The organism is Thermostichus sp. MS-CIW-23, from assembly GCF_054059455.1.
In genome coordinates this window covers 1-50,763 of record NZ_JBSSCC010000021.1, presented here as the reverse complement: position 1 = coordinate 50,763, position 50,763 = coordinate 1, and the positions used below count along the sequence as shown (strand labels likewise).

45 protein-coding genes, 1 tRNA gene and 1 pseudogene are annotated in these 50,763 nt (G+C 58.3%); 23 read left to right on the top strand and 24 right to left on the bottom strand.

What is annotated here, in order from left to right:
* Window positions 1–207: 207 nt before the first annotated feature.
* A complete protein-coding gene (locus tag ACVW0B_RS09040; protein ID WP_457491493.1) occupies window positions 208–1,509 on the bottom strand; it encodes a bifunctional folylpolyglutamate synthase/dihydrofolate synthase in 1,302 nt (433 codons plus the stop codon).
* 76 nt (window positions 1,510–1,585) lie between these two features.
* Window positions 1,586–3,166 (bottom strand): phosphoglycerate dehydrogenase, encoded by a 1,581-nt coding sequence (gene serA, locus ACVW0B_RS09035; RefSeq protein WP_011433001.1) that lies wholly within the window; start codon window positions 3,164–3,166, stop codon window positions 1,586–1,588.
* 233 nt (window positions 3,167–3,399) lie between these two features.
* Here serA and ACVW0B_RS09030 point away from each other — a divergent pair, with 233 nt between their 5' ends.
* The 9 genes from ACVW0B_RS09030 (at window position 3,400) to ACVW0B_RS08990 (ending at window position 14,102) form a co-directional block, all read left to right on the top strand.
* Window positions 3,400–4,611 (top strand): acetate kinase, encoded by a 1,212-nt coding sequence (locus ACVW0B_RS09030; protein ID WP_457491491.1) that lies wholly within the window; start codon window positions 3,400–3,402, stop codon window positions 4,609–4,611.
* Between the two features lie 118 nt (window positions 4,612–4,729).
* Entirely contained in the window at window positions 4,730–5,194 is a 465-nt protein-coding gene (locus tag ACVW0B_RS09025) for a hypothetical protein (protein WP_457491490.1), read from the top strand.
* A gap of 529 nt (window positions 5,195–5,723) precedes the next feature.
* A complete protein-coding gene (locus ACVW0B_RS09020; protein WP_457491489.1) occupies window positions 5,724–6,266 on the top strand; it encodes an FHA domain-containing protein in 543 nt (180 codons plus the stop codon).
* Between the two features lie 175 nt (window positions 6,267–6,441).
* A complete protein-coding gene (locus tag ACVW0B_RS09015; RefSeq protein WP_457491488.1) occupies window positions 6,442–8,475 on the top strand; it encodes an FHA domain-containing protein in 2,034 nt (677 codons plus the stop codon).
* Window positions 8,476–8,733: 258 nt separating this feature from the next.
* Window positions 8,734–9,186, top strand: coding sequence for a hypothetical protein (locus ACVW0B_RS09010; protein WP_414388642.1), 453 nt, complete (start codon window positions 8,734–8,736; stop codon window positions 9,184–9,186).
* A 121-nt stretch (window positions 9,187–9,307) separates the two neighbouring features.
* On the top strand, window positions 9,308–10,243 hold the full coding sequence (gene ispE, locus ACVW0B_RS09005; RefSeq protein ID WP_457491492.1) for a 4-(cytidine 5'-diphospho)-2-C-methyl-D-erythritol kinase: 936 nt from the start codon (window positions 9,308–9,310) through the stop codon (window positions 10,241–10,243).
* 145 nt (window positions 10,244–10,388) lie between these two features.
* On the top strand, window positions 10,389–11,570 hold the full coding sequence (locus ACVW0B_RS09000; RefSeq protein ID WP_414332259.1) for an RNA-guided endonuclease InsQ/TnpB family protein: 1,182 nt from the start codon (window positions 10,389–10,391) through the stop codon (window positions 11,568–11,570).
* 126 nt (window positions 11,571–11,696) lie between these two features.
* Complete coding sequence (gene accC, locus ACVW0B_RS08995) at window positions 11,697–13,049, top strand: acetyl-CoA carboxylase biotin carboxylase subunit (protein ID WP_414412738.1); 1,353 nt, start codon at window positions 11,697–11,699, stop codon at window positions 13,047–13,049.
* A 72-nt stretch (window positions 13,050–13,121) separates the two neighbouring features.
* Complete coding sequence (locus ACVW0B_RS08990; RefSeq protein WP_457491487.1) at window positions 13,122–14,102, top strand: tyrosine-type recombinase/integrase; 981 nt, start codon at window positions 13,122–13,124, stop codon at window positions 14,100–14,102.
* Between the two features lie 164 nt (window positions 14,103–14,266).
* On the opposite strand, the gene ACVW0B_RS08985 is transcribed toward ACVW0B_RS08990, so the two are convergent.
* From ACVW0B_RS08985 to ACVW0B_RS08965, 5 genes and pseudogenes are all read right to left on the bottom strand, one after another.
* Complete coding sequence (locus ACVW0B_RS08985) at window positions 14,267–15,292, bottom strand: hypothetical protein (protein ID WP_011433009.1); 1,026 nt, start codon at window positions 15,290–15,292, stop codon at window positions 14,267–14,269.
* Window positions 15,283–15,885: a J domain-containing protein gene (locus ACVW0B_RS08980; protein ID WP_083757641.1), complete on the bottom strand. Its 603-nt coding sequence runs from the start codon at window positions 15,883–15,885 to the stop codon at window positions 15,283–15,285. Before ACVW0B_RS08980 ends, ACVW0B_RS08985 begins: the two co-directional genes overlap by 10 nt.
* A gap of 150 nt (window positions 15,886–16,035) precedes the next feature.
* A pseudogene (locus tag ACVW0B_RS08975) lies at window positions 16,036–16,218 on the bottom strand (ATP-binding cassette domain-containing protein); the annotation flags it as partial.
* A gap of 193 nt (window positions 16,219–16,411) precedes the next feature.
* The gene (locus ACVW0B_RS08970) at window positions 16,412–16,837 is read right to left on the bottom strand and encodes a hypothetical protein (RefSeq protein WP_414522542.1); all 426 of its coding nucleotides are present in this window, start codon (window positions 16,835–16,837) and stop codon (window positions 16,412–16,414) included.
* Between the two features lies 1 nt (window position 16,838).
* Window positions 16,839–16,961 (bottom strand): hypothetical protein, encoded by a 123-nt coding sequence (locus ACVW0B_RS08965; protein ID WP_457491486.1) that lies wholly within the window; start codon window positions 16,959–16,961, stop codon window positions 16,839–16,841.
* Between ACVW0B_RS08965 and ACVW0B_RS08960 the strand changes: the two genes are divergently transcribed.
* Entirely contained in the window at window positions 16,960–17,595 is a 636-nt protein-coding gene (locus ACVW0B_RS08960; protein ID WP_457491485.1) for an exopolysaccharide biosynthesis protein, read from the top strand. The genes ACVW0B_RS08965 and ACVW0B_RS08960 overlap by 2 nt on opposite strands.
* Before the next feature lie 38 nt (window positions 17,596–17,633).
* Here the strand turns inward: ACVW0B_RS08960 and ACVW0B_RS08955 are convergent, their stop codons facing one another.
* From ACVW0B_RS08955 to sufB, 5 genes are all read right to left on the bottom strand, one after another.
* Window positions 17,634–18,797, bottom strand: a complete 1,164-nt coding sequence (locus ACVW0B_RS08955; protein WP_457467046.1) for an S-layer homology domain-containing protein — start codon at window positions 18,795–18,797, stop codon at window positions 17,634–17,636.
* A gap of 336 nt (window positions 18,798–19,133) precedes the next feature.
* Entirely contained in the window at window positions 19,134–20,426 is a 1,293-nt protein-coding gene (sufD, locus tag ACVW0B_RS08950; RefSeq protein ID WP_457491484.1) for a Fe-S cluster assembly protein SufD, read from the bottom strand.
* Window positions 20,423–21,238, bottom strand: coding sequence for a Fe-S cluster assembly ATPase SufC (sufC, locus tag ACVW0B_RS08945; protein ID WP_457491483.1), 816 nt, complete (start codon window positions 21,236–21,238; stop codon window positions 20,423–20,425). The genes sufD and sufC overlap by 4 nt, the downstream gene beginning before the upstream one ends.
* A gap of 97 nt (window positions 21,239–21,335) precedes the next feature.
* Window positions 21,336–21,734, bottom strand: a complete 399-nt coding sequence (gene mscL / locus ACVW0B_RS08940) for a large-conductance mechanosensitive channel protein MscL (protein WP_011431004.1) — start codon at window positions 21,732–21,734, stop codon at window positions 21,336–21,338.
* A 244-nt stretch (window positions 21,735–21,978) separates the two neighbouring features.
* Window positions 21,979–23,415, bottom strand: a complete 1,437-nt coding sequence (gene sufB / locus ACVW0B_RS08935; protein WP_414349663.1) for a Fe-S cluster assembly protein SufB — start codon at window positions 23,413–23,415, stop codon at window positions 21,979–21,981.
* Between the two features lie 179 nt (window positions 23,416–23,594).
* Here sufB and sufR point away from each other — a divergent pair, with 179 nt between their 5' ends.
* The 6 genes from sufR to ACVW0B_RS08905 all read left to right on the top strand — a co-directional run bounded on the left by sufR (window position 23,595) and on the right by ACVW0B_RS08905 (window position 31,147).
* Window positions 23,595–24,311: an iron-sulfur cluster biosynthesis transcriptional regulator SufR gene (sufR, locus tag ACVW0B_RS08930; RefSeq protein ID WP_414357848.1), complete on the top strand. Its 717-nt coding sequence runs from the start codon at window positions 23,595–23,597 to the stop codon at window positions 24,309–24,311.
* 289 nt (window positions 24,312–24,600) lie between these two features.
* Entirely contained in the window at window positions 24,601–25,671 is a 1,071-nt protein-coding gene (locus ACVW0B_RS08925) for a 3-deoxy-7-phosphoheptulonate synthase (RefSeq protein ID WP_414388446.1), read from the top strand.
* A gap of 421 nt (window positions 25,672–26,092) precedes the next feature.
* Window positions 26,093–26,542 carry a dihydroneopterin aldolase gene (folB, locus tag ACVW0B_RS08920; RefSeq protein WP_457491482.1) on the top strand — a complete coding sequence of 150 codons (450 nt, stop codon included), beginning with the start codon at window positions 26,093–26,095 and terminating at the stop codon, window positions 26,540–26,542.
* 30 nt (window positions 26,543–26,572) lie between these two features.
* Window positions 26,573–27,154, top strand: a complete 582-nt coding sequence (gene miaE / locus ACVW0B_RS08915; RefSeq protein WP_457395001.1) for a tRNA isopentenyl-2-thiomethyl-A-37 hydroxylase MiaE — start codon at window positions 26,573–26,575, stop codon at window positions 27,152–27,154.
* A 33-nt stretch (window positions 27,155–27,187) separates the two neighbouring features.
* Window positions 27,188–28,537 carry a sensor histidine kinase gene (locus ACVW0B_RS08910; protein ID WP_414424544.1) on the top strand — a complete coding sequence of 450 codons (1,350 nt, stop codon included), beginning with the start codon at window positions 27,188–27,190 and terminating at the stop codon, window positions 28,535–28,537.
* 309 nt (window positions 28,538–28,846) lie between these two features.
* The gene (locus ACVW0B_RS08905) at window positions 28,847–31,147 is read left to right on the top strand and encodes a DUF1796 family putative cysteine peptidase (protein ID WP_457491481.1); all 2,301 of its coding nucleotides are present in this window, start codon (window positions 28,847–28,849) and stop codon (window positions 31,145–31,147) included.
* Window positions 31,148–31,268: 121 nt separating this feature from the next.
* Here the strand turns inward: ACVW0B_RS08905 and ACVW0B_RS08900 are convergent.
* Together ACVW0B_RS08900 and lnt are read right to left on the bottom strand one after the other, a co-directional pair.
* Window positions 31,269–31,341: transfer RNA gene (locus ACVW0B_RS08900), tRNA-Thr, on the bottom strand.
* A gap of 66 nt (window positions 31,342–31,407) precedes the next feature.
* On the bottom strand, window positions 31,408–33,018 hold the full coding sequence (gene lnt / locus ACVW0B_RS08895) for an apolipoprotein N-acyltransferase (RefSeq protein ID WP_457491480.1): 1,611 nt from the start codon (window positions 33,016–33,018) through the stop codon (window positions 31,408–31,410).
* Window positions 33,019–33,241: 223 nt separating this feature from the next.
* Here lnt and ACVW0B_RS08890 point away from each other — a divergent pair, with 223 nt between their 5' ends.
* The gene (locus ACVW0B_RS08890; RefSeq protein ID WP_011433030.1) at window positions 33,242–33,778 is read left to right on the top strand and encodes an HNH endonuclease; all 537 of its coding nucleotides are present in this window, start codon (window positions 33,242–33,244) and stop codon (window positions 33,776–33,778) included.
* A 9-nt stretch (window positions 33,779–33,787) separates the two neighbouring features.
* On the opposite strand, the gene ACVW0B_RS08885 is transcribed toward ACVW0B_RS08890, so the two are convergent.
* Window positions 33,788–34,723: an alpha/beta fold hydrolase gene (locus ACVW0B_RS08885; RefSeq protein WP_011433031.1), complete on the bottom strand. Its 936-nt coding sequence runs from the start codon at window positions 34,721–34,723 to the stop codon at window positions 33,788–33,790.
* Between the two features lie 96 nt (window positions 34,724–34,819).
* On the bottom strand, window positions 34,820–35,347 hold the full coding sequence (gene cysC, locus ACVW0B_RS08880) for an adenylyl-sulfate kinase (RefSeq protein WP_457441928.1): 528 nt from the start codon (window positions 35,345–35,347) through the stop codon (window positions 34,820–34,822).
* A gap of 155 nt (window positions 35,348–35,502) precedes the next feature.
* Between cysC and ACVW0B_RS08875 the strand changes: the two genes are divergently transcribed.
* Entirely contained in the window at window positions 35,503–36,768 is a 1,266-nt protein-coding gene (locus ACVW0B_RS08875; protein ID WP_457441929.1) for an acetylornithine/succinylornithine family transaminase, read from the top strand.
* Here ACVW0B_RS08875 and ACVW0B_RS08870 read toward each other — a convergent pair.
* The gene (locus ACVW0B_RS08870) at window positions 36,765–37,181 is read right to left on the bottom strand and encodes a hypothetical protein (protein ID WP_414522924.1); all 417 of its coding nucleotides are present in this window, start codon (window positions 37,179–37,181) and stop codon (window positions 36,765–36,767) included. The genes ACVW0B_RS08875 and ACVW0B_RS08870 overlap by 4 nt on opposite strands.
* A gap of 174 nt (window positions 37,182–37,355) precedes the next feature.
* Here ACVW0B_RS08870 and ACVW0B_RS08865 point away from each other — a divergent pair, with 174 nt between their 5' ends.
* Both ACVW0B_RS08865 and ACVW0B_RS08860 read left to right on the top strand, forming a co-directional pair.
* A complete protein-coding gene (locus ACVW0B_RS08865) occupies window positions 37,356–38,180 on the top strand; it encodes a creatininase family protein (RefSeq protein ID WP_011433035.1) in 825 nt (274 codons plus the stop codon).
* A 145-nt stretch (window positions 38,181–38,325) separates the two neighbouring features.
* Complete coding sequence (locus tag ACVW0B_RS08860) at window positions 38,326–38,622, top strand: hypothetical protein (protein WP_148202718.1); 297 nt, start codon at window positions 38,326–38,328, stop codon at window positions 38,620–38,622.
* Here the strand turns inward: ACVW0B_RS08860 and ACVW0B_RS08855 are convergent.
* Window positions 38,619–39,869 (bottom strand): LL-diaminopimelate aminotransferase, encoded by a 1,251-nt coding sequence (locus ACVW0B_RS08855; RefSeq protein ID WP_011433036.1) that lies wholly within the window; start codon window positions 39,867–39,869, stop codon window positions 38,619–38,621. The genes ACVW0B_RS08860 and ACVW0B_RS08855 overlap by 4 nt on opposite strands.
* 204 nt (window positions 39,870–40,073) lie before the next feature.
* Between ACVW0B_RS08855 and ACVW0B_RS08850 the strand changes: the two genes are divergently transcribed.
* Window positions 40,074–40,961: a leucine-rich repeat domain-containing protein gene (locus ACVW0B_RS08850; protein ID WP_457398483.1), complete on the top strand. Its 888-nt coding sequence runs from the start codon at window positions 40,074–40,076 to the stop codon at window positions 40,959–40,961.
* A gap of 13 nt (window positions 40,962–40,974) precedes the next feature.
* Here the strand turns inward: ACVW0B_RS08850 and ACVW0B_RS08845 are convergent, their stop codons facing one another.
* The 4 genes from ACVW0B_RS08845 to ACVW0B_RS08830 all read right to left on the bottom strand — a co-directional run bounded on the left by ACVW0B_RS08845 (window position 40,975) and on the right by ACVW0B_RS08830 (window position 46,210).
* A complete protein-coding gene (locus tag ACVW0B_RS08845; RefSeq protein ID WP_457491479.1) occupies window positions 40,975–42,201 on the bottom strand; it encodes a DUF3326 domain-containing protein in 1,227 nt (408 codons plus the stop codon).
* Window positions 42,202–42,254: 53 nt separating this feature from the next.
* Complete coding sequence (gene hemG, locus ACVW0B_RS08840; RefSeq protein ID WP_457491478.1) at window positions 42,255–43,811, bottom strand: protoporphyrinogen oxidase; 1,557 nt, start codon at window positions 43,809–43,811, stop codon at window positions 42,255–42,257.
* Window positions 43,812–43,888: 77 nt separating this feature from the next.
* On the bottom strand, window positions 43,889–45,199 hold the full coding sequence (locus ACVW0B_RS08835; protein ID WP_011433040.1) for a homoserine dehydrogenase: 1,311 nt from the start codon (window positions 45,197–45,199) through the stop codon (window positions 43,889–43,891).
* A 204-nt stretch (window positions 45,200–45,403) separates the two neighbouring features.
* The gene (locus ACVW0B_RS08830; protein WP_457491477.1) at window positions 45,404–46,210 is read right to left on the bottom strand and encodes a GvpL/GvpF family gas vesicle protein; all 807 of its coding nucleotides are present in this window, start codon (window positions 46,208–46,210) and stop codon (window positions 45,404–45,406) included.
* Between the two features lie 250 nt (window positions 46,211–46,460).
* On the opposite strand from ACVW0B_RS08830, the gene ACVW0B_RS08825 reads away from it, so the two are divergent.
* The gene (locus ACVW0B_RS08825) at window positions 46,461–47,108 is read left to right on the top strand and encodes a DUF3318 domain-containing protein (protein WP_457491476.1); all 648 of its coding nucleotides are present in this window, start codon (window positions 46,461–46,463) and stop codon (window positions 47,106–47,108) included.
* On the opposite strand, the gene surE is transcribed toward ACVW0B_RS08825, so the two are convergent.
* Window positions 47,031–47,837 (bottom strand): 5'/3'-nucleotidase SurE, encoded by an 807-nt coding sequence (gene surE, locus ACVW0B_RS08820; RefSeq protein ID WP_414419291.1) that lies wholly within the window; start codon window positions 47,835–47,837, stop codon window positions 47,031–47,033. The genes ACVW0B_RS08825 and surE overlap by 78 nt on opposite strands.
* A gap of 174 nt (window positions 47,838–48,011) precedes the next feature.
* Here surE and gap point away from each other — a divergent pair, with 174 nt between their 5' ends.
* Window positions 48,012–49,028 (top strand): type I glyceraldehyde-3-phosphate dehydrogenase, encoded by a 1,017-nt coding sequence (gene gap / locus ACVW0B_RS08815; RefSeq protein ID WP_457491475.1) that lies wholly within the window; start codon window positions 48,012–48,014, stop codon window positions 49,026–49,028.
* A gap of 59 nt (window positions 49,029–49,087) precedes the next feature.
* On the opposite strand, the gene ACVW0B_RS08810 is transcribed toward gap, so the two are convergent.
* Window positions 49,088–50,374 (bottom strand): AmpG family muropeptide MFS transporter, encoded by a 1,287-nt coding sequence (locus tag ACVW0B_RS08810; RefSeq protein WP_414374910.1) that lies wholly within the window; start codon window positions 50,372–50,374, stop codon window positions 49,088–49,090.
* Between the last annotated feature and the right edge of the window lie 389 nt (window positions 50,375–50,763).

The following is a 50,763-nucleotide window of genomic DNA, read 5'->3' as shown; positions in this document are numbered from 1 at the left end:
AACTCGGACGTGAAACGCATCAGCGGCGAACCTACTGGCAGGGCGACCTGCTGGCAACCTAGCTCGGTGCCAGGCCCACCACCCTAACCCAATCAGTAGGGGAGTATCTTGATCAAGTGATAGTGGTTGAGAGCTAGTTTTTGTTCATAGCTCCTCTCTCTTTATAAGAGAGTAGCTCAGGTTTTGCATAAGGTTTCACCTGTCAGTTCAACAGGCTAGATCCCATCCCAAACATTCCTGCATCACCTGGCCCAATAGGTACAGGGATCCGCAGATTACAGCTGGTGGCTCAGTGAGGTTTTTCGGCTTGAGCAACTGAGCCCGAAGAGCGGAGAGATTGGGCAGTGCCCGTGCCGAGGCGAGATGAGGCTGCAGAGTCTGGGCTAGCTGAGCAAGTTGCTCGGGATCCGTCCCAGAGTGGCCGGCAATTGGCAGGGCAAAAAAGCAATCTCCCGGCCGCAGCAGGGTGCTGAGAATGCCCTGGACATCTTTGGTGGTGAGGATGCCCACATACCAGGTGAGGGGGCCGGGTTGATGCTTATCCAGATAGCGACGGAGAGCCTGGGCAGCGGGCAAGTTGTGGGCTCCGTCCATCAGCAACTGACGGGATCCAATCTGCACCCGCTGTAAGCGCCCCGGCCAACGGGTGATGGCAAATCCTTTTTCGACAGCGGCATCCGGGATCCGCCAGCCCTGTTGCTGTAGGGTTTCCACAACGGCAAGGGCTACTGCTGCATTGGTGAGTTGTACATCGCCGCTGAGGGGCAAGGTGAGGAGCTGCCCTCGCCAGTGGACGGTTTGAGGCTCTGACCATCGCAGAGGTTCGACCATCTTCAGGGGGCTTCGCAATTGCTCTGCCTTGGCTCGGATAACTGCTGTGACCTCTGGGGTTTGGGGTGCGCACACTGCCGGGATCCCTGGCTTGAGAATGCCCGCCTTTTCAGAGGCAATTTGGGGAAGGCTGTTGCCCAAGCGCTGCCAATGATCCCAGCCGATGGAGGTGATAGCCGTTACCACTGGCTCGATCCCAGCATTGGTAGCATCCAGCCGCCCCCCCAGGCCCACTTCTATCACTGCCACATCCACCTTTTGCCGGCGGAAGTACAGCCAAGCGGCAGCGGTGATAACCTCAAACTGGGTGGGAGAAGCCTCGTCAGGGGCATAGGTTTGTAGGCAGTCCCGCACCTGGGCCAGCGCTTGGCTCCAGTCGTTGGCGGAAATGTATTCCCCGTTCAGCCAAATCCGCTCCCGCCAGTCCACCAAATGGGGAGAGGTGTAGCGGCCCACACGATAGCCTGCCGCCCACAACACGTGGCTGACCCAGGCACAGACAGATCCTTTGCCGTTGGTGCCGGCTACGTGGATGGCCGGGATCCCAGCTTGGGGCTGTCCTAGACGCTGCAGCAAGACTTGCATGCGTTCCAGACTGAGATCCACACCAAAATGGCCCAGGGACTCCAGAAAGGCCGGCCAATCCCAGTCTGGGATCTGGGACAGGGTTAGGGACAAGTTGCTCTGGTTCAAGCAAAGACTCCGTCTTGCCAGGGTAGGTGAGATTTGGGATTTTTTCTAGGGGTCAACAATTCTAGAGGTTCACTACAAAAGCGTCACGGATGCCCGGCTGCTTGAGCACCTCTTCCAGGATCCCATCCGGCAGGGGATCGTCCAAGCTGAGCACCATGACTGCATCGCCGCGGATGATCTTGCGGCCCACTTGCATGCTGGCGATGTTGACATTGTAGGCTCCCAGCAGGGTGCCAATCCGTCCGATGATTCCCGGCATATCCCGGTGCAGGGTCATCAGCATGTTGGCGGAAGGGGGCACATTCACCGGGAACTCGTCGATCTGGGTAATCCGCACCTCTCGCTCCCCAATCAACGCCCCCGAAACCGAGCGGATCCCATTGGGGCCGTGGGCAATCAACGTCAGGGATCCGGAATAATCTTTCAAAGAGGGATCTCGGGTTTCCACCACCCGGATGCCCCGTTCTTTGGCCTCAATGGAGGCGTTGACGTAGTTGACCCGCTCCCGCAGCGCCAGCGTCAAAAGCCCTTTGAGGGCGGCAATGACGATCGGCTGCCCATCTTTTTCCGCCAGATCTCCCTGCAGGCGGATCTCCAACTGGTTGACGCGATCCCCCGCCAATTGGCCAACCAAGTTGCCCAGGGTTTCGGCCAAGTCCAGGTAGGGTCTGAGGTTTTGCAGCACCTCTGCCTGTAGGCCGGGGATGTTCACAGCAGAGCGGGCCGGCAGCCCCAGCAACACATCGCGGATCTGCTCGGCCACATCGATGGCCACGTTCACCTGGGCTTCTTCGGTGGAGGCCCCCAAGTGGGGAGTGAGCAGGACTTCTTTGCCCAGGGAAAACAGCGGGGAGTCCTTCAGGGGCTCATTGGCAAATACATCCAAAGCCGCTCCGGCAATTTGGCCGGATTTCAGGGCTTCGTACAGGGCTTGTTCATCCACCAAACCGCCGCGGGCGCAGTTGATCAGGCGAGCGGTCGGCTTCATCATGCGAAAGGTTTCGGCGTTGAACAGGTTGGTGGTTTCAGGGGTTTTGGGAATGTGCAAGGTGATGTAGTCGGATTCCTGGACCAAAGTTGTGAAGTCCACCAGGCGTACCCCCAGTTGCTCGGCCCGCTCCACGGATAGATAGGGGTCATAGGCCAGCAGCTTCATCCCCATCGCCTTGGCAATCTGGGCCACATGGGATCCAATCCGACCCAATCCGACAATCCCCAGCGTTTTTTTGTAGACTTCTACGCCGACAAACTCTTGCCGATTCCACAGGCCCGACTTCAGAGAGGCATTGGCATCGGGTATGTGGCGGGAGAGGGCCATCATCAAGGCAATGGCGTGCTCGGCAGCGGCAATGGTGTTGCCCTCTGGGGAGTTGACCACCAGGATCCCGGCTTTGGTTGCGGCGGGCACATCGATGTTATCGACACCAACGCCCGCCCGCCCGATGATCTTCAAGTTCGTCCCCGCCTCGATTACCTCTCGGGTAACCCGTGTACCAGAGCGCACCATGATGGCATCGTAGTTGGGGATGACCGCGATCAACTGCTCTGGGGTGAGCTGGGTTTGCACATCCACCTGAGCGACTTGGGAGAGAATGTCGATCCCCGCCTGATCGATGGGATCTGTGACGATGACTCTGGGCATAAGCAGCGTTAGTCCAGTGGGATGGAGGGCAACAGAAGTAGGGGAACAGATTACCCAAAAAATTGGGTCTAAAGCTCCGTCCTACCGCTACGCAGTTCGCCTTGGCCTCAGGAAGCTGCAGGAGGGCTTTAATGCTATGGTCATCCTTAGCGGCAGGGTAGTCAACCGCTCTGTTCAAGCAAGCGGGCTATAGGCCTTAAGCCCAGCAGTGCGAAGGCCAACGAAGACACGCTGTGAATATTCTGGTCGTCAATGCCGGTTCCAGCAGCCTCAAATCCTCCCTATTTCTGACGGTTGAGGGAAGGGTGGAGGCCACGCCCATCTGGCAAGCCCAGGTGGATTTCACCTACAAGCCGGGGGAGGCCCTCATCCAGACTCGTCGGCGAGGCGGTGGGTGGGAATCTTTTCCCTCCGCTTCACCTGAGGGAGGGATCGGCCAACTGGCCCCGCTGTTTCAAAGCCTCTGGCAAGGGGAGGGATCCCTGCTCCCGCAGGCGGCTGAGATCGGCGGCGTCGGCCATCGGGTGGTGCATGGGGGATCCCTGTACCGGCAGCCTACCTTAATTACACCGGAGGTGGAGAGGGCGATTGAGCAATTGATCCCCTTGGCCCCAGCCCACAACCCTGCTGCGCTGGCTGGCATCCGTCTGCTAAGGCAACTGTTGCCGGGGATCCCTCAGGTGGCCGTTTTCGACACCGCCTTCCACCAGCAAATGCCTCTGGCCGCAGCCCTTTACCCCCTTCCCTACGCTTGGGCTGAACAAGGGATCCGCCGCTACGGGTTTCATGGCATCAACCACGAGCATTGCGCCCGTCGCGCTGCCGAGATCTTGAACCGACCCCTGGAGGAGTTGCGGCTGATCACTTGTCACCTGGGCAACGGCTGCTCGTTGGCGGCCATTCGCGGGGGCAGAAGTGTGGACACCACCATGGGCTACACCCCCCTGGAGGGCTTGATGATGGGATCCCGGTCGGGGTCAGTGGATCCGGGCATTTTGATCCATCAGTTGCGCCAGGGCATGAGTGTGGATGAACTGGATCGGATCTTGAACCGAGAATCGGGGTTGAAGGGCGTTTCCGGCCTGAGCAGCGATATGCGGGTTGTGTTGGAGGCAATGGAGGCAGGCCATGCCCGGGCGGAGCTGGCTTTCGATCTGTTTGTCCACCGTCTGCGCAGCCAGATTGGGGCGATGCTCATGAGCTTGGATCGGCTGGATGCGCTGGTGTTCTCTGGGGGGATTGGGGAAAACTCGGCACCGGTGCGGGCGGCAGCCTGTGCAGACCTAGGTTTTTTAGGGATCCAGATCGACCCGGTTTTGAATGCCGGATCCCCCCGCAACTGCGATATCAGCACTTCGGATGCTCCGGTGCGGGTTCTGGTGATCTCAGCCCAAGAGGACTGGTCCATTGCCACAGCCTGCCAAAGCCTTTTGCAAGGGGAATAAGCGAAGGATCCCAGGCTGCTTCTCGCCAGGTTCTCTCCTTTCCGCCCGCTGGCTTGGTGGAGACAAACTCTAGACAATAAGCTCAAAAAAAGAAGACCTTTTGGAGTGGAGGAAAACCATGCAGCGAAGGCATGAACGGATCCCATTGCTGGTGCTGCTGAGCAGTGTTCTGGTGGGGTGTGGGGGTACGACCGGCAGCAGCGATCTTCCGCCCCTGCCACCTCCCATACCTGCTCCATCCCTCACCATTACCGATCTCTCTCCGCGCACCGTCTTGGTGGGGCAAACTCCAACCTTTGTGGTGTCTTTTCGGGTAGAGGCCCCTGCCGGGATCCGGGGTTCCAACGCCTTTTTGGCTTCCGTCACCACCCCACTGGGCAATTTCGTAACTCTGGGAGCTTTTGATGCCGCTCAGTTGCCCGGCTGCTTCGTTGGGGCGACCACCTGCACCGTTACAGGGCTGACCCTGACCCAGAATCGCTTTACCCTCACTCAAACGGGATCCCATCAGCTCACCATCAGTGTGTTCGATCGGCAGGAGCGGCTGGGCAGCGGCAGTTTCACATTTACTGGAGTGCTTTGAAAACGGTTTGGATAAAGACACAGAGGATACTAGTCTTGCAGGATCCCCAGAAACTCAAAACTCACTCTAGGCCCTATCTCTCAGGTGGATTTCTGAGGCTTCCGGCCAAGGGATCAGGCCACCTCGGTCAAACTTGAACGGCCTCGCCGTTCCTGAGGAGATCGAGTTTTGTTGCTTCAAATCGGGTGGGGATAAAGTCGAGTATGTAGTCACTCTAAACATCATGGTCTAAACATCATGAATGAAACCTTTCCGTCTGGCTCCCCTCTCCCTCTGGAAGAGGAGCTGAGGGTGGTCGCGGAAGCGGCGCGGAGCGTTTGGGCACGGTCTCCAGCAGGAATGTAACTCGGAGATCCCAACTCAGGTGATCCGGATCAGCGCAAGCCTTTGGTCAGGGGAGTAGGTTATAGTTATCCAAAAAGATAACAATTTTGACGAAAAAGACATCTTCTGCTTTCCCCAAGCTGACCTTTGGATATGCTGAAGCCGATCTAGGGAATGGAGGCGCTGAACTGTGGAGAATGGGATCGTGTGTCAACTCACTTTAGAATGGACCGAGGCCGACCGGCGCCGATCGCAAACGGTTTCGCCTGTTCCCTCCAAGCTGGTTACCATTGGACGGGATCCCAGCTGTGATGTGGTGCTCAATGACCCAACTCGCTCGGTTTCAGGAATTCACGCCGGGCTTTATTTTGATCCCAAAACCTTAAACTTTCACATTCGCAACTTAACTCGGGATCGTTTGCCTCCTAAGCAGCCCAACCCTGTCTGGGTGAATGGCCGAAAAATAATTCAGGAAGAGCCTGCGCTTGAGGCCAATAGCCAAATTCAGTTGGGGCACATTGTGCTGAGGGTGAAGTCTATAGAAGTGGCCAGGAAGGATCAGGGGGATCTCCTCAGCCGCGGCACTTTGGACACCCTCAAGGTTAAGTGCAGCCGCCTGGAAAACCCTCACTACCTGCCCCCAGAATATCAGGGTCAGAATTGTCCCTACTGTGGACATTTGGTCTTGAGCGCTACCTTGGTGATCCCTCCTCCAGAAGCTGGCAAAGCCCCACAACCTCCTCTCTAGAGGACCAACCCTTTCTATTCTTCTTAATTCTTCTTACAGATCCCAGTGGCTGATCCAAGTCCGTGGGGGATAGAAAAAAGGGATCCCGGGCAAACCAAAAGTGACCTGTGAGGTCGCGCTGTTCTGTGTTTTCTCAATGGCCTCTTCATGATCTTTGTAAAGGTAAGCAGAAGCTATGCAAATTCAACTGAGCTGGGAAGATCCCATCACCGAAGAACAGCAGGAGCTGATTTTCCCATTGCCTCTTGCCTTGGGCAGGGAGCTGGCCCAATTGCCACAGGAATGGCAAGGTCGAGAAGTGGCGCGGGCTGTGTTTGCCAGCCAGGAGATCTCCCGTTATCACGCCCTCGTCTATCTCGGTGAGGATGGCCAGGTCATCTATGAAGATCGCAGTGCCAACGGCAGCCGCATCAATGGGGAAAAAATCCGGCAGGCACGCCGGGTGTTGCAGGGGGGGGAAGTGGTGGAGCTTGGCCCCTACAGCATCACTGTTGGTTTAGTCTCCCCCAGGGATCCCAATGCCACCCTTTTGACCGGCACCCATCGCGGTACCCCTACCCTCCTGCTAGAGCCTCGCACCGACCTGATTCGCCCGGCAACCCAACCCGACACTGCATTTGAGGTTCCCCCGGCTTCCACGGTGGTTTTCGCCCCAGAGCAGCTTCCTGAAGTGCGGGCTGGCTCGGATTTTCCGCCGCCGGATTTGTTTCGAGCTGAGCAAATTGCCCTGAGCGCCCTCAAAGCCACCGGACTACCTGTGGAAGAGACCCTCTATTTGGCCTTGGGCGGCGGTATCGGCAGCTTTGTCTGGGTGGATACCCTGCGCATCTACGGGGTCAGACCGGAACACATCCGCGTCATCAGCATTGCCCGCAAACCCTACGAACGGTATGAACGGCTTTTGACCAACTGCCAGATCCCCCGCTGGAAGCGAATTCGCTCTGGCTCCGATTCTTGTCCAGACAACATTTGGGGCTGGCCTGGCTATGCTCTGCGGGATGCTTGGCGTTCCTTTTTCTCCGGCCGATTGTTGGAAGCATTCGGCTTTTTGTGGCAGGTATTTAGTGAGCCCTTGTTGGCAGATACCTATACGCCGCGGGCGGGGGATGTATTTGCCTCAATGGATCGGGAGGCAGCCCGAATTGGTTGGGAGCAAATGTTGTGTTACGGCCATATTCGCGCCATTCGCAAAACGGAGGATGGGCGATATGTGGTGGCCTATTCGGCAACGCGGCCCGGCCATACGGATCACCGTTTTATGGTGGCCAAGTATCTCCATTTGGCAACTGGATATCCGGCCATCAAGTTGCTCAACGACCTGCAGGAGTTTCGCGAAAAAACAGGAGATTTGAGATCGGTGGTACACGGCTATGAGCCTCATGATCACGTTTATGAGCAGTTGGAGAAACAAGGTGGCACCGTCCTAATTCGGGGATTTGGGATCGTCGCCTCTCAGGTGATGGAACGCCTTTACGAAGCCCGCAAAGTCAACCCCCGCATCTCGGTGGTGCATCTGAGCCGTGCGCCCAAAAGCGGTAATCGCTTCGGACGAGCCAAACGGGCAGTGGATAACCATTGGGAGTTTCAGCCCTTCAACTGGCCCAAGGGCACTTGGGGAGGAGTTCTGCGTGCCAAATTGGAAGCGGCGACCCCCCTGGAACGGCGCGAACTGCTGGAAGCTTGGGGCGGCACCACGACAGCAAGTCGGCGGAAATGGCGGCGGATCGTGCGGCAAGGGTTGCGAGAGGGCTGGTACTCGATTGTGTTCGGCAAGGTGGAGTCGGTGGTTCCCGGCGACAAGGGTAAGCCGGTAACCTACATTCGAGGTACCCACAACAACACGCAATTAAAGGTGGAGGCCGATTTCGTTATCGACTGTACGGGTTTGGTTTCGGATCCCATGACCAATCCTCTCCTCAACGATCTAATTACCCACTACAACCTGCCCCTCAATCCTCACGGGCGCTTGCATGTCTCCAACGACTTTGAGCTGGTGGAGATGCGCAACCGGGATGGGCGAATGTACGCCGCTGGGATCATCACCTTGGGCGGGCCCTATGCGCCGGTGGATACGTTTTTGGGTTTACAGTACTGTGCCCATCGCTCGGTGGAACACCTGGCTCGACTGCGGGCACCGGGGGTCAAAGGCTTAGAAGGGATCCGATCCCTGTGGCAATGGTGCAAGTGGGCCCTAAACATCAGCCCCTAGCTTGCCGACATTGGGCAACGCTTCTGGATTTTGTGAGATGTTTTTGGTTATCAACGCTGTCCCACACGTAAAACATTGGCGGCACACCATGGCCATTCCCCATCGCGCTAGCCTCATGAAAGTGGCGTTGCGTTGATCCCCAACTCTTCTATACCAAAGGGAGAACGGATGGGGGTGAGGGCCAGAAGATTCTCTCAAACAGACCGGGAGCGACACGGATCCTGATGATCTCGATAGGCAAAACTGCTGGAGGAAAAGATGACTCCGACCCTGATTGGCCGCTGGCAAACTCGCATTTTCTTATTGGCCACCGTTGGTGTTTTGGCAAGTTTACCCTTTTATTTTGGGATCACTGGACATGGCGGCAGCCTCACCTATTTTTGGGTATTGCTCTACGTAGGTCTGTTTGGCTGTGTTTGGGATGTCGTTTATAACTATCTGATGGGGTGGATGTGGGATCACGATTGGCCTGGGATCCTTCAGCTTTTGGCCGGCATTTGGGAAGGGCTTTTTTTGGGTACAGTCTTGAAGGTGGTGGGTCTTCCTTATATCCCAACCCAACGGTTTGACTTGGGAGATTTTATTCTCCACTACAGTGTGGTCTGGGTTTGCCTTTACCTCAGCGCTTGGGTGGTAATGCGCATTTTGTTTCCCCGCTGGCGCTTTCGCGGTGGAGAGTGGCTGGGGCCATGGCCGCGCTCCGGCAGCTAGAAAGGGGATCCATTGCCGTTAGAATCGGGCTGGGAGACCTCCCCGGATAAGTCTGTGTTTTGATCAGGTCTGTACAGGCTAAGGGGAGTTGAGACTTGTTGCTGACCCAGATTTTCACCCCATGCAAGCCTGTACCCTGATTGCCCGCGCCAAGATCAACCTCTACCTGGAAATCCTCGGCTCCCGTCCTGATGGGTATTCAGAGGTGGCGATGGTGTTGCAGAGCATTCATTTGGCGGATCGACTGCAGTTGAAGAGCCGTCCTCACGGGATCCACCTCACCTGCGATCGCCCAGAAGTGCCCACAGATGCCCGCAACCTCGCCTATCGAGCGGCTGAGCTGCTGCAAAAAGAGTGTCACTCTGCCGCTGGCGTGGAGATCCACATCGAAAAGCACATTCCGGTGGCAGCAGGCTTGGCGGGGGGCTCGGCTGATGCGGCAGCGGTTTTGGTGGGGTTGAACCAACTGTGGGGGCTGGGCCTGACGGTGGGAGAGTTGCAGAGCTTGGCAGCCCGTCTGGGATCCGACATTCCCTTCTGTGTCCAGGGGGGAACGCAACTGGCCACCGGGCGCGGGGAAGTTTTGGAGCCGCTGGCCGATTGGGAAGGGATCCCTGTGCTACTGGCCAAGCCCAAGCACCTGGGGGTTTCGACTGCCTGGGCCTATCAAGCCTTTCGTTCTCGCCGGGAGATCTTGGGAGCGACTGCCCCATCTGAACCCGCGCTGCCCACCTTGCCGCAGGCGTTGGCGGCTCTCAGCCGTCAGGATCCGCCGGCGTTAGCCAGGAGTTTGCGCAATGACTTGGAACAGGTGGTTTTGCCGGAGTACGCGATTGTAGGGGAACTGCGCCAAGCTCTTCTCTCGGCGGGGGCCCTGGGATCCCTGATGTCGGGGTCAGGGCCAACGGTCTTCGGAATCATGCCCAGCCTGGAGCTGGCCGCCCAAGTGCGCAACACCCTGCGTCACCAGTTTCAGGATGTAGAGTTTTGGGTGACGCAGTTTGCCCCCACCGGGATTCTGCTGCAGCCGGATCCCTGTGGCCTCAGTCCTACCTAGGTTGTCGACTGGATGGGCTGAATGCGGGATCCCCACCTGACCTTCTCTATCCTCCCCTCCAGTTGACCAAAAAAACTGGGTTACAAGCCCCGCCCTTCTAGGGCGGCTTTTGTAAGATGCTATTAGACAGGAAAGGCAACTTTGCATGTACCTTGTCCGCAAGCTCAAGCTAGGCGTCTCAGAGCAACTGCAGCTGTTGAGCAGGGCAGCAGGCGAGCTGTACTCAAAAGTGCTCGTTCACTTTTGGCGGGTCGTCCGCAAGAAGGGATTGTGGTTAAAGCCTTCCACATTCATGCGTTGGTTTCCCAACGACCCTGAGAATACACTTCATGCCCACAGTGCAGACGCAGTAGTGCAAAGCTTCTTTGCCTCTCTCAAGTCCTGGCGGGAACGCCGCAAAACCGACCCCAACGCCCGTCCACCTCGACGCCGTCGGTACTTCTACAAAGTCCAGTGGAAATCTTCAGCCATCCAAGTCGTCAATGGGAAGCTGCGATTGTCGAACGGGAAAGGCAAGGAGCCCCTGATTGTTAACTGGGCTTGGGATACGCCTGTTTGGGTAGAGATGGGCTGGGATGGCCAGCAGTATGAGCTGAGGGCTTGCTACAAGGTGGGGGATACGCCGCCGGAAGAAGAGGGGGAAGAGAGCAACGTTGCCGCTGTGGATTTGGGTGAGATTCACCCCGCAGTCGCTCATGAGGGGGGACAAACCTACATCGCCAATGGCAGGCTGCTGCGCTCCAAAAGGCGCTACCAGAACAAGCTGCAGGGCAAGCTAGCTCGACTCCTGGCGCGCAAAAAGCGGGGCTCTCGGCGGTGGAAGCGGCTAGTTCGCTCTCAACGTTTGCAGCTCAAGAAGCTGCGCAATCAAATTCGGGATATTCTGCACAAGCAGACAACCCGATTGGTCTCCACGCTCCACAAGCGAGGCGTGCAGACAGTTGTGATTGGCGACCTTCGGGATATCCGGATGTCTGCCAACTACAACAAAAAGGCGAATCAGAAGATCCACCAGATGTTGCATGGTCAAGTCCGGCATCTCATCACCTACAAAGCTGAGCGGTTGGGGATGAGAGTGGTACTGCAAGATGAGCGGTACAGCTCTCAGGAGTGTCCTGTTTGTGGACAGAGAAACAAGCCCAAAGGTCGTGTGTACAGGTGTGGGTGTGGGTTTGAGTTCCATCGGGACGGGGTGGGGGCAATTAACATCCGCAGGAAGTATCTGGGCTCCGGCCCAGTAGTTGGGGCCATGGCATCCCCCATAGGGTTGAGGTTTCAGCCTCATGCCCTGTGTAGCTCAGTCGGTAGGAGCAATTCTGCTGGCTGAGAAAGCATCCCCGTCCTTTAAGACGGGGAGTATGTCAAATAGTAGGATGAGCACCTGAACTTAACCTTGCGTTCACAGACTGCTGGCTTCGGCGGTCGATCCATCTCTCTGCTCTGAACCTCCCTCATGCCGCCCATCACCAAGATCCTGATCGCCAACCGGGGTGAGATTGCCCTGCGCATCATCCGCACCTGTCAGGAAATGGGGATCCGAACTGTGGCCGTTTACTCCACTGCGGATCAGAACTCCCTGCACGTCCAACTGGCGGACGAGGCTGTTTGCGTAGGAGATGCCCCGGTGGCCAAAAGCTACCTCAACATTCCCAACATCATCTCGGCAGCCCTCACCCGCGGGGCCACTGCCATTCATCCGGGCTATGGGTTCTTGGCGGAGAATGCCAAATTTGCCGAGATGTGTGCCGACCACAACTTGATCTTCATCGGCCCCTCGCCAGAGGCGATGCGCAAGATGGGCGACAAGGCCACGGCCCGCGAGACCATGCAAGCGGTGGGGGTGCCGACGGTGCCGGGCAGCCGCGGGTTGATCACCTCTGAGGAGGAGGCAGTGAAGCTGGCGGAGAAAATCGGCTACCCCGTGATCATCAAAGCCACCGCCGGTGGCGGGGGGCGGGGTATGCGGGTGGCTAAAGATGCCCAGGAGCTGCTGAAGATGCTGCGCACCGCCCAGGGGGAAGCCCAAGCGGCCTTTGGCAACGGCGGGGTTTATTTGGAGAAGTTCATCGAGCGCCCCCGTCATGTGGAGTTTCAGATCTTGGCGGATAGTCAGGGCAATGTGGTGCATCTGTACGAGCGGGATTGCTCCATTCAACGGCGACACCAAAAGCTGTTGGAAGAGGCTCCCAGCCCGGCTTTGACAACGGCTCTGCGCAGCCGCATGGGAGCAGCGGCGGTGAAAGCAGCCAAGGTGGTGAATTACGTGGGAGCGGGCACGGTGGAGTTTTTGCTGGATAAAAACGGCCAGTTTTACTTCATCGAGATGAATACCCGCATCCAGGTGGAGCACCCGGTTACCGAGATGGTGACCGGGCTGGATCTGATTGCCGAGCAGATTCGCATTGCCCAAGGTCAACCCCTGACCTTTCGCCAGAAGGATGTGGAACTGCGGGGCCATGCCATCGAATGCCGCATCAACGCCGAGGATCCCAAGCAGCAGTTTCGGCCTTGCGCTGGCACGATCAGTGCCTATTTGCCCCCTGGGGGGCCGGGGGTGCGCATGGATTCCCACATCTACACCGACTACACCATTCCCCCCTACTACGATTCGCTGTTGGGCAAGCTGATCGTCTGGGGGCCTAACCGGGCAGCAGCCATCCGCCGCATGCAGCGGGCTTTGGGGGAATGCGCCATCACCGGGGTGCCCACCACGATCCCTTTCCACCAGCAGATCCTGCGCCATGAAGCTTTTTTGAGGGGCGAAGTGTACACGGACTTCATCGCTCAGCATTTGATGCCGGGGTAGGGGCCGAGTCCAAGCTGGAGCTTGCTCGCAGGGGAAGGATAGAGTTGGTTGAGGGTTGCCAGTGGGCTAAAGATGAGGGATCCCCGACCTGGTCAGGTTCGACAGACTCAACCGAGCGGCCCTGCTCCCAGTCTCAGCCATCTGGCGGCGCAATTTTTGCAGGAGCGGGAGCGGGATCTGGCCCCTGCCAGCCGCCGTACCTACCGCATTGCTCTGGAGCAGTTTGCCAAAACTTGCCCGGTGCCGCTGCCCCAGGTGCAGCCTGTCCACGTCCAGTCCTTTTTGAACAGCTTGAAGGGCCGTCCGTTTCGCAACCGCTCCGGCCAGCGGATCCACCCGCCCGCCTCTCCGGCCACCTACAACCTGAAGCGGTTGGCCTTGCAGCAATTTTTTGAATGGGCCAGCCAACGGGGCTACCTTCAGGATCCCCTGCCCACCCAAGCCATTCGACCTGCCCGCCTACCCGCTCGTTTGCCCCGCGATCTGGATCGGTTGTTGTTGCAGCGGGTGTTGCAGCGGGCCCAGAACCATTCTCTGCGCTACGCGGCTTTGATTCGCCTGATGCTGGAGTGCGGGCTGCGGGCCCAGGAGCTGTTGGACTTAACCGTTCAAGATTTTCAAATCAGCCCCGAGGGATCCCTGTTGGAAGTGCGCTGTGGCAAGGGGAGCAAACCCCGCGCTGTGGCAGTAGGGGATCCCCTCTCCGAGCTGTTGCAGCAGTATCTGAGCCAAGAACGGGGCCCGTGCGCGCCGACGGATCCCTTGTTTGTTTCCCAATCTCGCTGCTTGGCCTACCGAGGCCGTCCCCTCACCTACGATGGTCTACGGCATATTGTGCTCAAGCTAACCGAGCCTGAGCCGGGACATCAAACCCCTCACCAGTTTCGCCACAGCTTTGCCACCTTGTTGCTGGATCGCGGCGTTGCCCCCGAACACATTCAGCACTTGCTGGGCCACACAACTGCCGCCATGACGATGCGCTACACCCAGCGGGCCAACTTGAGAGCAGCCATCGCCCGTTCCCGCGAGATCTTGAATCAGGGCTTGGTTTAGGGATCCCTGGCTGTACTATGGCCTCTGTCGTTTCCAGTGAGACAGACGCGGATTGCTCGCAGAAAGAGGGATCCCCAAAAAGAGATCAAGGATCCTCAAGGACGGACAAACCTGACTAAGGTGGTTGGAATGACCTGAAAACAACCGATAACCAATGGGTTATTTCAAGTTACACGCTGGAGAGGAATGTAGAGCACATGCTCTCTCCCCTTGCCAATGGGCAACTGCGGCCCAAGACTGGCCTTCTGTTGTCCCAACCAGATGATCAGGTTTTTGTTCTCAGGATAGTATTCCAAAACATACTTGATGAAGTCATCAATTGTACATGGCTCGTTGAAACCTCCCATCCACTGATGAAAGTGGCTATGCACTTCGCTGGCTATAGTAATCAGGTTGGAAAGATTTGCTGCAATCTTTGGATAGTGCGCTTCAGAGTAGAGATGGTGAACCGTTAGGCTACTGGCTGTTTTTCGAGTAACTCTACAGAGATTTTTATCCCTTCTTCTTGCAAGCTCTTTTGCTCTTTCTATCTGCCTTTGTCTATCCTGGATTGTCTTGACGATTGCCTGAATCTGGGGTTCAATGCGTTCGCCAACATCTCGACACCAGTCTTTTCTGTGGTTTTGCTTGAGGACTTCTACCATAATCTTGGCAAGCTCATAGATGCCTCGCAAAGAGAGGTAGACAGTGTCGTCGTTGCCAAAGCGTGTGTAATGAACGTCTTTGATGAGTTTACTTTGTTTTGATGCAATCTCAAGCGCTTTCTTAAGGTAATCAGTTCGAGTTCCAAAGATCGTCACAACATCTTGAAGAGATAGCCAAAACTGATCTTGTCTTCTGACCAGAGAGGAGCTGTTTTCGAGGATCCTATGATCCACCAGAGCCTTCTGCCTCTTGCGATACTCTTCCTTGAACCAATTCCTAATGCTTGTGCTAATGCTTGTGTCTGTAGAGTACTTACGACCTTGCTCTGACCTAGACCTTAAAAAGGATAAAATGGCGTAAGCACCAGACTGCGTGTATTCTCTCAGCCCCGAACTTTTGTTGATAACGCGATAGTCTTTACCTTCCACCAGTTCCCACTCATCATCAGGGATACTGTCAAAGTAGGCTTCAATCTCCCTGAGTTCCTCAAGGCTGATACCCAAAAATTCGGCGAGCTTGTTTGAAGAAACATAGACTATAGCCATTGCTCAAATTTCTCCGTAAGGCTTTTGTAGAAGAGAGTCAATCGCTGGAAAATTTTGTCATCCCCGGTTGGAGAATCGGGATGGTAGATCTTGCTCAGGCGATAAAAGGCAGCTTTGATGTCCTCATTGGTAGCTCGATCGGGGTCAAGTCCAAAAACCCGCCATGGCAAGTCGTACTTGAAGATGTTGATCCCGTTGATGCAGCCATACCCCTCTTCCCCCTCTTCGTTGGGAAGGATCCCGATGTGCTGACGATAAATGCGCTCCAAATCGTCTATGTTGGATAAGCTCAGCTTGCCCATGCCGCTGGTTGCCAGTTTGAAGCTGGCTGACTTTCTCAGCTCGGCTGCGTTTTTAACGCCAAAGTGGTTGTAAATCGCTTTCTGCAGCTCTTTGACAGACAACCGAGGCGGTGGCTGTAGCTGCCTGACCACAAACCGCGCAAAATTCTCCAGGAGTTCCTTAGAGATGCCGTAGGTATCGGAAAGGCGCTGGATTTCTGCAGCAATCGCCCCTTGCGGATCGGGCTTGGTCTCTTCTCTTGAGGTTGCCCTAGTTGTTTTTGGTTTTGTGCTGGCGGCTTTTTTGGGCATGGCTTCCCCTCAAGTCAGTGATGCCAAGTGTAGATCCGCACAAAACTTATAGGCTGTCTGTGAATTTATTTGCACAATGATGCAGACAATCTTAGGTCAGTGTAACAATGTTGCCGGTACCTGTAAAGCTTTGCACCACATAAGCTTCGCCATACCGATGCCCAGTTGGATGGCTTGGTGTGGGGAGCAGATCCGCACTGGGCGGCCCCGCAGGCGAATCTCGCCAGCATCCGGCTGGTAGAGGCCCGCCAGCATGTTCATCAGGGTGGTTTTCCCGGCGCCATTCTCCCCTCGGAGAGCGTAAATCTCCCCGGCCCGTAGTTCAAAGTCCACGCTAGAGCGCCCCCAGCTTGCCTGTTCGGTTGAGTTCCCCCGCCAGGATCCCTACCAGACAGGCTCTCTCATAAAAAGGCTGATCATAAATGGAAGGCTCTCTGAAGAAAGAGGTACACAGGTTGAGTACCACCTTTCCTTGGCAGTGAACGTATTTCCGGCTACTTTTCAGCGCCAACTTGGGGCCGCCCCTTCAGCTTTTGGGGATCAGTCGCTTCGGACAGGCAGCACGGATATGGGATTCGCTCAGGTCGGGCATGAGAGCCAAGGCCCGCTGAGCATCAATTTGCGCTTCGCACACTGCCTCCAGTACCTGCTCAGCCATCAAGGAAAGGGGCATATCGGCGGTTTGCTCGGGATCGGTATCCACGGAAATTTGTCGGACTCTCACAGGGGGGGGTGGTAACACCGGCGGAGCTGCCTGCGGGGATAGGGTGGTGGAAGTGCCCACCTCCAACTGCGCTTCTGCCAGGGCCACACCGTGCCCCACTATCAGTAGGGATCCCAGCAGCAGGGGCCATCCTAGCCTACGACCCCCTCTGCCGAACTGAGTTGGATACTTCTGCCATTGCTCCAGACCGCTGATGTTCTCGGCCCTGTTGAGCCTGTTGCCGAGCATGTCACCTCTCCAAAACCACCCCTTTGCTCAAGATATCCAACACAGTTTGAATTTGCAGTAGGCTAGCGTTGGCTTTCCAAATAGCGCTCACCCGTTTCCAAACTTTGCCTGCTGTAGCTTCCATGGCCCGTCTATCCCAAGAACTAGCCCGGCTTTCCTGCCTTCCCGATAGCCCAGAGCAGCCCAAACTCCCTCCGGAAGGGTCGATCTGCATCGAAGACATCCTGGAACTGGCGGGCGAGCGCAGCTTTGGATTCTTTTTGGCAGTGCTCTCTTTCCCTTCTGCTCTGCCGCTGCCAGCTCCCGGCTATTCCACTCCCTTTGGTGTGTTCATTGTGTTGCTGGCCCTTCAACTGGTGGCAGGGCGAACCACCCCTTGGCTGCCGAAATGGGTGTTGCAGACCTCTGTTGAACGGAAGCAATTTCAAAAGTGGGCGCAGGCTGGGATCCCGTGGCTGCAGCGTATTGAAAACATTGCCCGTCCCCGCTGGCGGCAGCTCTGCACCACACGGCTCGGCCAAGTCTGGCTGGGCACCTGGATCGGCTTGATGGGGATTTCCATGATCATCCCCGTTCCAGGCACCAACACCCTGCCGGCAATGGGGGTTTTCGTCACCGCCTTTGGCCTCCTGGAAGAAGACGGGATCCTGTGCAGCTTGGGATCCCTGATCTGTGTAGCAGGAGGACTGCTGACCACTTCCATTTTGATCGGCCTGTGGTGGGGGGGAACAACCCTCTTGGATTGGCTGGGGAGATAGCCGTGCCGACACCACTTATGATTCCGGCCTTGCACCGGTTATCGGGATGTCGGGGCCAGCGCCAGATCCTGAGTGAGGCGCAACTCGATCACCTGATTGGGATCCAGCACCACCACCTGTGGTGCCGTTACATTGCCAATTACCGCTCCGGCCACCCCCGCCCCCAGCACTTCTTCTGTGGCAATGGCATTGTCTCCGGTTACCAAGCCGAGAATGGCGCCCGCTGCCGCGCCGATGGCTGCATCCTGAATGATTTTGCCTGTGGTGGTGTAGCGGGGATCCTTGACATCGTGAATGATGTCCGATTGGGCAGCCAAGGGGAACAGTTGGTTGTTGACGATAATGCTTTCCGCCACAAAACGGGTGCCCCCTGGGGCCGGCTCAAAGCGGCCATCCACCCGTGAGCCAAAAGGCACCAGAATATCCCCCTGGGCGTTGCGAATCGGGTTGCGGACGATCAAAGACATGGGCCGGGTTTCGTTGGGGGCAATGAAGAGGCGCTCGTTGAAGGGGGTGGTGGTTTGCATCAAGGTGCCCGCCGCCAGCGTGGAAAGGCGCAGGTCGAAGCCCGGCTGGGAACCGGAGAGGGATCCCCCTGGGTTTTGCGCCACCAAGGATCCCCGGCTGAGCATGGCCTGGTGGGTGAAGGCTGCTACCTCGGCGCGAGTGGCGGGACGGTTGGGTTCCAAGAGCATCGGGTCTGGATAATTGACGATCAACCCGGCGCGGTTGGCCGCCGCAAGTTGTGCCAGGGCCCAATTGGGGATGGCTGCCGCATCTCGGTAGCGGCTGAAGAGATCGCTGGGCTGAGCGGCTGGGATCGCTCCCGTGTTGCCAATGGCGTTGGTCAAAACCACCAGCGCTTCGGTGCGGGTAACGGGCTGCTCAGGACGGAAGGTGCCATCGGGAAAGCCTGCCACCAGATTGTTGGCTGCTGCCGTCGAGATGGCACTGGCTGCCCAGTGGGTGGGGGGCACATCCCGAAAGCCGATAAAAGTACCGGAGGTATTGCGGAGGCGGAAAGCGGTATTGACAATGGTGGCAAACTGAGCGCGGGTAACCGGCTCATTGGGGCGGAAGGTGCCATCGGGGAAGCCGTTCAACACTCCTTGAGCGGAGAGGGTCTCAATGTAGGCTTGGGCCCAGTGACCAAAGGTGTCGCGGAAGGGAGCGGCCATGGCCACCTGGCAGTGGATGCCCAAGACAGCTCCCGATAGGAGTATGCCTGCTGCACGTGGATTTAAAAGAGAGGGAAACATCGTTCGTTCACCGAGTTGTCGTAGCGCCCATCGCTGGGTCAATGGCTACTCTTATTCTGGCTATTTCCTCAGTGATGACAATGGCTAAAACCCCTGCTCTGTGGTAATTTGAGCGTTTCTAACCCAAGATTTGCAGCAAAACGCAACTGCAGAGGATTGATAAGGAAGCTCCTAAATCTCTGTCGCGTCAGTGATGCCTATCCATCACGCCCAAGTCTGGTCACTCTTGAGGGTAATGGGGGAGCAACAACTTATTATTGTTATTGGAATTGATTGGATTCACGGGATCCCAGCCAACTGGCGGGCCACCAGGGCGGGAAGTTGAGCCAACGGGATCCCTTCCAGAACTTCTGCCGCAAAAGCGCAGGTGAGAAGTTGCCTGGCCTCAGCTTGGGGAATACCCCGGCTTTGCAGATAGAAGATCTCTTCCGCCTCCAGTTGGCTGACGGTGGCCCCATGGGCACACTTGACGTTGTCGGCAAAGATCTCCAGTTGCGGCTGGGTGTCGACCCGGGCTTTGGGGCCTAGGAGCAGGTTGCGGTTGGTCTGGGCGGCGTCCGTCAGTTGGGCCTCTCGGCTCACCAGAATCCGTCCGCTGAAGACCGCATGGGCTGTCTCGTCAACGATGCACTTGTGCAATTGGCGGCTGCTGCCGTGGGGGGCCTGATGCACCAGGCGGGAGTGGGTGTCGCTGTGCTGGGATCCCTTCAGCAGCGTTAGCCCCTGCAGTTGGGTGTGGGCCTGGGCTCCGGCTTGGGTGATCTCCAGGTTGTGGCGAGAAAACTGGGATCCCCACTGAATGGCCTGGAGGCGGTAGTGGCTGTTGCGGCTTTGGCGCACGGCGGTCTGGTTGATGTGAAAAGCCTGAGACCCCTGCCGCTGCAGGATCACATGGTGCAAGCGGGATCCCTCTGCCAAGAGGATCTCGGTTACAGCGTTGCCAAAGGGGATCCCGGATCCCAGGGATACATGATCTTCGATCAGCGTGAGGGAGCTGTGGGCTTGCAAAGACAGCAGGCAGCGGGGCTGGGCCAAAACGGCCTCTCCCTCAGGAGCCACCGTTATGAACAGCAGGTGCAGCGGTGACGGAACTTCCTGGCCGGGCTGTAGGCCAATCTGGATCCCATCTCCCAGATGAGCGGTGTTGAGGGCCGTAAACACATCCGTCTTGGCCAGGGTTTGCAGCAACTCCCCTGGGGCTTGGGCTAAAGGGATCACCTGCAAAGCGGTGGGCAGGCCACTCAAATCAGAAAGCTGGGGGGCAAAGTAGCCGTTGACGAACACGGCGCGGCTATAGCTGGTTTCCGGCCAAAGCCAAGGTTCTAGGGTTGCCGCATCCAGAGCCGGATCCCCCGCGGCAGCCAGGCGAAACTTGTGGGCCAGCAGTGGCGAGAGATCGCTGTATTTCCAATCCTCTTCCCGTGGGGTCGGGATCCCCAGTTCGGCCAATTGGGCGCGGGCCTGCTGCCTAAGGGTGGTGTAGGGATCCTGCCTTTCCGGGATTTGGCCGAGGATGTGCTCCAGGAATAGGCGGCTCTCTGGGGCAAAAGGTTTGGGCAAGGTGGCGCTCATCCCTCTTTCTCCTGCCGAGATGTCGCAGCTGCCGGTTCTTGGCCCAACTGAGTTTTGATCCAGTCGTAGCCCCGTTCTTCCAGCTCCAGCGCCAAGGTCTTGTCCCCGCTGATGACAATACGCCCCCCTTCCATCACATGCACGTAGTCGGGGGTTACATAGTCCAGCAAGCGTTGGTAGTGGGTGATCAAGAGCATGGCATTCTCAGGGCCGGCCAGTCGGTTGATGCCCTGGGCGACAATGCGCAGCGCGTCGATATCCAGGCCGGAATCCGTCTCGTCCAAAATGGCCAGCGTGGGCTCCAACACCGCCATTTGCAGGATCTCGTTGCGCTTTTTCTCACCGCCGGAAAAGCCCTCATTCACAGAGCGCTCCAAAAAAACGGGATCCATTTTGACAATATCCAACTTTTCCCGTACCAGGTCGTCAAAATCCAGAGCATCCAGTTCCGGCTGATCCCGATATTTCTGGCGAGCGTTGTAGGCGGCGCGCAGGAAATCCAAGTTGCTCACCCCTGGGATTTCGATGGGGTATTGAAATGCCAAAAAGATCCCTGCCCAAGCCCTCTCCTCCGGTTCCATTTCCAGAAGATTCTTGCCCAGATAGAGGATCTCGCCTCCTGTCACCCTGTAGTCAGGGTGGCCGGCTAAGATCTTGGAAAAAGTGCTTTTTCCAGAACCATTGGGGCCCATGATGGCGTGGATTTCTCCGGCGCGAATTTCCAGGCTCAACCCCTTGAGAATGGGGGTGCCGTCGATCTCGGCGCTGAGATCTCGAACGGATAAGATGACAGGGCTGTTTTCACGGATCATGGCTAGACTCTAGAGTTGCCACTGAAGGGCAGGGATTGGAAGGTTAAGGGATCCCTAAACCAGGTTTGGATTTTGGGCCTAAGGATCCCCTATAGCTCTATTGGGAGTGGCGATTGAGGATATCCCGGATCTCTGTCAGCAAAACCACTTCTGGTGGGGGCAATGTGGGAGGAGATTCTTCCTCCTTTCGCTGTAGGGTGTTGATCGCCTTCACCAGTAAGAAGATGGCAAAAGCGATAATCACAAAATCAAACACAGCTTGCAGAAAGCTGCCGTAGTTAATCGTAACTGGGTCTTCAGGACTTCCACCGATTTTCCAGACCAAGTTCTGGAAGCTCACTCCACCAATCATCAAGCCTAAAACCGGAGTAAATAGATCTGCTACGAAAGAAGTCACGATCTTCCCAAAAGCACCTCCAATAACAACGCCAACAGCCAAATCTAAGGCATTGCCCCGGCTGATGAACTTTTTGAACTCCTCCAGAAATGCCCTCATGGGGAACTTCTCCTGCCTAGCCTTACGGTTCAAAACTCCTTGATTATCTCCTCTCCCCCCCTGCATCCATGCGCTGTTTGCAACGTCGCCAAGCCCTTGGGCCGCCTCTGGCTTCAGGGGATCACAGCCCTCTGCCTTGGGAGTTACCTAACCCCTTACCCTTCTCCTGAGAATGGCAGCGCCTGCTCCCACAGCGTGTCAGCGGCCTCGCCCACTTGCTCAGCTTCGCATTGGGAGCAATCCCCTAGCCGACGGATCCCTCTAACTTTAGGCTCAGCAATCGATCGGCTTCTACGGCAAACTCCATCGGCAATTGGTTGAACACCTCTCGGCAGAAGCCGCTGATGATCATGGACACAGCATCTTCCGCAGAGATGCCGCGGGACTGGAAGTAGAACAATTGCTCTTCTCCAATCTTGGAGGTGGAAGCTTCGTGCTCCACTTTGGCGGTGTTGTTTTGCACCTCAATATAGGGGAAGGTGTTGGCGCTGCACTGATCCCCAATCAACATGGAATCGCACTGGGAAAAGTTGCGGGCACCTTCCGCTTTCGGCCCGATTTTGACCAGGCCGCGGTAGCTGTTTTTGGAGTGCCCAGCCGAGATCCCTTTGGAGATAATTTTGCTGCGGGTGTTGCGGCCCACGTGAATCATCTTGGTGCCGGTATCGGCCTGCTGGTAGTTGTTGGTGAGGGCAACCGAGTAAAACTCGCCCACCGAGTTTTCCCCCACCAGCACACAGCTGGGGTACTTCCAGGTGATGGCGGAGCCGGTCTCCACTTGCGTCCAGGAGATCTTGGAGTTTGCCCCCTGACACAGGCCGCGCTTGGTTACAAAGTTATAAATGCCCCCTTTGCCGTTTTCGTCGCCGGCATACCAGTTCTGTACCGTCGAGTACTTGATCTCGGCATTGTCTAGGGCGATCAGCTCCACCACCGCCGCATGCAGTTGGTTGGTGTCGAACATGGGGGCAGTACACCCTTCCAAGTAGCTGACGTAGGATCCCTCGTCGGCAATGATCAGGGTGCGCTCAAACTGGCCCGATTCGCCGTTGTTGATGCGGAAATAGGTGGAGAGCTCCATCGGGCAGCGCACCCCTTTGGGCACATAGACAAAGGAGCCATCGCTAAACACCGCCGAGTTCAGCGCCGCGTAGTAGTTATCGGCAATGGGAACCACACTGCCCAAGTACTTGCGCACCAGCTCCGGATACTCCCGCAGCGCCTCTGACATGGAGCAGAAAATCACGCCTTCCTTGGCCAGCTTTTCCCGGAAGGTGGTGGCTACCGAAACGCTGTCGAAGATGGCATCCACCGCCACATTGGCCAGCCGCTTCTGTTCAGACAAGGGGATCCCCAATTTCTCGAAGGTCTCCAACAGCACCGGATCCACTTCGTCCAGGCTCTTTTTCTTGGGCTGCACCTTGGGGGCCGAGTAGTAGACAATGTTTTGGTAGTCAATGGGCGGGTAGCTGACGTTGGGCCAGGTGGGCTCGCTCATCTTCAGCCACTGGCGGTAGGCCCGCAGCCGGAACTCCAGCATAAAGTCCGGCTCCCCTTTCTTGGCCCAGATCTGCCGAATCACCTCTTCGTTCAAGCCTTTGCCAATCGACTCAGAGGGGATGTCGGTTACAAAGCCGTACTTGTAGGGCTGGTTGACCAGGGCGCGGACACTTGTAGACATGGATGGCTCTCAGAGAGTGACAGGGTAGAAACGCGACCAAGCTAGATGGCCAAATAAAACAACAGAGTTGTTGTTTAACTGATCCTCAGGTTACTTTAGCAATGATCCCGTTGTCAAAATAGCAGAGAGCTGTGCTGGCAGCGGCAGCCGATTAACCCAGTCTAACCAGGAGGGCGAGGGTGGACAGCACGCGCAAGATCACCGGGCAGGTCGCTCAACCCGCTTCGAGTAAGCAGGCCATCTTGGTCTACCTGCGCAAGGCGGGGCAGGCCAACGCCCAAACGCTGGCAGAGCACCTGCGCATTTCTCCCCAGGCCATCCGCCGCCACCTCAAGGATCTGGAGGCAGAGGGGTTGATCCAACATATCGCTCAACCCAATGGCCTAGGCCGCCCCCAGCATCTCTATCAGCTCAGTCCCTTGGGAGAAGAGCAATTTCCCGCCAGCTACGATGAGTTTGCCCTTGGTCTGCTCAACACCCTGGCCGAAACTCTGGGATCCGAGCAGATGGGATCCCTTCTCCACCACCAGTGGCAGCGCAAAGCCCGGGAGTATCAGGCCCAGCTGGGATCCGGATCCCTGCGGGAGCGGCTGGAGCGTTTGGTGCAGTTGCGCCAGGCAGAGGGTTACATGGCGGAGTACTACCCCTATCCTGCCGACCTGACTGTGCCGATGGCAGCAGAGGGATCCGAGTATTACGTCGAGCAGTATGTGTTGGTTGAGCACAATTGCGCCATTGCCCAGATTGCCCACACCTTTCCCAGCGTCTGCGGCCACGAGCTGGAGATGTTTGCTGCCGCCTTGCCCGATTGCCGAGTAGAGCGCATCACCTGGCAGGTGCAGGGAGAACACCCCTGCGGCTACTGGATTGCCAAGCCGGCGGCTCGGTCGGCTTAAGACTTCCCGCTGGTCTCTCCGCCAGGAAACCGGATCCCTGAGGTGTCAAACGAGGTTTTTTCGGGTATAGTTATCTCGTACAGGTTTTAAGTTTGCTCTCCGCATGGTCTGGCGCGCTTCCTTTTTTGGCTACTTTACCTTTCCCTGGCAACGACCAGGGCGGAAGGGTGGCGCGTAAACTAAAGACCTAGGTTTACCCGAGTCAGTCCTGAAGCCCTGAGCCCAGCGCCAGGGCTTTTTTGATGGCTCGACGACCCCATCCACCCACTTGCACACTAAGGACAGTTCCATGCCCCCCCAAACCGACAATTGCAACATCCAAGAGGTGACTCCCTTGATTGCCCCTGCTGCTGTCAAGGCCAAGCTGCCCCTTACGGAAACGGCAGCGCAAGTGGTGCTCTCCACTCGGCAAGCCATCCGCGACATCATCCACGGACGGGATCTCCATCGCTTGGTGGTGATCGTCGGCCCCTGTTCCATCCACGATCCCGCAGCGGCTCTGGAGTATGCCCATCGCCTCAAGCGGGTGGCCGACCAAACTCGGGAGCACCTGGTGATCGTTATGCGCACGTATTTTGAGAAACCCCGCACCACGGTGGGCTGGAAGGGCCTGATCAACGATCCCCACCTGGATGGTTCGTGCGACATTGCCACCGGCTTGCAACTGGCCCGTTCCATTCTCCTGCAGATCAACGAGCTGGGCCTGGCCTGTGCTACCGAGATGCTGGATCCGGTGACCCCTCAATACACGGCGGATCTGGTGAGCTGGGCGGCCATTGGCGCCAGAACCATCGAAAGCCAAACTCACCGGGAAATGGCCAGCGGTCTCTCCATGCCTGTGGGCTTCAAAAACGGCACCGATGGACGGCTGGAAATCGCTCTCAATGCCATCCTCTCCGCCAGCCATCCCCACAGTTTCTTGGGCATCGGCCAAGATGGCATGACGGCTTTGGTAAAAACCACCGGCAACCCGGATCGACACATTGTGTTGCGGGGGGGAGGGGGCAAGACCAACTACGGCCCGGAAGATGTGGCGCGGGCAGCACTGCTGATGAAGGATCAAGGGATCCCTCGCTCGGTGATGGTGGACTGCTCCCATGACAACTCCCACAAAAATTACCGCAACCAGGGATCCGTCTGTCGAGCGGTGCTACAGCAGTACCAGGCGGGGCAGCGGGCTTTGATGGGACTGATGCTGGAGAGCAACCTCTATCCGGGCAAGCAAACCTGGCAGGAAGGGGCGCCGCTCCAGTACGGGGTTTCCATCACCGATGGCTGCATCGGCTGGGAAGAGACGGAAGATCTGTTGCGGGAGATGGCAGCGACCGTAGAGGGGAGAGCGTTGGCCCTCAGCCATTGAGGGATGGGGATCCCGGAGCCAATTCCTTAGGGAATCAAAAAGGAAATGGGAACAGGGGGCAACCGACTCCTAAGGTCGAGCCAAGGTTTCGTTGTTTCGTCAGGCCCTGTGGGATGGGGTCTCCAGGTCGAGCTGGGAGGATGTGATGGAGCATGACTCTAGTCAATAATAAGCTCAACTATACTGAAAATAATGTATAATATGTTCAGTACGGATTACTACCAGTTGATCTTTCTGTTTACTTTCGAGTCTGCCAACATGGTAGCCAAAGCAAAGCAGAAAATTGGTAGTAAGACGACACGGAAACTGCGCTTTGGGTATTCTACTCAAAGCTTTGCGGGATACCGCCATTCTGGTTGGAAACAAACAGAATGCTATCGCTGCATAGTTGAACAGCGATGTTCAGCAGTGTTCAGCGTAAATGTATCAGCTACAGATCCCCACCAGTGTTAGCAGCGACGGTCAGCAGCCCTATCCGGATCCCGATCGGATCCCTCGGCAACCCCCCGAGCAGTTGCGGGATCGGCTGCTCGTCTCCGGCCTGCGCTACTACGGTTATACCGGTTTTGATGAGGCGGAACGGGCTTTGGGGCAATGGTTTGAGGTGGATTTCGAGTTGTGGGCGGATCTGCGCCCGGCTGCTCTCAGCGGCCAACTGTGTGATAGCCTCGACTACCGTTCTGCTGTGGCCGGGATTGCGGAACTGGTGAAAAGCAATCAGTTTGTGCTGATCGAGAGTTTGGCGGAGGCGATTGCCGAAATGGTGCTGCGGGAGACAGGGGCCAGCAAAGCTAAGATCCGATTGACCAAGTGTCATCCCCCGATCCCAGAGCTGACGGGGCGGGTTACTGTGGAGATTGTTCGTCCCTAGAACTTCTCTTAACCCTTTCCTACCGACCCTGTGCTTGCTCTAGAACTTGCTTCTCGTACCTCTGAGGACTGGATCGACCAGGCCATCCGGCACATCGATCTGGTCTTGCTAGACCACGCCAACTGTGAGAAAAAAGCAGCGGGCAACGCCCTCAGTCTGCTCTTTCGCTACCCGGCTAACGGGCGTTTGGTGGAAACCCTCTCGCCGCTGGCGCGGGAGGAGCTGCAGCATTTTGAGCGGGTGCATCGCCACCTGCAACGGTTGGGGATCCCCATCAAGCCCTTGTCGGCTGCGCCCTATGCCGGTCGTCTGAACCAACACCTGCGCCGCTCCGAGCCGGAGCATCTGTTGGATACCCTGCTGGTGGCAGCCATCATTGAGGCCCGCAGCCACGAACGCTTGGGCCTGTTGGGGATCCACGCGCCTGACCTGGAGTTGCGGCAGTTTTATCTCTGGCTGGCGGCTGCGGAGGAGCGCCATTGGCAGCTTTATTTGGATTTGGCCTTGGATCAGTTTCCCGCCGATCAGGTGCAGGAGCGGCTCGATACTCTACTCCAGGTGGAGGCCGAGATCTTGTCTTCCCTTCACCCCGAACCCCGTGTTCACAGCTAGCCCCACTCCGTTTCCCCCCGCGGTGCAGCTCCCATGTTTCAAGCGACGCGGCAGTGGTTGGCCTTCTGGTATACAACGGTTACGGCAGTGTTGCTGCTGTTGTTTGCCGGCAGCTTCTATTGGTACGTGCAGTCAACCCTGATTGAACGGGTGGACGATACCCTTGGCCATGTGGTGGAAATTGTCGAGCGGTCTTTGGTGGTGGATGAGAGCCTCTTGGATCCGCAGCAAGCCCGCCGCAGCTTGGAGGCCAGCTTTCGGGATGATCCCAGCACCCTAGAGGACGATCACATCGACTTGGAGTGGTTCGGCCCTCAGGGAACGCTCATCTGGTCCACGGTGCCCGGCGGGATCCCTGCCCCCCTGTTGACCGAGGGATCCCTGCACACTGCCCGCATCGCTCCTGGGTATTGGCTGCGTCAGTTCACCGAGCCGATCGTGGCCGGTGGGAAGCTGCTGGGCTATCTGCGGGTCAGCCATCCCTGGTTTGAGGTGAGCAAGCCAACGCGACAGTTGATCCGGGATCTTTCCCTCTGGGTGGTGGCCGGCTTGACGGGTGTGGGGGCCATTGGCTGGATGCTCTCCGGTTTGGCCATGCAGCCCATCCGGCAGTCTTATCAGCAGCTCAAGCAATTTACCGCCGACGCCTCTCACGAGCTGCGCAGCCCCTTGGCCAGCATTCAAACCGCGGTACAGGTGGCTTTGGCGGATTCCCAATTGGATGCCGACACCCGGCAGCGCTGGCAGATGGTGGAGCGGTTGTGTTTACGGCTGGGTCGTCTGGTGGATGACCTGCTGTTTCTGGCCCGCCACGACAGCGGTATGGTGCCTTTCCAACCCCGTTGCTGTGCGCTGGATGCTCTGCTGCTGCAGGTGGTGGAGGAGCTGCAGGGCCTGGCCAACCAAAAACAGATCCGCTTGCAGCTGGAGATTGCTGCCCCTGAGAGCGGGACGGAACCTTCTCCCGCCCAAGTGGATCCCTTCGGTTTTTGGGGAGATGAAGATCAATTGGCCCGCCTGTTCACCAACCTGATTGAAAACGCCCTTCTCCACACTCCCCCGCAAGGAGAGGTGCAGGTGAGGCTGGAACAACGGCTGCGCTCCGGATCCCCAGAGCTGGTGGTACGGGTACAAGATACCGGTCCAGGGATCCCGCCTCAGGCTCTGCCCCATGTGTTCGATCGCTTTTATCGAGCAGATCCGGCTCGCAGCGGGGATCCCGGTCGCCTCTCGGGGTCAGGTTTGGGGCTGGCGATCGTCAAAAGCATTGCCCAACAGCATCAAGGTCAGGTGCAGGTGGAGAGCGAGCTGGGCCAGGGATCCAGCTTTGAAGTTATTTTGCCCCAGCGGCAGTTGGAAATCTGTACCCCAGAGAGAGTCTAAAAGTGCTCTGGAAAACAGACAGTCCTCAGTCAATATGCTAGCTTTAAGCCGAAAATTGACTTGGTTTTTATTCAGAACCGTATTGGCCCGGTTGAACTGAATTTCTGGGTGTCAAAGACCTTCTCTTAACCTTTGCTTTCCAGATTTAAGAATCTCTCTTTTTCCCCGATAAAACAGCAGAGATGGGATCAGCTCCCAGGCTCTTGCCCTTCTCAGCCGGCTGCTGAGCTGTTGATTGGGTGATGAGTGAGTGCAGTCCGCCCGCGCAGCCCCACAATTTCCCATTGAATCCTGTGCCAGGAAAACGTTATGTATCGCTTCCAGGTTCGTGCCATCACCCAGCCGGGCGAGAGAATTGCCTTGGTGGGATCCAGCGCAAAATTGGGCTCCTGGGATCCCTGCCATTGCATTTGGCTGCAAACGGATCCGACTCGCTATCCGCTGTGGTGGGTAGAGTTGCCGTTGAGCCCAGCAGACGGCACGCCCGGCCCGTTGTTGCCCTATAGCGGGTGTTCAAAAGAAATCCCTCGAGTAGAGTACCGGTATCTGCGCGTTCAAGCCGGTGGCGAAGTGATTTGGGAATCCGCCGATGTCAATCGCTGGGTGCCACTTGAGCCGGAACCTTTGCCGGCAGTTTTAATTGTTGAGGATGGAGAGTTTGGCCGGATCCCTGCCTATCCTTACGGCTATTTTGCCGATCCCATTCCTGAGGTCGAACCGGAAAATCCGCAAGGGCTAAAAGTCGTCATTTTGGGCAGCTCCGTTGCCCTGGGGTGCAGCGCTTGGCTGTTGCGAGGTTGGGCTTGGCTGTTGCAGAAAGCTCTGCAAGAACGCTATGGCCATCAAGTGCGAAATCTCTCTGAACTGGGGGCAAACGTCAGCCGAACTCTGTTGCGGTTTGAACAGGTAGTGATCCCTGAACGTCCTGATGTCGTTATTGTTGCCCTGTCCTTGGGAAATGAAGGCTTGGTATCGGCCTTGCCCCAGCATCGCCGCGCCCTGCAGAGGCGGTTTGAAAACGGCCTGCAGCGGCTAATTCAGCGAATTCAAGACATTGGAGCCTTGCCAGTTCTGGGAGGGGTTTATCCCCATGCAAACTACGGCCCAGAACAGCATCTTCTTTTGCAAGAAACTCAGCAAAGAATGCTCAGCTGGGGATGCCCTGTGTTCAATTGGCTGCCTCATTTGGAAGATGGACAGGGCCGCTGGAAACCAGACCTTGCTTTTGACCCAGCTCACCCCAATTCCAAGGGTCATCAGGTCATGTTTGAGGCCATCGATCTCTCTCTTCTGGATCCCAGCCAAGTTAGCTCGGCTCGTGGCAAGCTCCCTCAACCCATTGGGGAGCAGGTCATTTTTGAAGAGGAGCATGGTTTTTGGGTAACCGTAGAGACGGGCAAAAATCAATTTCGCATCGTGAATGTAACTCCCTATCCCTATACCATCACGCCCACTTGGCAGCCTTTGCAAGCCGCTTTCCAAAAAGCACGTCTACAACCGGGTCTGTATGTTGGCAGAAGCGATGAAAGGATAGGGGATGCGACCCTATATTCACTTTCCATACGAGAAGATGGTTCAGTGCAAACAACCCTCTCCATTCCTGCGGATGCCGATCTTGTCTTCTCCCCAGTAGCCCAGTTCTTTTCCTCAGCAGCAGTAGAAACGATCTTCGAGGATGGATCGTTGATCCTTCTCAAGCTCAGTGGATCCTCAGAAGGCTCTTCTGATCCCATACCTCGCCTGTGCGTGATCAACCAGAGCAATCACGAGTACAACATCCACCCCATGTGGAAGGAAGTGCGGGCTGCTCTCAAAGCCATGCCGATGGGTGTTTACGAAGATCCGAGCCACCGGGAAGCTCTCTTCCGCACCTTGATGATCGGGGAAGGCGGCCTCGAAAGCCGGGTAAAGACTGCTCCCGAATCGGTCATGCTGCTGGAATACACCTGCAAATTATCGGATATTCATCGTGTTGCCATTGTGCCGTTAGGGGATCGCTGCGCGGTGCGAATGCTGCTCTACAAGTTGGAATATGACGGGCCTGCCTTTCCTTTTGATTTGACACGCACCAGCAATTTGGCTGATGTGGCCGATATGATCCACAACGAGTTTCAGGGCATGTGGGATCCGCAATATTTGCACTACAGTCCTGAAGATCGGCGAATTTACCACAGCAAGTGGACGGGCCTCTCCTTTGGCCATGAGGTGGAAGAGGGGGAGGATCCACTTCAGAATATGGATCCCATCTATGAGCGAATGCGAACTCGCTACGCTGCTCGCGCCAAGCGCTTTATGCATGTTTTGGAAAAAGCTGATAAAGTCTTGTTTGTGCGCACAGGAGGTTGCCGGCGAGAGGCCGTTGTTGACTTAATGGATAAGCTGGCGGCTAAGCGCAGGGGCAAGCCTTTTCTGCTGCTGATTGTTTCTCCTCAGTCTTCTGATGAGTTTGCCGGGATCCCCAATGTTATTCATTATGAGATGGAGTTGAATCCCGACCGCATGTGTGCAGATCCTGAGCATTGGAAGTACTGCACAGGGGTAATGAGAGATATTCTCCATTCTTTGGGGGTCTCTACCCGAAATCTTTTCTGGTGCCCTCCACAACTGTAGCCGTTCCAAGGTTTCACTGCAATTCGAAAGAATGATCGCTGCTGCCCAAACGCTCCGCGCCGCTTCCGCGACCACCCCCAACTCTTCTCCCAAAGGGACTCTGAGGTGTTCAACTCCAGAAAGCTGATGATCGGACTCGAACCGACGACCTGCTCATTACGAGTGAGCTGCTCTACCAACTGAGCTACATCAGCAGGGCTTTGAAGTGAGGACTGGATAGGAGAATCCGCAGACCCACCGGTGGGCCTATCGATTCTAACTCATCCTTGCCTTGCTCGGGATCCCCAACGCCATAGCCCCAAAGACAGCCCCAACGTCAGCCACGCCAGCCAATCCCCTGCGCGATTGTAGAAAGTTGTCTCAGAACGCCGCTTCACTTCTCCCGTAATCACCCCCCGCTGAAAGATGGGGCCAACCTGCTGGAGCCGACCTGAGGGATCCACCACCAAATTGCCGCCGGTGTTATTGACAAACACCACGCTACGCCGATTTTCCACAGCCCGAAAAACCGAGAGTTTGCCATGCAGCATCGGCCAGTGGCTATTGCCAAACCAGCTATCATCCGAAATTACGATCAAAGACTCGGCACCGCGACGAGTCAAAGTTCGGCTGGGCGCAGGCAACACGCTCTCCAAGCAGATCATCACCCCCAAAGGCCCGAAAAGCTCCCCTCCGTCCAGAGGCCGATAGCCATCGGGTGAAGGCACGTAGCGCCCCGACTCGAAATAGGGAAAGATCCACTGCTTGCCAAACCCATCCAGTAAGTTGCCCCGGGCGTCAAGCAATAGGGCCGTATTAAAAAATCGCTGCTGCTCTTCCGGCAAATGGGCTGTGCGGGGATCCGGCTCTGTTGCCCCCGTAATCAAAGCGCCTTCCGGTGGCAGAATCGCTTGCATCGGCTCGATCACGTAAGGCTCTAGGCCGGTATTCAGCAGCCGTGCCCGCAGCGCCCCCTCCGGCCAAATCACCAACTGTGCCCCGGCAGCCACCCCCTGGGCAGAAAGCTGATGCAGCTCCCGGTAGCGCTCCAGGCGGTAGTTCCAACTGCGATCGGCTTCCAGCCAAGCCACCTGCTGCACCGCCGCCACCCGAAAGTCAGGATCCCTGTTTTCGACGGCCAAGGCATCGAAGTAGGCCAGGCGTGCGCTTCCATAGGCCAAGACCAGCCCCGTCAACCCCAGGCCGCAGGCGAGCGTACCCCAGAAATCCCTGTTCCTGAGCATCTCACCCAAAACGTTTCTCAGGGATCCCCCAGCCGCCTGCCACCGGCTAGAAATCTGCCTGGCCATCTGCCAAAGAACCCCATTGACGAACACGGCAAAAAAGGTAACCCCCCAGATCCCTGTAACATCGGCTACTTGGATCCCGAGGGGCCAGTCGAACAACAGGGATCCCCAGTGGAAAGGGATGGGCCACCAGAGCAAGCCCAACAGCCCATCCAAGCCTGTCCAGACCGTGGCCAAACCCAGCGGACGTGCCCAAACCGGCAGGGGACGACTCAGTTGCAAACTCAGGAGCGTAGCAGTGGTGAAAAAGAGGGGGATCAGGGGAGCCACCACCACGCCCCCCAGGATCTCCCAGGCGCTCAACACCTTAACCGAGAAGGGATCCACCCAGAAGGCATACAGGCACACCCAAAACCAGAGGCCATAGGCCAAACGCCACCGCGCCCACCCTTGCCGTTGTTCGCACAGGTCAAACAGCGGGGCTAGGCCCAGCAGCGCCCCCGGAAACCAGTGCCACCAGCGGTTGGGGGACCCCAGACAGAGCAGCAGGATGGCTAGACCCATCAGCCAGCGGGATCCCTCGCCTGGGTTTCTCTTTTGGGGCAGATCCTGCCGTTGAGTTGAAGATTTCAGTTCCAGCTTCATCACCTCAATAAAATTCAGCCTCTTCGGGAAACCCCACGGGGATTGAACACGCCCCTGCCGACGGATCCTCTCCAGAGTAGCGCCCTTGCAGCAGCCGCAACTATCTCCTGGAGCACAGGGCTCCTACTGCCCGAATCTGAAGCTGTGTTAACATTTTGCATAACTTCAGGGGGCTGGTGCCTCCCGGCTTGGGTTAGGGATCCCGTCAGCGGTGCGCGGCACTATGGGCAAAGTTTTGGTTTTGAATGCCTCCTACGAGCCGCTCAACATCACCAGTTGGCGCAGGGCGGTCGTTCTTTTGCTCAAGGGCAAGGCCGAGCAAATTGAGCACAATGGCCGAGTGGTGTACGGCAACATTCCTTTGCCCACCGTCATTCGCCTGCGCCACTATGTCCACGTTCCCCATAAGGAGATCCCGCTCACGCGCCGCAACGTCCTCTACCGGGATGGGCACCGTTGTCAGTACTGCGGCTGCTTCGGCGAAGATCTCACCCTGGATCACGTGATCCCTCGGTCTCGTGGCGGCGGGGATACTTGGGAAAATGTGGTCAGTGCCTGTGTGCGCTGCAACGTGAAAAAAGGGAACCGCACCCCCCGCGAAGCCGGTATGCCCCTGCTGCGCCAACCCCGCCGTCCCCACAGCACTCTTTATTTTGAAATCTCCAAAGCCGTCGGCAGTGGTTCCCATCGAGAATGGTCTAAGTACACCATCGGCCTAGAAGGGGATCCCCAGGAGGAATTGTTGGACAGCCCAAGCTAGACGGGCCGCCTAGGGATGGACTTCCGATACAGGGGCAGCTTTGGAAATGGGGGGAGAAGTGGTGGCTGGGATCCCGGTCTCGATCCACCGGTGAATCAGGGCATTGACCTCTTCGGGGCGCTCATCATGGGGGCAGTGGCCAGCCTCCAGGAAGTATTCCACTGCTTGAGGGTAGTGGGCCCGGTACAGCTTAGAGCGTTCCCGAGCCCGCATCCAGGGATCCCGTTCTCCCCAGATCAACAACAGCGGGCGCACCAAGCTGCACAGCAGCTCATCTACATACCGTCCCTTCTGCCCACCTCGCATCAAGGCCACAAACACATCGGCAGCCCCCGGATCCTGGGTGGGGCGATGGATGGCCTCGACCAGCTGATCGGTCACGGCTGCCGGGTCGTAGTAAACCTGCTTCAGCTTGGCTCGGATCACGTGCGGCTGCCGCAAATACTGAAACAGCAGGTAAGACACCAGGCGCTGGCGCAGGCCCCAGCCCACCAATCCGCCTATCCATTGCCGCCATCCGGTCGGGGATCCCTTGAGGGTGGAAAACCCACCTGCCCCATTCAAAAGCACCACGCCCCGCACCCACTCCGGCCACTCCGCCGCAAAACTGAGCACCACATAGCCGCCCAGGGAGTTGCCGATCCCCACCACAGGCCGACGGATTACCTGTTGGCAAAAGTCCCGCAGCTGATCCCGCCAGATTTCGGCGCGGTAGTCCCAGTTGGGCTTGGCGGAGCGACCGAAACCCAGCAAATCGATGGCGTACACCTGGTAGTGTTGAGCCAATTCGGGAATGTTCTTGCGCCAGTGGTCGGTGGAGGCTCCAAAGCCGTGCACCAGAAGCAGAGGCTGCCCCTGCTCACCCTGTTTGACGTAATGAACTGACTGCCCCCGCCAGATCCACTGCGCCGAAATGGGAGTGGCCGATGCCGATGTCGAAGCCATAGGAGTTGCTTGTAAGCCTTTCTTAATTCTAGGTTCTTTGCAGCTACTCCGGGGGGAAGCCCACCCTCTACGGGCAACGTAAGAGCAGTGGGCCTGTTAGACATAACCTCTGCTTTTTAGGCTTTGTATCACCAGGTCAATACATTCGGAGATGCTTTGCTCGGCAGTTTTGCACACCACCTCCGGCTGTTCCGGCGGCTCGTAGGGATCGTCAATACCGGTAAAGTTCTGGATTAAGCCTGCCCGCGCCTTTCGATAGAGGCCCTTCACATCCCGACGTTCGCACACCTCCAGGGGGGCATCCACAAAGACCTCGATGAAGCTGCCAATATATCGCCGTACCTCCTGCCGTGCTGCCCGATAGGGGGAAATGGCCGACACCAGCACAATCACCCCGTGCCGAGTCAGCATCTCCGCCACAAAGCCGATGCGGCGAATGTTCTCATCCCGATCCGCTTTGCTGAAGCCCAGACCCTTGGTGAGATGTTGCCGCACCAGGTCCCCATCGAGCACTTCCACCGGCAGCCCCCAAGCGCGCAACTGCTGGGCCACGCCGCAGCTCAGGGTGGTTTTGCCCGCCCCGCTCAATCCCGTAAACCAGACCGTTACCCCCCGCCGCGACATCTGTCTGTTTGCTTCTGTCTGTTTGCTGTGGATCCCTGAATCTTGGGCCCTGCCAGAATATCATCTCCAAAAGCAGGGTGATACACTCGAAACACGGCTTGCGCCAGCCCCAAAGCGCTCCGCGCCGCCAACACGACAGCAATCTTTTACCGGCCATGTCTCCTCTGACTTCGCCTCTTGCCAGTGCCCCCTCGGGATCCCCGACAACTGCCGAGCTGTTTGCCGAGCATGTGATGTCCACCTACGGGCGCTATCCTTTAACCCTGGTGCGCGGGCAGGGGTGTCGAGTTTGGGATGAGCAGGGGCGGGAGTACCTGGATTTTGTGGCCGGCATTGCTACCTGTACTCTGGGGCATGCCCACCCGGTGTGGATTCAGGCGCTCACCGAGCAGGCGCAACAGTTGCATCATGTTTCCAACCTTTACTACAACCAGCCGCAGGCGCAACTGGCCCAATGGCTGACCCAGCACTCCTGTGCCGACAAGGTGTTTTTCTGCAACTCAGGGGCGGAAGCCAATGAGGGAGCCATTAAGCTGGCTCGCAAGTATGCCCACACGGTGCGCGGGATCCAAGATCCGATGATCCTCACCGCCCATGCCAGCTTCCATGGCCGCACCCTGGCCACCATTACCGCCACCGGCCAGCCCAAATACCAAAAAGACTTTGCCCCTCTGGTGCCCGGCTTTGATTACGTTCCCTACAACGACATCGAGGGCACAGCAGCGGTGTTGGAGCGCTGGGGCGAGCGGGTGTGTGCCGTGCTGTTGGAGCCGTTGCAGGGGGAAGGGGGGGTTGTGCCGGGGGATCCCGCCTATTTTCAATGGTTGCGCCGGATCTGCAGCGAGCGGGGCATTCTGCTGATTTTGGATGAGGTGCAGGTGGGCATGGGCCGTACTGGCATGCTGTGGGGCCACTGTAACCTGGGGGTGGAGCCGGATGTGTTCACCTTGGCCAAGGGCCTGGCCGGTGGGATCCCCATCGGGGCCTTGTTGGCGAAAGACTTTTGCGCCGTGTTTCAGCCGGGGGATCACGCCAGCACCTTTGGGGGCAACCCCTTGGCTTGTGCGGTGGGCCTGGCGGTTTGCCGCACGCTAATGTCGGAGAGTTTGGTTTGGAATGCCCAGCAGACAGGGGTGTATCTGCGTCAGGGGCTGTCCCGCTTGGCGGAGCAGTTTCCGCAGCTCGTTGAGCAAGTGCGGGGCTGGGGCCTGATTCAGGGCTTGGTGGTGCGCATCCCGGCGGCTGAAGTGGTCAAGGCAGCCATGGACTGCGGGCTGTTGTTGGTGCCGGCAGGATCCCAGGTGGTGCGCTTTGTGCCCCCCTTGATCGTCACCCCGGCAGAAATTGACGCGGCTCTAGCGATGTTGGCATCGGCTTTGCAAAGGTTGGCCGCCTCCCTTGGCCATTCCGGGGCAGCCTAGCCTCGCCAGACTTGCCGCAGAAATGCCTGCAACTGCTGTCGGGCAGGGAGCTCGTGGGGAGCGGGATCCCTTGCCTGTTCCAGAAGGGGCAATACCTCCTCCGCATAGGCCGGAACAAAGCCGGCAGCAGGCCAGAGCAAATCCGAGGTGGCCCGCAGGTTGAAGACTTGGGATCCCTGCCTGAGCAGGAGAGGCCGCACCCAGAGCAATGCTGGGGATCCCGCCGCAAGATTGTGGAGAGAAGCCTGAATCAGCTCCACATAGAGGGTGGCTTGCGGCCCTGGCAGGGCGAGGATGGGACGGGGTGAGGGTGGAGTGCTGCCCACCTCCACCGGGGCAGGCAAAGGGCGGCTTCTGAAAGGGATATTCTCCACAGAGCCACATCGGGCGGGCAAACGAGGCAACAGGGTCATGCAATCGTTAACTGAAGACGATATGGACTGTACTGATCCTAATCGATGGCCTCCTTACTTTTCTTTGGCAGGCGGGTTGGCCGGGGATCCCGTCTTTGCGGACATTTCGTGAACCCGATCTTGTGGCATGGTGCTAGGTAGCTTTCTGATCAGACTTGGACGGATCCCGCCATGATGCACACTTTTGTCCCGCCCCACCGCTTTTTCCCCTACCTGACCTGGACGGAGATCCAGGCCATGCCCGACAAAGAGAACGTGGTGATCATCCAGCCGGTTGCCTCAATCGAGCAACATGGGCCCCACCTGCCCCTGGTGGTGGATGCCTGCATCGGCACGGCGATCATTGGGCGCGCCATGGAGAAGCTGGAGCCTGAGATCCCGGCCTATGTTTTGCCCACCCAATGTTACGGCAAAGCCAACGAGCATTGGCATTTCCCCGGCACCATTACCCTCTCGGCTCAAACCCTGATGGCGGTGCTGACAGAAGTGGCAGAGAGCATCTACCGAGCTGGGTTTCGCAAGCTGGTGTTCCTCAATTCCCACGGTGGCCAGCCACAGGTCCTGGAGATTGTTGCCCGCGATCTGCACCAGAAGTATGAAGATTTCATGCTGTTTCCGGTGTCGGTCTGGCGCGTTCCCCACGAAGGACGAGAGCTGTTTACCGAGAAAGAACGGGAATTGGGCATTCACGCCGGCGATGGGGAGACCAGTATGCTGATGCACCTTTTGCCGGACACGGTGCGAACCGACCGATTGGTCTGCGAATATCCCCACGATCTGCCGGAAAACAGCCTGCTCAGCATGGAAGGGCGGATCCCTTTCGCTTGGGCAACTCGCGATCTCACCCAGAGCGGAGTTTTGGGCGATGCCACCGCCGCCACGCCGGAGAAAGGCAAAGTTTTGGTGGAGTCCATGTCTGACGGCTGGGTGCGGCTGATCCGAGATCTGCACCGGTTCCAGCAGCCCAAGGCTTGGCGCAAAGCCCCGCTGCTGGTCTAGGGATCCAGGCAAAAGACCTACGGCCTGCTTTGTGAAAGGCTTTCGCCAGAACTGGCCGACCAAGATACGACCTGCTGACGCGATCAGGGCAGCTTTTTGCTGGGCTGCTGCAAACTCTATCTGCCCAATGGGAAAGGGTGATACCTTGGCCCCAGAACACACCCGTTCTGGTGGAAATGGGGTGGATTTGGGCAAAGTTCACCTGGCCACTGCCCATGAGGGTATGGATATCTTCATCGCTAACGGTCAGGAGCTGCAGTCGAAGCGGCAGTACCCGGAAAGCCGAAGGGGAAGCTGGCCCAGTTGCTGCGTTGCAGGCAAAAGGGTTCGCGGCGGTATCGCCGACTGGTTCGTCATCTTTCCTGTCGGGCCCAAGCTGTTCGCCTCTGGCGGCGGGGAGCGCTTGAAAGAATCCTCGCCCTCTGGGTCAAGACTCAATTAACCAACGGCTCCAGCCCCCGCAAACACGCTGCCAATGCGGCGCATTGCCTCTTCCACGTTGGCGCGGCTGTTGAAAGCGGACAGGCGCAGATAGCCCTCTCCGGCGCTGCCGAAGCCAGAGCCAGGGGTACCCACCACATGGCAGGTGTGCAGCAGCTTGTCAAAAAACTCCCAACTGCTCAGCCCATCGGGTGTTTTCACCCAGACGTAGGGGGCATTCACGCCGCCATAGACTTGGATCCCCACTTCGGCCAACTGCTGGCGAATGATGCGGGCATTTTCCAGGTAAAACTGCACCAGACCTTGCACCTGCGCTTGCCCCGCTTCGGAATAGACCGCCTCCGCCCCCCGCTGCACAATGTAGGACACCCCGTTGAACTTGGTGGATTGACGGCGATACCACAAGCTCCACAGATCCACCCAGGATCCATCGGCAGCTTGCCCCCGCAAAGACTTGGGCACCACCGTAAAGGCACAGCGGGTGCCGGTAAACCCAGCGGTTTTGGAAAAGGAGCGGAACTCGATGGCACATTCCCGCGCCCCTGGAATCTCGTAAATGGAGTGGGGGATCCCGGGCTCGGTGATATAGGCTTCGTAGGCGGCATCGAACAGGATCAGGGAGCCGTGGGCACGGGCATAGTCCACCCAGTTTTGCAGATGCTCCCGTGTGGCCACTGCGCCTGTGGGGTTATTGGGGAAGCAGAGGTAGATCACATCCACCTTTTGGCTGGGCAGGCTGGCGGTGAAGTGATTTTCGGCAGTGATGGGCAGATAGACCAGGCCCTCGTATTCGCCGCGTTCGTTGGCCGGCCCCGTATGGCCCGCCATCACGTTGGTGTCCACATAAACCGGATAGACAGGATCCGTGATGGCGATGGTGTTGTCGTGGCCGAGGATATCCAGGATGTTGCCGCAATCGCACTTGGAGCCATCGGAGACGAAGATCTCGGAAGCGTCGATATCGCAGTTGCGGGCCTGGAAGTCGTGCCGGGCAATGGCCTGGCGCAGCCACTCGTAGCCCTGCTCTGGCCCATAGCCGCGAAAGGTGGCCCGTTCCCCCATTTCCTCCACCGCCCGGATCATGGCCGTTCGACAGGCTTCCGGCAGCGGCTCGGTGACATCGCCAATGCCCATTTTGATGATTTGAGCTTCGGGATGGGCGGTGGCAAAAGCCTGCACCCGCCGGGCGATCTCGGGAAAGAGATAGCCGGTCTTGAGCTTGAGGAAGTGGTCGTTGATCCTGGCCATGGAGGTTTGCCGAAGAGGAGGTCATCGGCTTTTCAGTGTAGCTGTTCGCGCTAGCGGGACGGAGTCCTTAGCCGGTTCCGGGCCAGAACTCTTCTACGTCGCGGTTCCCCTGCCCATAGCAACAACCCCGGCGGAGGCGGGACGGAGTAGGATGGTACCTTGGCAAAGATCCTTTGGAGAGCAGGGATGAAGCAGCAGAGGGGAATGGCTCGGCACGAGAGGTGGGCGGTGGGCCTGTTGGCGATCTGGGTTTGGCTGAGCTGGGGGATGGGGGCCTGGTCTGCTCCCCTTTGTCGGGATCCCCTCTTGCTGCGGCAGATCTTGGCAGCTCTGGGCCGTCCGGAGGTGAAGGTAGAGGAGGTGGCCCTTTTTGATCCGGATCAGTGTCTTGTCCAACTGGTGTTGGATCGCCAGGGGTTGAGCGGCTCCTTGCCGCCCGAAATAGGCCAATTTCGCCGGTTGCGAGCCTTGTCCCTCAGCCACAACCAACTTTCCGGCCCCCTGCCGCCCGAGCTGGGGCAACTCAGCCAGTTGGAAAACCTGTTTCTCGACTACAACGAATTCTCCGGCTCCATCCCATCCGAGCTGGGGCAGCTGCGCAACCTGCGCGGCCTGTTTTTGGATCACAACCAGCTCTCTGGGCCTATTCCCCCCCAGCTGGGGCAACTGCGCCACCTGGAAAACCTCATCCTGCAAAACAACCGCCTCAGCGGCACCCTTCCCGGCCAACTGGGCCAGATGAGCTCCCTCAAGGGCCTGTTTTTGGATCGCAATCAGCTCTCTGGGCCTATTCCCCCCCAACTGGGGCAACTGCGCCACCTGGAAAACCTCTACCTGTCGGACAATCGCCTCAGCGGATCCCTGCCCCCCGAACTGGCCCAACTGAGTCAGTTGCGGGATCTGCGCCTGGCACGTAACCAATTCACGGGAGAACTGCCGACCTTTTTGGCAGAACTGCCCCGACTGGAGCGGCTGCACATCGAGGGAAACCCTGGCCTCTGCTTGCCGGCCGCCCTGTCGGAGTGGTTTGCCGGCCTAAACCCGGCGGATCCCCTGCCGGCTCCCATCTGCTCATGGACTCCGTCCCGCTAACGCGACCGGTAGTCTACTGGGACTCCGTCCCGCTATCGTGAAAGGACTCTGTCCCACTATTGTGCTCTGCACCGCTGTCACGAACGCAACAGCGTCGCGTAGCAATAACGGCGCAAGTGTGGGATCCCAGCTTTTCCGGGGTGGAGGGGGAGAGCCGTAGCGACGACCAGGCCACTCCTGCTCGATGGGCCACCACCACTCCAATCGCCTCTAGATAGGAGGTTACCGATACATGAGGGATCCCCAACTGGCGGGGATGCACCTGCATCACGGTGGTGTTTTCCTCGACGGCAATGAAAAGCGGAGGACGAGTAAGAACTCCGTCCGTTCGCGTCAGCGGCGGAGCATTGTGGTGGGGTTGCGACAGCATTGCGGAGCCATAACGGCTGGCCAGGTGCAGCAAGCCAGGCCCCCCAAAGGCAGTGGCCGGGGCAATGACGCTGTCCACCTGCTCTGCTGTCAGGTCACCCGGTTGGACGGGATCCCCGCTCTTGACGAACTGGGGAGCGTAGCTGAGGCCCACCAAAACCGAAGGCAAGAAGGTAAACCCCACCTCTTCTGCGGCAGCGCGGGGGTGAACCGGCTTGGGGAAAGTCTCAGGGTAGAAAGCGGGGGCATGGGCACAAGGGATCCGCAACTCCCGCACCACCAGGTGGCTGATCAGGGCTTCGACGCCGGCCAAGGGATCCACCCCCATTCCTTGCTCGTATTGGCTGAAGTCCAAGTCATCCGGAAAGCGGGCCACCACGGCAATGGCTTCTGCCCCCAGGCGAACCAGCTCCTGGGCAGTCTCCAAGAGAGCATCGGGCTGGGCCAGGGATCCCTGGCTGGCTCCTGAGGGGGAGAAGCCGACGGAAACGCCCAAGGGTTGGCGGGTCAAGCGCCAGGGGCCAATGTTGAGCCCCAAGGTGGCCTGAGCAGCCTGCATCACCTGCAGGTGGCGTTGTTGCAGATCGGGGGGGATCCCGGCATCCAGCACCACCCCAACACAGTTTTGGCGCACTGGCCGCAAATTCCACACCCCCGCACAGAACTGATCCAGGCCGTACCCTTCCACGTACAACACGTTCCCCATCGGCCAAAACAAACTGGCTCCGTTTAACACGTTGGGATGAGTAATGACCCGCTCTGCGGCTGCTGCCAGGGTGCGGGCAACAGGCAGGGCATCCCCGGCAAAACCACCGATGCGGGCACCAATGCCGGTGGGGATGAGCAGGAGGCTGGTGTAGGGATGGCTCATGCTGCTATGTCTACAGCACTCTATGCTGCTACACGCGAACGGGAACCGCACCGCTAACGCCGGACGGACAGGATCTGCTGGGCTAGGGCCTCGGCCCGCCGCACACAATCTCCCAAGGCCACGCCATCCAGGTAGTTGGCACACACCCACACCCCTGGGGTTTGGTCGGCCAGGCTGGCCTGCAATTGGGCAATCCGCTGCCGGTGGCCAAGCGTGTATTGCGGGATAGCCTGGGGCCACAGGCGCTCTCCCAGGCGGATGGGTTCGACAGGGCGGGTGAGCAGGATCTGGCTGAGTTCTGCATGCACAATTTGGGCCCGCTCGTCGGGGGAGAGCGCCGTAATGGGCGGGATCCCTTTCTGACAGGCAAAAGCCGCGTCGGTGGCCCCCCCAATGAAGCTGACCAGGCAGTGATAGCCCTGAGGAGCCCGCTCTGGAAAGAGGGAGGAGGCCCAGATGGTGCCCAGGGTGCGCAGGCCCTGAGAGCGAGGGATCAGATGGCCAAACCCTCGCAGCGGCTGGGGAAGGGCTTCTTCTGGATAGGCCAAAGCCACCACCGCCACAGGCGGGTAGGGGATTTCCCTCAGCAGCCGGCTGGCCTGGGGGTTGAGATCCTGCAGGAGGGTGGCAGCAGCGTAGGCAGGGAGGGTGAGCACCACCTGTTGAGCCGCCACCCAGTGGATTTCTTCTGGGGCCGTGTGCTCTGCACCGCTGTCGTGTATGACGAAGCCCACCCGGTAGCCCGTCTCATCCCGCTTGAGATGCACAGCCCGCCAGCCCAGCCGCAGCGCACTGCCCAGTTTCTGGGCAATCGCCTCAGGTAGCTGCTGCAACCCCTGCCGCAGGTTACCCAGTTGGCCCCGCTTGGGAGGAGGTTGGATAGGGGAGTTGCCGCTGTCCTGGTGACGGGTTCGCGGGAGCGTCGCGTAGCGATAACGGCTGCGCAAAGCCTGCACAGCACCGGCAAAGAGGCTGCCGTAGCGTTCTTCCAAGCCGGCAATGCGGGGGAAGGCTGCCAAGGCGCTGAGCTGATCCGGATCCCCGGCATACACCCCTGAGGTGAAAGGTTCGACCAGCCGCTCTACCACCTCGGATCCCAGTTGCCGCCGGAAGAATTGCCGCACCGTTTCCTCTTTGCCCGGCGGTGGCGCAACAAACCCCAACAACCCACGTAAGGCCCGCAACTTGCCGCCCACGCTCAACAGCCGCGAGCCAATGGCTGCAGAAGGGCTCAGGGGCACCGGCAGCAGCTCTTTTTCCCAGTAGATGTAGCGGGGCAGCTTGGCATCGGCCAGCACCAGGTGCTCCGCCAAGCCCACCTCGGCAATGAGGTTAAGCAGGGCGGGGACGGGGGTAAAGCTGTTGGGGCCCTCTTCCCAGCGATAGCTGTCTTTGGATTGGGTGGAGATACAGCCCCCCACGCGGGAGCTGGCCTCGGCCAGGAGCACCGGCTGGGTGGAGTCATCCCTGGAGGATAAGCCCTGTTGTAATCGCAAGGCCAACGTTAGGCCGCTGATGCCCGCCCCCACCACCACCACCTCAGCCTGCAAGGACTGCGTCCTACCAAAGTGCTCCGCACCGCTATCGCGAACGCGAACAGAAGGGTTCATCTTTTGGGTTCCAACGGGTTTTCCGATCCTCTAAGGGTCAAACAAATGTGCTCTGCGCCGCTCGCGGGTCTACGCAGCTAGCGCAGCACCCGAAATAGGCTGGGGATCCCGGCCACCTGGGGCAGTTGTTGGATCTCGGCCAGCGCCTGTCGGCAGTCGGCCTCCCGGACGGTGTGGGTGAGAATCACAATCTCCGCCTGCTCTTGGTGACATTCCTTTTGGGTAATGCTCTCCAGGCTAACCCGGTGGCGACCGAAGCAGGTGCCAATCGCCCCCATTACCCCCGGCTGATCCTGGGCCAATACCCGCACGTAAAACTCCGACTCCAATTCCGAGAGAGGGATCAAAGAGGCGGCAGCGGGGAAGCAGGAGAATCCCCACAGCGGATTGGGGGCATCAGCCCCCGTTTGCCGGTGGGCAATCAGGGTCAGCAGATCGCCAACAACGGCACTGGCAGTCGGCCCCCGCCCCGCCCCCGGCCCCGACAGCACCACCTGCCCCAAAGGATCCCCCTGCACCAGGACGGCATTGTCCACACCGTTGATGTTGGCCAAGGGGTGGGTAGAGGGCAGAAGGGTGGGGTGAACCCGGATATCCAAAGCCATCTTCGCTGCCTCCCCGCCAGAGTTGGCCCTTTGGGCGATGGCCAAGAGCTTGAAGGTGTAGCCCCACTCGCGGGCATAGCGAATGTCGGTGGGGCTGATGCCGCGGATCCCTTCGCAGGGGATGGCTTCCCGCTTCACAGACACCCCGAAAGCAAGGCTGGCCAAAATGGCGATCTTGTCGGCGGCATCCCACCCTTCCACATCGGCGCTGGGATCCGCTTCGGCGTAGCCGTGGGCCTGGGCCAGGGCCAGGGCTTCCTCAAATGAGCTGGCCGCCTGGGTCATCTGGCTGAGGATGAAGTTGGTGGTGCCGTTCACAATGCCCCAGACCGCCTGGATGTGGCTGGCCTGCAGGGACTGTTGCAAGGGCTGCAGAATCGGGATCCCGCCCCCGACTGCCGCTTCCAAGAGCACCGAGACTTTGGCTTGGGCTGCCGCTTGAAAGATCTCCTCCCCGTGGCGGGCGATCACCGCTTTGTTGGCTGTGATCACCGGTTTGCCGTGGTCAAGGGCTTTTAAGATCAAGGTGCGGGCCGGCTCCAAGCCCCCCATCAGCTCGATGACCACGTCGATTTCCGGATCCGACACGATTTGCTCCAGATTGGTGGTCAGGCGCTCAGGCGGGATCCGCACTTGCCGTGGCTTGTCCAAAGAGCGCACCCCCACCGCCGCAATCTCAACCGACTGCAAGAGAGGATGCCGGGGTTGCTGCAGAATTTGCACAACACCCGTGCCAACCGTGCCCAGCCCCAATAGCCCAACTCGTTCGCGGTAGCGGCGCATAGCGCTTTAGACCACAACTCTTCCTTTTGCCTGCTGTTCCCGTTAGCGGGACGGAGTCCTTTGCCCTGTGAGGGCTCCGCCTCGCCAATGCAAACAGGAAGCGGACGGGATCCCCTCACCATTATCACGCTTGGATCCACGCTCTGCTAACGCGACCATGATCCGCATGCAGAGCACTTTGTTCGCGCTAGCGGGACGGCGTCCTTAGTTGGGATCTATACACTTGTCCGCCAGAGAATCCCGCAAGGCACGGACAAAGTGATAGGGGGGCAAAGGGGCGCTCCAATCCAGTTGCCAATGGGGGTGCTGAGCCAGCCAGGTTTGGGTGAGCTGAGCGGCGGCTTCCCACTCGGCAGGGGTGAGCAAAAAGTAAAGCCGCAAGGCTTCTCCTGGCTGGGGATCCCCCCTTTGCACAGGCCAGGTGGAAGGCCAAAGCTGCTGTAGGGCTTGCTGCTCCTGCTCTTGCTGCTCTTGGGCCTGTCGTTGCTGGAGATAGGCTTGCTTGCGGGCCAACAGATAGGCCGTCCCGCTTAGGGAGGGCTGTGGCTCCGGTTGGGGCTGAGGTTGAACCCTTCCTTTGAGACAGTACTCGGCCCGCCCCCCAATGGCTGCGAGGGCTTGTTCGTACTCCGTCTGCCGGGACAGCAGATGGGATCCCAGCTTTTCTGCTGAGAGGAAGCAGGTGCCGAAGCGCAGGGGCAGCACCGGCATCTGGGCGAACAGTCGGCAGATCACCTGGTCGTGGCGCAGGGCAGAGCGCACCAACACCTCATCCGAGACTTGCAGCGACTCTGGATCCGGCATCGGCTCCACAGCAGCGGCAATTCGGCTGCCTGTCGGGGAGAACACCTGCACCGACCGATGGATCCCCTCGGTTTGCCGGATGAAGGGCAAAAGTTCTGGAGCTGGCTGCGGGAAGAAGGCGTAGGTGTAAAGGGGGCTGTTGATACTCTGCTCATTCCCGTCAGCAGTACGGAGCACTTGGGGTTCTGGCTGAGCTGGGAAGGTCATGGTCTCGGATTTAAGACGAGTAGGTAAGACGGGTAGGCTCGCCTTCCCAGTCTACGCAACCTTAGGATTGGGATCTTTGAAACCTACAGGGTTCCACCTATAGAGTTCCACGGCCAGAGTTCCACGGCCAGCCTGGAGATGCGATAGACTAACCTCGCATTGGTTCTACACAGGGCTGTGGTGTCGGGGGCCGGAACAGCGCCCGTGTTCAGGCGGGCTCCCCGCCTCAATGCCCCTAACAGGTGAGGCCATGAACAGCCGCCCAGATTTCAAATCCTTTGAAAAAGAAGAAACCGAACGGTTGCGGGATCTGCTCCCCGCTTCTTTCCGACCCTTGATCAGCGTCGTTCCCCACTTCGGGGGTGAAGCCCTGCTCATCTCCCGCCGCAAAGCCCCTTGGCAGCCCCAGGGCACCATCGCCATCGATTTTCGCCGTTGGCAAGGGATCCCTCAGCCACAGCGGGATCTGTTGTTTCTGCGGGAGGTGGGCTGGCTGGGCAACCGCAATTGGTTGCAGCCGGGGTTTTACCAATCGCTGGCCTTGATGGGGGGCATCACCACCGTGGCGGAGCTCTCTTTGCAGCACCCCTTTTCCGCTCTGTTGGCAGGTGGCATTACGGCTCTCTCCGTCCGGCAGATCTGGCAAAACCTGAACCGGGAGAGCGCCCATTTCGATGCCGATGAATTTGCCCTGCGCCGTGCTCAGTTTCGCGGCTACACCCGACAGGAGGCCGCTCAACACCTGGCAGATGCCATAGAACAGGTTCTGAAGCTGGATCCCACCGTTCGCGACAGCGGCGAAGCATCTATCCTGACGGCGCTACGGCTGCAACGGCTGAGAACCATTGCCCGCAACCTGGCTTCTACCCCCCCCAGCGGAAACGCCTGGTCGCGTTAGCGGGACGGAGTCCTTGGCCAGTTGCACTTGGGTGATGGCCACCCGACCGGAGAAGCAGATGTCGGTATCGGTTTGGGGATCCCGAGCGCGCTCCGCATAGCGGCCCTGATAGCGAAACCACAGCGACTCTGCCCCATTTCCCTCGGCTTCCACCGCATAATCGAGCGGCAGGGGTTGGGTGCAGAGGGGACAATAGACCCGCTCCGGCAGAGGGGATCCGGCGGGCAAGTGAGGCAGGTTCACATTCCAAAACGCCCCCCTGGGCAGGGGTTGTTCCATCAGCTCCGCCAAGATTTCCCGCGTCCACCGCTGGGCTTGCTCCCAGTCGATGGGTTGGCCCCCTGCTCGGTATTGGGAAATGGCAATTCCCGGGATCCCCCGCATCGCCGCTTCCCGTACCGCTGCCACCGTTCCCGACAGATACACATCCGATCCGAGGTTTCCCCCTTCGTTGATACCGGAAAGCACCCAATCCACCGCTGGGGCCAGCTTGAATAGGGCCACCCGCACACAGTCGGCAGGGGATCCCTCGACGGCAAAGGTGCGCTCGCCGCGGGCCAAGGCTCGAAAAGGTCGCCCCGTCGTCACCTGGTGGCTGCAGCCGGAAATCTGCTGGTGGGGGGCCACAATCCAACAGTGTTCTTCCGGGATGAGAGAGTTGAGGGCCAACTTGAGGTTGGCCAGCCCGGCAGCCTCGATGCCGTCATCGTTGGTCAGCAATACCTTCATTCCTACTTTTCCCTTCTGCCGGCAACTTCTTGGGTGAGTCCCAGTGGCAAATCTGGAGATCTTGGGTGCAAAAGCGATGGGGATCCCGTTCTTCTTCTACCCTATCCATAGGGGGTAGCGTCTCCCATGCCGCGTCCCTCGACCCACGGTATGAACTGACACTGGAGGATTGCGATGACCACACGGGTAGCCATCAACGGATTTGGTCGCATTGGGCGGGCCTTCTTGCGGGTGCTGCTGTCTCAGCCAGCTCGGGAGCTGGAGGTGGTAGCAGTCAATGACCTGACCGAACCCGACAACTTGGCCTATCTGCTCCAGTTCGACTCGGCCTATGGGCGCCTTCCCCAAACCGTGAGCGCGGTGGACGGGCATCTGCAAATCGGCAACCACCTGAAAGTCCGGGTTTTGGCAGAGCGGGATCCGGCACAACTGCCCTGGAAAGATCTGGGGGTTGACCTGGTGGTGGAATCGACCGGCTTGTTCACCAAACGAGACGGGGCCGCCAAACACCTGGAGGCCGGGGCCAAAAAGGTGATCATCTCTGCTCCTGCCAAAGGCCCCGACTTGACGGTGGTGATGGGGGTCAACGATGACCAATACGACCCAGAGCGGCATCACATCATCTCCAATGCTTCCTGCACCACCAACTGCTTGGCGCCGCTGGCCAAGGTTTTGTTGGATCGCTTCGGCATCGAGACCGGCTTTCTCACCACTTGCCATGCCTATACCGCCACTCAGGCAATTGTGGATCGCCCGGATCCCAAAGATTATCGGCGGGGCCGCTCAGCAGCAGTGTCGATCGTGCCTTCCACCACCGGGGCCGCCACAGCAGTGGCCGAGGTTTTGCCCGCCCTGAGAGGGAAGATGGATGGCCTGGCGCTGCGGGTGCCCACCTTGACCGGCTCGATTGTGGACTTTGTGGTGCGTACCGAGCAGCCCATCACCAGAGAAGCCGTCAACCAAGCCTTTGTCGAGGCTGCAGAAGGCCCGCTGCGCGGCATCCTGGCCATTGCTCCACCGGAGATCGTCTCGGCGGATATCGTCGGGGATCCCCACTCTTCCATTGTGGATTTGGGATCCACCATGACCTTAGGGGATCGCACGGTGAAGGTGCTCTCCTGGTATGACAACGAGTACGGCTATGCGGCGCGGCTGGTGGATCTGGCGGCCAAAATCGGGGCTGCGCTGTAGGCGGCCATCCTTGTTGCGTTCAAGGCAAGGCTATTAGAACCGGATTTGCGGTGGGGCAGTTACGGTTCAGATGCGGTTGTGGCCGGGGTTGCAGGCGATGAAGGGGGGCCGAGCCACAGCAGGATCACCATTGCCGGAGCGGCTGTCATCGCTGTAATCAAATAAAACAAAGGCCAATTGACCGCAGCCGCCAAATAGCCTGACACAGCCCCGGCCAAGGTTCCCCCCACGGCAAATACACTGGTGAGCAAAGCATACTGGGTGGCACTAAATTGCCGATCGCAAAGGCTCATCAAAAAAGCCAGAAAAGCAGCCGTGCCCATGCCCCCGGCCATGTTGTCGAAAATGGTTGCCCCCAGCAGCAGCGGATAGTTTTGCCCCACCAACCCAATCGCTCCTAGGCCCAAATTGCCGATCCCTTGCAAGGCTGCGAAAATGAACAGACAGCGGTAGGTGCCGATGCGGCTGACCCACTCCCCCCCCACAAAAGCCCCAGCCAAGGTGGCCAACAAGCCTATCCAACTGCGGATAATGCCCAGATCGCTGGTGCTAAACCCCGTCTGCAACAAAAATGTGGGGGTCATTTGCCCTGCCAAGCTATCCGGCAACTTGAAGCAGACCACAAACAGCAGGATCGCCCAGGCCAAGCGGTGCCGCCAAAAAGATTGAAACGGCTCGATGATGGCCGACCGCAAAGAGGTAGGCTTGAGGGCGCTGTTTTCCGGCTCAGGGGCCAAAAACGAGGTAATCAACCCGATCAACATCAGCAGCGCCATGATCCCGTACACCTGCCACCAGGGCAAATAGTCCGCCAAGATCAAGCTCACGCCACTGCTGACCAACAGCGCGATGCGGTAGCCAAATACGAAAATGGCTACCCCTGCCCCCATCTCCCGCTCCGCCAAGATATCGGTACGGTAAGCGTCCACCGCGATGTCCTGAGAGGCGCTCAAAAAAGCCACCAGCAACCCCACCAGAAAGATCGGGCGGGTGAAAACTGTGATGCCCGGCCAAGTCTGGGCCAGCTCTTCCCATCCCAAGGCTTCCAGCCAGGTTTGGGTCGGATCCTGAAAACCCAGTAGCCCTATGCTGAGCAGCAACAGCACCTGGGTCAGGGCCATCCACCCCCGCCGCCGACTGCCCCGCAGGGATCCCGGTGCCGGCAACAGAAATCGATCCAGAACAGGCGACCACAAGAACTTAAAGGAGTAGGGCAAATTGAGCAGGTTAAACAAGCCGATGGCAATGGTGGTCAAGCCCGCTTGGGTCAGCCAAGCATTCAAGGTGGTGTTGATCAGCAGCAGCGGCAAACCCGAAGAAAACCCCAACAGCAGCAGAACGCCCATCTTAGAGCTGCCGTAGACGCCCAACATCCGCCTCAAGACGCTTGCCCCCGCCTCAATCATGACTAGCCCTCCCCGCCATCCTGTCTATTTTCAGGGATCCCTGTATTGCCAGTATGGTCATTTCAATTAAACTAGGGCACTGCACCCACACCTAAAACTCTGAGTGCAGCAGGCTATAGGGCTTTTCAAGGACTCCGTCCCGCTGGCGCGATCAGCAGCCCAGGCGTCTCACCTTAACCTGAAATGACCATAACATCCCAGTGAAACTCCCCATTGCGTAGCTCCCCTCTCTCAAGGGGAGAGCATGACTCTAGTCAATAATAAGCTCAACTATACTGAAAATAATGTATAATATGTTCAGTACGGATTACTACCAGTTGATCTTTCTG

Coding starts and splice junctions, on each gene's coding strand:
- ACVW0B_RS08825 (WP_457491476.1), top strand. CDS start 46,461: ATGAACAGCCGCCCAGATTTCAAATCCTTTGAAAAAGAAGAAACCGAA.
- sufC (WP_457491483.1), bottom strand. CDS start 21,238: ATGATCCGTGAAAACAGCCCTGTCATCTTATCCGTTCGAGATCTCAGC.
- gap (WP_457491475.1), top strand. CDS start 48,012: ATGACCACACGGGTAGCCATCAACGGATTTGGTCGCATTGGGCGGGCC.
- ACVW0B_RS08980 (WP_083757641.1), bottom strand. CDS start 15,885: ATGCCCAAAAAAGCCGCCAGCACAAAACCAAAAACAACTAGGGCAACC.
- ACVW0B_RS08960 (WP_457491485.1), top strand. CDS start 16,960: ATGGCCCGTCTATCCCAAGAACTAGCCCGGCTTTCCTGCCTTCCCGAT.
- ACVW0B_RS08925 (WP_414388446.1), top strand. CDS start 24,601: ATGCCCCCCCAAACCGACAATTGCAACATCCAAGAGGTGACTCCCTTG.
- ACVW0B_RS08850 (WP_457398483.1), top strand. CDS start 40,074: ATGGCTCGGCACGAGAGGTGGGCGGTGGGCCTGTTGGCGATCTGGGTT.
- ACVW0B_RS08990 (WP_457491487.1), top strand. CDS start 13,122: ATGAGGGATCCCCGACCTGGTCAGGTTCGACAGACTCAACCGAGCGGC.
- ACVW0B_RS08910 (WP_414424544.1), top strand. CDS start 27,188: ATGTTTCAAGCGACGCGGCAGTGGTTGGCCTTCTGGTATACAACGGTT.
- ACVW0B_RS09025 (WP_457491490.1), top strand. CDS start 4,730: ATGCAGCGAAGGCATGAACGGATCCCATTGCTGGTGCTGCTGAGCAGT.
- ACVW0B_RS08835 (WP_011433040.1), bottom strand. CDS start 45,199: ATGCGCCGCTACCGCGAACGAGTTGGGCTATTGGGGCTGGGCACGGTT.
- serA (WP_011433001.1), bottom strand. CDS start 3,166: ATGCCCAGAGTCATCGTCACAGATCCCATCGATCAGGCGGGGATCGAC.
- cysC (WP_457441928.1), bottom strand. CDS start 35,347: ATGTCGCGGCGGGGGGTAACGGTCTGGTTTACGGGATTGAGCGGGGCG.
- ACVW0B_RS08905 (WP_457491481.1), top strand. CDS start 28,847: ATGTATCGCTTCCAGGTTCGTGCCATCACCCAGCCGGGCGAGAGAATT.
- ACVW0B_RS08970 (WP_414522542.1), bottom strand. CDS start 16,837: ATGCTCGGCAACAGGCTCAACAGGGCCGAGAACATCAGCGGTCTGGAG.
- ACVW0B_RS08845 (WP_457491479.1), bottom strand. CDS start 42,201: ATGAGCCATCCCTACACCAGCCTCCTGCTCATCCCCACCGGCATTGGT.
- ACVW0B_RS08865 (WP_011433035.1), top strand. CDS start 37,356: ATGCACACTTTTGTCCCGCCCCACCGCTTTTTCCCCTACCTGACCTGG.
- ACVW0B_RS08870 (WP_414522924.1), bottom strand. CDS start 37,181: ATGACCCTGTTGCCTCGTTTGCCCGCCCGATGTGGCTCTGTGGAGAAT.
- ACVW0B_RS09010 (WP_414388642.1), top strand. CDS start 8,734: ATGACTCCGACCCTGATTGGCCGCTGGCAAACTCGCATTTTCTTATTG.
- ACVW0B_RS08810 (WP_414374910.1), bottom strand. CDS start 50,374: ATGGGCGTTCTGCTGCTGTTGGGGTTTTCTTCGGGTTTGCCGCTGCTG.
- ACVW0B_RS08985 (WP_011433009.1), bottom strand. CDS start 15,292: ATGGCTATAGTCTATGTTTCTTCAAACAAGCTCGCCGAATTTTTGGGT.
- ACVW0B_RS09015 (WP_457491488.1), top strand. CDS start 6,442: ATGCAAATTCAACTGAGCTGGGAAGATCCCATCACCGAAGAACAGCAG.
- sufB (WP_414349663.1), bottom strand. CDS start 23,415: ATGTCTACAAGTGTCCGCGCCCTGGTCAACCAGCCCTACAAGTACGGC.
- mscL (WP_011431004.1), bottom strand. CDS start 21,734: ATGAGGGCATTTCTGGAGGAGTTCAAAAAGTTCATCAGCCGGGGCAAT.
- folB (WP_457491482.1), top strand. CDS start 26,093: ATGTATCAGCTACAGATCCCCACCAGTGTTAGCAGCGACGGTCAGCAG.
- surE (WP_414419291.1), bottom strand. CDS start 47,837: ATGAAGGTATTGCTGACCAACGATGACGGCATCGAGGCTGCCGGGCTG.
- ACVW0B_RS08965 (WP_457491486.1), bottom strand. CDS start 16,961: ATGGAAGCTACAGCAGGCAAAGTTTGGAAACGGGTGAGCGCTATTTGG.
- ACVW0B_RS08885 (WP_011433031.1), bottom strand. CDS start 34,723: ATGGCTTCGACATCGGCATCGGCCACTCCCATTTCGGCGCAGTGGATC.
- hemG (WP_457491478.1), bottom strand. CDS start 43,811: ATGAACCCTTCTGTTCGCGTTCGCGATAGCGGTGCGGAGCACTTTGGT.
- accC (WP_414412738.1), top strand. CDS start 11,697: ATGCCGCCCATCACCAAGATCCTGATCGCCAACCGGGGTGAGATTGCC.
- ispE (WP_457491492.1), top strand. CDS start 9,308: ATGCAAGCCTGTACCCTGATTGCCCGCGCCAAGATCAACCTCTACCTG.
- sufD (WP_457491484.1), bottom strand. CDS start 20,426: ATGAGCGCCACCTTGCCCAAACCTTTTGCCCCAGAGAGCCGCCTATTC.
- ACVW0B_RS08855 (WP_011433036.1), bottom strand. CDS start 39,869: ATGGCCAGGATCAACGACCACTTCCTCAAGCTCAAGACCGGCTATCTC.
- ACVW0B_RS09000 (WP_414332259.1), top strand. CDS start 10,389: ATGTACCTTGTCCGCAAGCTCAAGCTAGGCGTCTCAGAGCAACTGCAG.
- ACVW0B_RS08890 (WP_011433030.1), top strand. CDS start 33,242: ATGGGCAAAGTTTTGGTTTTGAATGCCTCCTACGAGCCGCTCAACATC.
- lnt (WP_457491480.1), bottom strand. CDS start 33,018: ATGAAGCTGGAACTGAAATCTTCAACTCAACGGCAGGATCTGCCCCAA.
- ACVW0B_RS08875 (WP_457441929.1), top strand. CDS start 35,503: ATGTCTCCTCTGACTTCGCCTCTTGCCAGTGCCCCCTCGGGATCCCCG.
- ACVW0B_RS08830 (WP_457491477.1), bottom strand. CDS start 46,210: ATGACCTTCCCAGCTCAGCCAGAACCCCAAGTGCTCCGTACTGCTGAC.